The 57,671-nt window shown below is 40.1% G+C and carries 53 protein-coding genes and 2 pseudogenes (2 of these 55 cut by a window edge); 26 read left to right on the plus strand and 29 right to left on the minus strand.

Annotation, left to right across the window (positions count from 1 at the left end):
- Positions 1–856 carry the 5' portion of a glutamate-5-semialdehyde dehydrogenase gene (locus tag I8751_RS04110; RefSeq protein ID WP_214437885.1) on the minus strand. It extends 449 nt beyond the left edge of the window, so 856 of the gene's 1,305 nt are visible here — the first part of the coding sequence; the start codon lies at positions 854–856; its stop codon lies off the left edge, out of view.
- Between the two features lie 199 nt (positions 857–1,055).
- Between I8751_RS04110 and I8751_RS04115 the strand changes: the two genes are divergently transcribed.
- Positions 1,056–1,544 carry a hypothetical protein gene (locus I8751_RS04115; RefSeq protein ID WP_214437886.1) on the plus strand — a complete coding sequence of 163 codons (489 nt, stop codon included), beginning with the start codon at positions 1,056–1,058 and terminating at the stop codon, positions 1,542–1,544.
- 192 nt (positions 1,545–1,736) lie between these two features.
- Positions 1,737–2,501: a serine O-acetyltransferase gene (gene cysE / locus I8751_RS04120; RefSeq protein ID WP_214437887.1), complete on the plus strand. Its 765-nt coding sequence runs from the start codon at positions 1,737–1,739 to the stop codon at positions 2,499–2,501.
- 55 nt (positions 2,502–2,556) lie between these two features.
- Here the strand turns inward: cysE and I8751_RS29455 are convergent, their stop codons facing one another.
- The 7 genes from I8751_RS29455 to I8751_RS04150 all read right to left on the minus strand — a co-directional run bounded on the left by I8751_RS29455 (position 2,557) and on the right by I8751_RS04150 (position 10,906).
- Positions 2,557–2,721, minus strand: a complete 165-nt coding sequence (locus I8751_RS29455) for a hypothetical protein (protein ID WP_225893949.1) — start codon at positions 2,719–2,721, stop codon at positions 2,557–2,559.
- Entirely contained in the window at positions 2,693–2,971 is a 279-nt protein-coding gene (locus I8751_RS04125) for a type II toxin-antitoxin system VapC family toxin (RefSeq protein WP_225893950.1), read from the minus strand. Before I8751_RS04125 ends, I8751_RS29455 begins: the two co-directional genes overlap by 29 nt.
- Positions 2,968–3,210 carry an antitoxin family protein gene (locus I8751_RS04130; protein WP_214437888.1) on the minus strand — a complete coding sequence of 81 codons (243 nt, stop codon included), beginning with the start codon at positions 3,208–3,210 and terminating at the stop codon, positions 2,968–2,970. Before I8751_RS04130 ends, I8751_RS04125 begins: the two co-directional genes overlap by 4 nt.
- Before the next feature lie 248 nt (positions 3,211–3,458).
- A complete protein-coding gene (locus tag I8751_RS04135) occupies positions 3,459–4,043 on the minus strand; it encodes an Npun_F5749 family FMN-dependent PPOX-type flavoprotein (RefSeq protein WP_214437889.1) in 585 nt (194 codons plus the stop codon).
- Between the two features lie 58 nt (positions 4,044–4,101).
- A complete protein-coding gene (locus tag I8751_RS04140; protein ID WP_214437890.1) occupies positions 4,102–5,568 on the minus strand; it encodes a S8 family peptidase in 1,467 nt (488 codons plus the stop codon).
- A 425-nt stretch (positions 5,569–5,993) separates the two neighbouring features.
- Positions 5,994–9,380 carry a CARDB domain-containing protein gene (locus tag I8751_RS04145; RefSeq protein ID WP_214437891.1) on the minus strand — a complete coding sequence of 1,129 codons (3,387 nt, stop codon included), beginning with the start codon at positions 9,378–9,380 and terminating at the stop codon, positions 5,994–5,996.
- Positions 9,381–10,018: 638 nt separating this feature from the next.
- Entirely contained in the window at positions 10,019–10,906 is an 888-nt protein-coding gene (locus I8751_RS04150) for a LysR family transcriptional regulator (RefSeq protein WP_214437892.1), read from the minus strand.
- Between the two features lie 235 nt (positions 10,907–11,141).
- Here I8751_RS04150 and I8751_RS04155 point away from each other — a divergent pair, with 235 nt between their 5' ends.
- Positions 11,142–11,918, plus strand: a complete 777-nt coding sequence (locus I8751_RS04155; protein WP_214437893.1) for a class I SAM-dependent methyltransferase — start codon at positions 11,142–11,144, stop codon at positions 11,916–11,918.
- A 55-nt stretch (positions 11,919–11,973) separates the two neighbouring features.
- Here I8751_RS04155 and I8751_RS04160 read toward each other — a convergent pair whose 3' ends face one another.
- From I8751_RS04160 to I8751_RS04180, 5 genes are all read right to left on the minus strand, one after another.
- On the minus strand, positions 11,974–12,273 hold the full coding sequence (locus I8751_RS04160) for a type II toxin-antitoxin system RelE/ParE family toxin (RefSeq protein ID WP_214437894.1): 300 nt from the start codon (positions 12,271–12,273) through the stop codon (positions 11,974–11,976).
- On the minus strand, positions 12,270–12,491 hold the full coding sequence (locus I8751_RS04165) for an addiction module protein (protein ID WP_214437895.1): 222 nt from the start codon (positions 12,489–12,491) through the stop codon (positions 12,270–12,272). Before I8751_RS04165 ends, I8751_RS04160 begins: the two co-directional genes overlap by 4 nt.
- 110 nt (positions 12,492–12,601) lie before the next feature.
- Positions 12,602–15,289: a type I secretion system permease/ATPase gene (locus I8751_RS04170; RefSeq protein ID WP_214437896.1), complete on the minus strand. Its 2,688-nt coding sequence runs from the start codon at positions 15,287–15,289 to the stop codon at positions 12,602–12,604.
- Positions 15,238–15,996: a peptidylprolyl isomerase gene (locus tag I8751_RS04175; protein WP_214437897.1), complete on the minus strand. Its 759-nt coding sequence runs from the start codon at positions 15,994–15,996 to the stop codon at positions 15,238–15,240. Before I8751_RS04175 ends, I8751_RS04170 begins: the two co-directional genes overlap by 52 nt.
- 343 nt (positions 15,997–16,339) lie before the next feature.
- Positions 16,340–17,137, minus strand: coding sequence for a TIGR00297 family protein (locus I8751_RS04180; RefSeq protein WP_214437898.1), 798 nt, complete (start codon positions 17,135–17,137; stop codon positions 16,340–16,342).
- 417 nt (positions 17,138–17,554) lie between these two features.
- Between I8751_RS04180 and I8751_RS04185 the strand changes: the two genes are divergently transcribed.
- Entirely contained in the window at positions 17,555–17,986 is a 432-nt protein-coding gene (locus tag I8751_RS04185; protein WP_214437899.1) for a VOC family protein, read from the plus strand.
- Here the strand turns inward: I8751_RS04185 and I8751_RS04190 are convergent.
- Complete coding sequence (locus tag I8751_RS04190; protein ID WP_214437900.1) at positions 17,916–18,584, minus strand: esterase/lipase family protein; 669 nt, start codon at positions 18,582–18,584, stop codon at positions 17,916–17,918. The two genes, I8751_RS04185 and I8751_RS04190, sit on opposite strands and share 71 nt — an antisense overlap.
- Positions 18,585–19,161: 577 nt before the next feature.
- Between I8751_RS04190 and I8751_RS04195 the strand changes: the two genes are divergently transcribed.
- The 5 genes from I8751_RS04195 (at position 19,162) to I8751_RS30215 (ending at position 25,601) form a co-directional block, all read left to right on the plus strand.
- On the plus strand, positions 19,162–19,746 hold the full coding sequence (locus I8751_RS04195; protein WP_214437901.1) for a hypothetical protein: 585 nt from the start codon (positions 19,162–19,164) through the stop codon (positions 19,744–19,746).
- 619 nt (positions 19,747–20,365) lie between these two features.
- Positions 20,366–21,433, plus strand: a complete 1,068-nt coding sequence (locus tag I8751_RS04200) for a sulfate ABC transporter substrate-binding protein (protein ID WP_214437902.1) — start codon at positions 20,366–20,368, stop codon at positions 21,431–21,433.
- 5 nt (positions 21,434–21,438) lie between these two features.
- The gene (gene cysT / locus I8751_RS04205) at positions 21,439–22,311 is read left to right on the plus strand and encodes a sulfate ABC transporter permease subunit CysT (RefSeq protein WP_214437903.1); all 873 of its coding nucleotides are present in this window, start codon (positions 21,439–21,441) and stop codon (positions 22,309–22,311) included.
- Entirely contained in the window at positions 22,301–23,200 is a 900-nt protein-coding gene (cysW, locus tag I8751_RS04210) for a sulfate ABC transporter permease subunit CysW (protein ID WP_214437904.1), read from the plus strand. The genes cysT and cysW overlap by 11 nt, the downstream gene beginning before the upstream one ends.
- Positions 23,201–23,246: 46 nt before the next feature.
- The gene (locus I8751_RS30215; protein WP_214437905.1) at positions 23,247–25,601 is read left to right on the plus strand and encodes a DUF3604 domain-containing protein; all 2,355 of its coding nucleotides are present in this window, start codon (positions 23,247–23,249) and stop codon (positions 25,599–25,601) included.
- A 244-nt stretch (positions 25,602–25,845) separates the two neighbouring features.
- Here I8751_RS30215 and I8751_RS04220 read toward each other — a convergent pair.
- Together I8751_RS04220 and I8751_RS04225 are read right to left on the minus strand one after the other, a co-directional pair.
- A pseudogene (locus I8751_RS04220) lies at positions 25,846–26,565 on the minus strand (tetratricopeptide repeat protein); the annotation flags it as partial.
- A gap of 38 nt (positions 26,566–26,603) precedes the next feature.
- Positions 26,604–27,311, minus strand: coding sequence for a 16S rRNA (uracil(1498)-N(3))-methyltransferase (locus I8751_RS04225; RefSeq protein ID WP_214437907.1), 708 nt, complete (start codon positions 27,309–27,311; stop codon positions 26,604–26,606).
- 292 nt (positions 27,312–27,603) lie between these two features.
- On the opposite strand from I8751_RS04225, the gene I8751_RS04230 reads away from it, so the two are divergent.
- Complete coding sequence (locus tag I8751_RS04230; protein WP_214437908.1) at positions 27,604–29,190, plus strand: AAA-like domain-containing protein; 1,587 nt, start codon at positions 27,604–27,606, stop codon at positions 29,188–29,190.
- A 5-nt stretch (positions 29,191–29,195) separates the two neighbouring features.
- Positions 29,196–31,922: an ABC transporter substrate-binding protein gene (locus I8751_RS04235; protein ID WP_214437909.1), complete on the plus strand. Its 2,727-nt coding sequence runs from the start codon at positions 29,196–29,198 to the stop codon at positions 31,920–31,922.
- Positions 31,923–32,056: 134 nt separating this feature from the next.
- On the opposite strand, the gene sir is transcribed toward I8751_RS04235, so the two are convergent.
- Positions 32,057–34,000: a sulfite reductase, ferredoxin dependent gene (sir, locus tag I8751_RS04240; protein ID WP_214437910.1), complete on the minus strand. Its 1,944-nt coding sequence runs from the start codon at positions 33,998–34,000 to the stop codon at positions 32,057–32,059.
- A 217-nt stretch (positions 34,001–34,217) separates the two neighbouring features.
- Positions 34,218–34,754 (minus strand): porin family protein, encoded by a 537-nt coding sequence (locus tag I8751_RS04245; RefSeq protein ID WP_214437911.1) that lies wholly within the window; start codon positions 34,752–34,754, stop codon positions 34,218–34,220.
- 211 nt (positions 34,755–34,965) lie between these two features.
- Between I8751_RS04245 and I8751_RS04250 the strand changes: the two genes are divergently transcribed.
- Both I8751_RS04250 and I8751_RS04255 read left to right on the plus strand, forming a co-directional pair.
- On the plus strand, positions 34,966–35,328 hold the full coding sequence (locus I8751_RS04250; RefSeq protein WP_225893951.1) for a leucine-rich repeat domain-containing protein: 363 nt from the start codon (positions 34,966–34,968) through the stop codon (positions 35,326–35,328).
- A 94-nt stretch (positions 35,329–35,422) separates the two neighbouring features.
- Entirely contained in the window at positions 35,423–36,232 is an 810-nt protein-coding gene (locus I8751_RS04255) for a glycosyltransferase (RefSeq protein WP_225893952.1), read from the plus strand.
- 15 nt (positions 36,233–36,247) lie between these two features.
- Here the strand turns inward: I8751_RS04255 and I8751_RS04260 are convergent, their stop codons facing one another.
- From I8751_RS04260 to I8751_RS04275, 4 genes are read right to left on the minus strand one after another with little or no spacing between them, the layout of a single operon-like run.
- Complete coding sequence (locus I8751_RS04260) at positions 36,248–36,490, minus strand: DUF547 domain-containing protein (protein ID WP_214437913.1); 243 nt, start codon at positions 36,488–36,490, stop codon at positions 36,248–36,250.
- 36 nt (positions 36,491–36,526) lie between these two features.
- Positions 36,527–36,973, minus strand: coding sequence for a DUF547 domain-containing protein (locus I8751_RS04265; protein ID WP_214437914.1), 447 nt, complete (start codon positions 36,971–36,973; stop codon positions 36,527–36,529).
- Positions 36,974–36,993: 20 nt separating this feature from the next.
- Complete coding sequence (locus I8751_RS04270) at positions 36,994–37,410, minus strand: hypothetical protein (protein WP_214437915.1); 417 nt, start codon at positions 37,408–37,410, stop codon at positions 36,994–36,996.
- Positions 37,407–38,249 (minus strand): FAD-binding domain-containing protein, encoded by an 843-nt coding sequence (locus I8751_RS04275; protein ID WP_214437917.1) that lies wholly within the window; start codon positions 38,247–38,249, stop codon positions 37,407–37,409. The genes I8751_RS04270 and I8751_RS04275 overlap by 4 nt, the downstream gene beginning before the upstream one ends.
- A gap of 102 nt (positions 38,250–38,351) precedes the next feature.
- Between I8751_RS04275 and bcp the strand changes: the two genes are divergently transcribed.
- Positions 38,352–38,825, plus strand: a complete 474-nt coding sequence (gene bcp, locus I8751_RS04280; protein WP_214437918.1) for a thioredoxin-dependent thiol peroxidase — start codon at positions 38,352–38,354, stop codon at positions 38,823–38,825.
- 83 nt (positions 38,826–38,908) lie between these two features.
- On the opposite strand, the gene I8751_RS04285 is transcribed toward bcp, so the two are convergent.
- Positions 38,909–40,111 carry an MFS transporter gene (locus tag I8751_RS04285; protein ID WP_214437919.1) on the minus strand — a complete coding sequence of 401 codons (1,203 nt, stop codon included), beginning with the start codon at positions 40,109–40,111 and terminating at the stop codon, positions 38,909–38,911.
- A gap of 1,634 nt (positions 40,112–41,745) precedes the next feature.
- On the opposite strand from I8751_RS04285, the gene I8751_RS04290 reads away from it, so the two are divergent.
- The 5 genes and pseudogenes from I8751_RS04290 (at position 41,746) to I8751_RS04310 (ending at position 44,949) form a co-directional block, all read left to right on the plus strand.
- Positions 41,746–42,105 (plus strand): Mo-dependent nitrogenase C-terminal domain-containing protein, encoded by a 360-nt coding sequence (locus I8751_RS04290; RefSeq protein WP_214437920.1) that lies wholly within the window; start codon positions 41,746–41,748, stop codon positions 42,103–42,105.
- A gap of 70 nt (positions 42,106–42,175) precedes the next feature.
- A pseudogene (locus tag I8751_RS04295) lies at positions 42,176–42,399 on the plus strand (cupin domain-containing protein).
- Positions 42,400–43,004: 605 nt separating this feature from the next.
- On the plus strand, positions 43,005–43,751 hold the full coding sequence (locus I8751_RS04300; RefSeq protein WP_214437921.1) for a creatininase family protein: 747 nt from the start codon (positions 43,005–43,007) through the stop codon (positions 43,749–43,751).
- 154 nt (positions 43,752–43,905) lie between these two features.
- Complete coding sequence (locus I8751_RS04305; RefSeq protein ID WP_214437923.1) at positions 43,906–44,136, plus strand: DUF1016 N-terminal domain-containing protein; 231 nt, start codon at positions 43,906–43,908, stop codon at positions 44,134–44,136.
- A 135-nt stretch (positions 44,137–44,271) separates the two neighbouring features.
- Complete coding sequence (locus tag I8751_RS04310) at positions 44,272–44,949, plus strand: Uma2 family endonuclease (protein ID WP_214437925.1); 678 nt, start codon at positions 44,272–44,274, stop codon at positions 44,947–44,949.
- Between the two features lie 41 nt (positions 44,950–44,990).
- On the opposite strand, the gene I8751_RS04315 is transcribed toward I8751_RS04310, so the two are convergent.
- The 3 genes from I8751_RS04315 to I8751_RS04325 form a co-directional block, all read right to left on the minus strand.
- Entirely contained in the window at positions 44,991–46,382 is a 1,392-nt protein-coding gene (locus I8751_RS04315) for a malic enzyme-like NAD(P)-binding protein (RefSeq protein WP_214437927.1), read from the minus strand.
- 260 nt (positions 46,383–46,642) lie between these two features.
- Positions 46,643–46,867, minus strand: coding sequence for a type II toxin-antitoxin system HicA family toxin (locus tag I8751_RS04320; protein ID WP_214437929.1), 225 nt, complete (start codon positions 46,865–46,867; stop codon positions 46,643–46,645).
- Positions 46,864–47,079: a type II toxin-antitoxin system HicB family antitoxin gene (locus I8751_RS04325; RefSeq protein WP_214437931.1), complete on the minus strand. Its 216-nt coding sequence runs from the start codon at positions 47,077–47,079 to the stop codon at positions 46,864–46,866. The genes I8751_RS04320 and I8751_RS04325 overlap by 4 nt, the downstream gene beginning before the upstream one ends.
- Positions 47,080–47,236: 157 nt before the next feature.
- Here I8751_RS04325 and I8751_RS04330 point away from each other — a divergent pair, with 157 nt between their 5' ends.
- The 5 genes from I8751_RS04330 to minE all read left to right on the plus strand — a co-directional run bounded on the left by I8751_RS04330 (position 47,237) and on the right by minE (position 51,720).
- Positions 47,237–47,899: a hypothetical protein gene (locus I8751_RS04330; RefSeq protein WP_214437933.1), complete on the plus strand. Its 663-nt coding sequence runs from the start codon at positions 47,237–47,239 to the stop codon at positions 47,897–47,899.
- Positions 47,900–47,954: 55 nt separating this feature from the next.
- Entirely contained in the window at positions 47,955–49,280 is a 1,326-nt protein-coding gene (locus tag I8751_RS04335) for a four-carbon acid sugar kinase family protein (protein WP_214437936.1), read from the plus strand.
- 76 nt (positions 49,281–49,356) lie between these two features.
- Entirely contained in the window at positions 49,357–50,394 is a 1,038-nt protein-coding gene (gene minC / locus I8751_RS04340; protein ID WP_214437938.1) for a septum site-determining protein MinC, read from the plus strand.
- Between the two features lie 180 nt (positions 50,395–50,574).
- On the plus strand, positions 50,575–51,381 hold the full coding sequence (gene minD / locus I8751_RS04345; RefSeq protein WP_214437940.1) for a septum site-determining protein MinD: 807 nt from the start codon (positions 50,575–50,577) through the stop codon (positions 51,379–51,381).
- A 36-nt stretch (positions 51,382–51,417) separates the two neighbouring features.
- Positions 51,418–51,720, plus strand: coding sequence for a cell division topological specificity factor MinE (gene minE / locus I8751_RS04350; RefSeq protein ID WP_214437943.1), 303 nt, complete (start codon positions 51,418–51,420; stop codon positions 51,718–51,720).
- A 165-nt stretch (positions 51,721–51,885) separates the two neighbouring features.
- On the opposite strand, the gene I8751_RS04355 is transcribed toward minE, so the two are convergent.
- Positions 51,886–53,082 (minus strand): site-2 protease family protein, encoded by a 1,197-nt coding sequence (locus I8751_RS04355; protein ID WP_214437945.1) that lies wholly within the window; start codon positions 53,080–53,082, stop codon positions 51,886–51,888.
- 183 nt (positions 53,083–53,265) lie between these two features.
- The gene (locus I8751_RS04360) at positions 53,266–54,141 is read right to left on the minus strand and encodes an MBL fold metallo-hydrolase (RefSeq protein ID WP_214437947.1); all 876 of its coding nucleotides are present in this window, start codon (positions 54,139–54,141) and stop codon (positions 53,266–53,268) included.
- Positions 54,142–54,404: 263 nt separating this feature from the next.
- Here I8751_RS04360 and I8751_RS04365 point away from each other — a divergent pair, with 263 nt between their 5' ends.
- Positions 54,405–55,508: a TRAP transporter substrate-binding protein gene (locus I8751_RS04365; RefSeq protein ID WP_214437948.1), complete on the plus strand. Its 1,104-nt coding sequence runs from the start codon at positions 54,405–54,407 to the stop codon at positions 55,506–55,508.
- A 468-nt stretch (positions 55,509–55,976) separates the two neighbouring features.
- The gene (locus I8751_RS04370; RefSeq protein WP_214437949.1) at positions 55,977–56,471 is read left to right on the plus strand and encodes a DUF6174 domain-containing protein; all 495 of its coding nucleotides are present in this window, start codon (positions 55,977–55,979) and stop codon (positions 56,469–56,471) included.
- Between the two features lie 113 nt (positions 56,472–56,584).
- On the opposite strand, the gene I8751_RS04375 is transcribed toward I8751_RS04370, so the two are convergent.
- Positions 56,585–57,671: the 3' portion of a TRAP transporter large permease gene (locus tag I8751_RS04375; protein WP_214437950.1), read on the minus strand. 251 nt of this gene lie beyond the right edge of the window; only the last 1,087 of its 1,338 coding nucleotides appear in the window; its start codon lies beyond the right edge, outside the window; the stop codon is at positions 56,585–56,587.

Genomic DNA, 57,671 nt, shown 5'->3' on the forward strand with positions numbered 1-57,671 from the left:
GGCATTCTTGCAAAGCCTGGGCTACTTTTGGTAAAAATTCGGCAGCAATCGACTCATGAACTAGCAAAGTTTCAATCGCATTACAAACAGCAGGATATTGTGCTTTAGCATCTACTGTAATTTTTACAGCTTTCGTCATATCAGCTGTTTTATCTATATAAAGATGACAAATTCCATCGGCATGACCGAGTACTGGAATCCGAGTATTTTCTTGGACAAATCTGACAAAAGAGTTAGAACCTCTAGGAATAATTAAGTCTACATATTTATCTAAATTTAAAAGTTCTCTAGTTTCTTCTCTAGTTGTTAGTAACTGTACGGCATCAGGGTTAACAGTAGTTTGAGATAGTCCTTGTTTTATTGCTTTGACTATTGCTTCACAAGAACGAACAGCTTCTTTTCCGCATTTAAGAATTACCCCATTACCCGACTTAATCGCTAAAGAAACAATTTGAATTGCTGCTTCTGGACGTGCTTCAAAAATAATCCCTAAAACACCCAAAGGACAAGTAATCCGCTTCAATATTAAGCCTGTATCAAGTTCGCGGTGAATCTGAACTTTACCTACAGGATCAGCTAATTTGCCTACATCGCGCACCCCTGCGATCGCATCTCTTAATTTATGTTCATCCAATTGCAAACGTTTATAAAGTGGCTTCGGAATTACTTCCGCAGCAGCTTGACAATCGGCAATGTTTGCTGTTAATATTTCATTTTTTGCCAATTCTAAAGCTTGAGCGATCGCTTCAATAGCTTGATTTTTAGCATCAGTAGAGGAAATTGCCAGCTTACTTGCAGCTTGGCGGGTTTTTTGGGCGATCGCAATTAAAGGAGAAGCAACTTGAAAAGTAGTCATGTTACAAAACAATTTTTAAGGATGGCAAAATATTTACCTTTTTTTCATCCTATCAACCTTAGTTAATCATTGAGCATTAAGGAGCTAGCTTAGTTGTGGCACATTAGAATGTGCCACATAAAGCGAGGATATCTCTGGAATTTTGTGGCTAGAATATGTATATATCATTACTACTATAAAAGCCTGTTAGAAGCCTAATATGAAATATTGTCGCCCCCGACTTAATTTTCGAGGTGGTTGGCTATTAGCTGTACTGGCCATTATAACTACTACACCTGTAGTAGCAGAAACACCAAACTTTAGTACTTTTAGTCTTGCACCAGACTTTGAGCAAACCAAGGGAAAAGTTACAGGTTACACAGGCGGTTCTTTTTCATTGTCTGCCTTAAGTAACCGCGATCGCAATCAGAAAGCCTGTATTGGCTTTGCCGATCCCAAACCGGATCACATTATGATTTTAGAAAAGGACTTTTCTCATCTAAAAATCTTAGTCAATAGTCGCGGCTCCGATACCACTTTACTCATTAAAGGGCCAGACAATAGCATAATTCGCTGTGGTGATGACACTGGTAAGAGTAAAGATGCCAGCATTGATGACCTCGACTGGAAAAAAGGAACCTATCGGATTTGGGTTGGTACATTTCATGCTGATGTCAAGCGTAACTATACTATAACCGTCAAGCAGTAAGCAGGGGAGCAGAGGAAAGATCGTTAAGCAGATTTAATAGTTTCAAACTCCCCCTTTCACCCTGCACCCTGCCCCTCTGCCTCTTCTTCCCTATGCCCTATGCTCGATTTCCCAATGCCTATTTTTATAGATCACACCTGGGACGATAATATGGGAGAGTAAGCTTGTTTTGCTTTCCGAGGGTACTATCTCGTGCTATCTACACTAAGTGCTGACTTTCGTATCATATTTGAGCGTGACCCAGCTGCCCGTAACTGGTTGGAGGTCTTGTTTTGTTACCCCGGTTTGCAAGCCCTGCTATTTCATCGGCTGGCTCACTGGCTGCATCATATTGGTATTCCTTTTATTCCCCGCCTGATTTCTCACATCGCTCGGTTTTTGACCGGAATTGAAGTCCACCCAGGTGCAACAATTGGACAAGGTGTGTTTATCGACCACGGCATGGGTGTGGTTATTGGTGAAACTGCGATCGTGGGCGACTATACTTTAATTTATCAAGGTGTCACCCTGGGGGGAACGGGCAAACAATGCGGTAAACGCCATCCTACTGTGGGTGAAAATGTTGTAGTCGGAGCTGGAGCGAAAGTACTAGGCAATATCCAAATTGGCAATAATGTCCGCATTGGCGCTGGGTCAGTCGTTCTGAGGGACGTACCTTCTGACTGTACTGTAGTCGGTGTACCCGGTCGTATTGTCTATCGCTCTGGTGTGCGGATTGCTCCTCTAGAACACAGCAACTTACCAGATTCAGAAGCTGAAGTCATTCGCGCGTTGGTTGACCGCATTGAGTCGCTAGAACAACAAATCCAAAATCTTCAAGGACTTCATTCTCCTGCAAAAACTCCTGTATTGTCAGGTAATTTAGCTGCTCAAAAGGATCAATTAGTACAAGAGTCTCCTGTGTGTAATCTCAGAGATAAGGCAATTCAACAGTTTCTAGATGGTGCAGGTATTTAGTGGTTTATGTCATCTATCTGATTTTATTTGAACTAGTAATTATTGCGTTCATCAGTCATGAGCGCAATAATGCCCGAAACCCAGCTTGAACAAAATGAATATCAGCAGTAACTGCATCTGTCAAACCTTGTTCCCACATCACGACAAAAGAAATACAGTCTGTTAAACCCCAAGTTTTATCAGGACGCTCGTTATAAAGCTGTAACGCACGGATAAGCAATGGTGTATCCACAGTTTACAACCTGTAAATTAGCGGTGTCATAACACTGCTGGATAAATTGTACTCCCCCTGGACGATTGACAGCACCCAAAGCATTACCAACTTCTACCAATATCGCTTCTGTTACCCAAACAGCCATTGCCGTTCGTACTCTTGGCAGAAATGCTTTAGCCTGATGATGATACTGGTCGCGTTTATTCAACAAAGCCTGGATAAATACTGTATCCAGAAATAAGCACTCATTACTCATGGATTGTTTAAATTGTCCTTAGGAGTACCGTACAAATAATGATCGTGTTCGCTAGACCAGTCCTCTGGGGCTTCAACAGTTCCTACCATTGCCTCTAGCACATCCCAAGCATCCCCGGATGGTGATGGGGATTTAAATTCTTGAATTGTAATTACATAACGTGTGTTCGGTGTCAAATCCAAGGGCGCATCTGGGCGCAAAACATTTCCATCAAATACAACCGTTACCATCTTGTCCATAAAAACCTCTGAAACATTCCTTACGGTTGATGTTGAAATATTTTCTATATTCAAGAGTGCTGACTGCAAATTTTTCCTCTGAATCAATCTCTTCCTTCCCAGTTTACGGGCATCGCTTTGAACAATTCTAAAGCAGCTTGTACCCAAACTTCCTTTGGCACCATAGTACTATATCGGCGTTTGCCTTTTTTAAGCAGTTCTTTCTACTAATCAAGAGTTAATAGTTAAAAAGTTTATTTTTGACTAAATTAAGGATTAATTTCTTGACTAGACCATTCTTGGTTTTGATCACAAGAATAAACTCGGCGGTTTTGAGGTTCACCACGTAACTCTAAATGATCTACCTGCACAGGATCGAGTAGTAGTAGACAAAAAGTTGGCAGTGGTTGGTTAGGATCTGGTGGTGGTGGCTCAAAGGCTGCTGATTCATCAACTCTCGCTTGCCCAGGATGGGGCCAAGCAAACTGTAAACGACCTGCATCACTCAGTTCTCGCCAACTATGGATCATAGCTTGCTGTAGGGTAGGGTCAGAGCTATCACTTTTTACTAAAGTTAAGCAACCAGTGATGCGGAACTGCTCTCGTGTATTGGGAAAATACCAGCAAATCTCTGCCCAAGGTTGTTGCTTTATCTGGTCAGCTTTTTCACTACGGGTATCAGTAACAAATTTTAGCTGATTCGTATTTTCCAGAAAGCCACGAAAGACTACAGTCCGATTAGCAGGGCGACCATTGGCCCGTACCGTTGCCAGTTGCAAGTAACGAGCATAAACCAGACTACGGTTGTGATGGAGGGCACGGGCGATCGCGCTTCGCCAAGGGGCAAGAGGCATGGTCAAATTCTACAGCCGTAGATGAGATTTTTCCTACTGTTTTAGCTTATCAGTCTTTTCATAAACTACCAAGAAACCTCCGATACTCATCTAGCCGTCTTTGGAGTTGATTCAGCATTTTGCCAAAATCAGTATTATTGTTGTTTTGATTATCCTGATTGTTGTCTTCACTTATACTATTGTTAATGCTTAGATTGCTATCGTAATATCGAAATTGCGAGTGAATTTCTGCATTAACCGATGCATCCTTGTTTTCTGGGGTAGAGATAGGATTAAATTTAGAACTTTCAGTACTGCGATCGCTCAGAGAACTGGTATTAAAACTAAAAGTGCTAGTTGATGAATTATTGCCTGCCATCTCTGCGATCGCCTGATTAACCAGAGAACTGGCGTTAAAGCTAGAGGTCGCCGCCTGTGTACTATTTCCTGCTGTGTCTGTGATGATCTGACGCACTTGGGCATCAGTTAGACTGCGGTTAGCACTCAGCATCAAGGCAACTACACCAGCAACATGGGGAGTTGCCATAGATGTACCGCTATACGCACCATATTGATTACCTGGTAATGAAGAATAAACCTTAACGCCTGGAGCTGTAACATAGGCGAGTTGATTATTGCCAGCGCGGTTAGAGAAATCAGCAATTTTATTATTTTTATCTACTGCACCAACAGCAATTCCTGACTGGTTGGCATACCTAGCAGGGTAGTCTGGTGATGAGTCAGCGTCATTGCCTGCTGCCATTACAACAGTTACTCCTTTGCTGCTAGCATATTCGACCGCTGACTTGAGGGTACGGCTGGAATAACTGCCACCTAGACTCAGGTTAATTACATTAGCGCCATTGTCTACAGCATAATAAATGCCATTAGCGATCGCACTATAAGAACCTGAACCAGATTCATTTAAAGCTTTAATCGGCATAATTTTGGAATTATAAGCAATACCAGTTACACCGTAGCCATTATTTTCCCCAGCGATCGTACCAGAAACATGAGTGCCATGACCGTTGTCATCTATAGTGTTGTTGCTGTTGTTGTCAAAATTCCAACCGTAAACATCATCAACATAGCCATTACCATCATCATCGATACCGTTGCCAGCAATTTCTTTAGTATTAGTCCAGATATTATTTTTTAAATCTTCGTGGTTGTAGTCAACCCCAGTATCTATAACCGCAACAACAACGCCTTCACCTGTATATCCATTTGCCCAAGCTTCTGGGGCATTCACTAAGTCTGCTCCCCAATTATTATCACCCAGGTTAGGAACATCGGCAAAAGTATTCTGACCAGCAGATTTAGCCACCGCCGCCCCTGCATTGATCAAACCATAGCCTGTGGTGGAGTTATAGTTTCCAGTGCTTGTAGCAGTAGCAGTAACATCATTCTGGGAGTAAAAGCTACTGCGAGCATTGAGGCTCAAGCTATGGTCATCCTGGATACGAAAAGTATCTACCAAGGAAGTAGAAATAAAATTTAGCCCGTTATGAGCAAGTAATTTGCTACTAGTATCATTAATGGGCATAGGTCTTTTATCCTCAAAAATATTAATTATTTTTTGGCAGTATTAACTGTTAAAACCTTTTTGTATAGGTTCTAAAGGGTGAATTGCTCCCATTGACAATAATTACTATGAAATCGAATAGTAAAATGCTACTTTTTTTACAAAAACTATAAGTAAAATTATGATTGTTATCAAATAAATATTTTTACTTTTTTATTAAAATTGCTTTTTTATATATATAAATCTAAGCACTAATACCAATTTAATGTGAAGCTGCACTAAATGAGTAACTCTCTATTCTTGGCGCTCTTGGCGTACTTGGCGGTTCGTTTAAGATTCTATGCATCTTCATAGAGAATTGGTATAATACACTAATACACAACAAGAAAAGCAGTCAAATATTATATTTTAATATTTGACTGCTAAATTGCCTAACAAAACATTCTTTAAGCTATTTCTCCCCCTAGATTACGCAACCAATCATGATAATCTTCAAGTAATTGTTTGTGTTTCTTAGCTTGCGGTTTAACTTTAATATCATCTGCATCAATAGCAAGATTGTTTGGACTGCTATCTGTACTTTGATAGGATTTCACGAATTGCCGCCAGAAAAATGTATCTACGAATTTGTCATGGTTTCTAGAAATTGTGATCTCGTTTTGCTGATTAGAACTTGAACTCAAATTAGGAATCGCAACTTTGCTCTCAGTTGAATTATTAGAAATTAAGCTAGATAGTATGGGATTTCTCGCATTTGTAGAACTGACACTCAAGCTTGATGTTGCTATCTTGCTACTACTGGTTGAACTAGCACTCAAACTAGAAGTGGAACTGGATGGTTTCACACCATTTCCTGATGTTGCCATGATAATCTGACGCACTTTGGCAGGCGTTAGGCCTTTCTTAGCACTAAGTATCAGTGCAACTACACCAGCAACATGAGGAGCTGCCATAGAAGTGCCTGGCATATATTCATAGTTATTACTAGGATATGTCGAGTAGATATCGTCTCCTGGAGCTGTGATGTATGTCAGTGGAGTTGTTCCAGCACGGTTGGAGAAGTCGGTTAATACTTTATTGTAAGAAATTGCTCCTACTGCAAGTCCCCACTGGTTAGCATAGCGAGCTGGATAGCGTGGTGCTAACTCACCCTCATTGCTTGCTGCGGAGACGGTAATCACTCCTTTGCTGGCAGCATACTGAATGGCTGACTTTAGTTCACTATAACTTTCAGAACTACTTAGGCTGAGATTAATTACATCAGCTCCATTGTCTACCGCATAACGAATGCCATTAGGTATGGCATTATTAATGGTCTTACCATCATCATCAAAAACTTTCACTGGCATAATTTTGGCATTATGAGCAATACCAGTGACACCAAAGCTATTTTTCACTCCTGCGATCGTTCCAGCAACGTGAGTACCATGACCATTGACTAAATCCAGGGTATTGTTGTTTTTGTTGACGAAGTTCCAACCATAGACATCATCAATGTATCCGTTGCCATCATCATCTTTGCCGTTGCTAGCAATTTCTTTACTGTTCTTCCAAATATTAGCTTTCAAGTCTGGATGGTTGCGATCAACACCGCTATCCACCACAGCAACCACAATACCTTGACCTGTATACCCCTTGGCCCATACTTCTGGTGCTTTAATCAAATCGGCTCCCCAATTTTCACCACCCAAGTTAAGAACATCAGCAAAGGTAGACTTACCAATAGCTTTAGCCACCGCTGCTGCGGCATTAATTAAGCCATAACCTGTGGTTGAGTTAAACCCGCCACCATTAATAGGAGTGAGAGTAATCGATTCTGTTATATAAACTGAGTTGTTAGTTTCATTGCCTTCGGTAACATCTCCATAAGCATCAGCTTTCAGCAACAGATAGTACTTACCTGAAGCAATTGTCTTGTCAATAGTCCAAGTTGTAGACTGTGAAATTACAGCAGAGGCTGCAACTGCAACGCTATTTTCAGAGTCATAACCTATTGAAATATCATCATTACCGAAGGTTTGATCACGAGAAAGATAAAAATATGTGTCGCTAGCACCAGCATTCGCATTGCCTTGGTTTTTAAGCTGATAGCTAATTTTAATTGTGGTACCAATAGCAGCCTTAGTGGGAGCAGAAGCATCTGGTATTACTAAGTCTGGTGCTGTAATCGTAATTGCTTTGGCAAGGATGTTGTTATTTTCATTGCTTTCGCTCACCAAATTAGAACCATCGGCTTTATACAGCAGATAGTAACTACCCCCGGCAATTTTACTGTAAAAGTAAAAGGATGTAGATTCTGAACTTACACCGGAGACTGCAAGGCTACTAACGTAGTCAGAACCTAAGTAGACATCATCATTACTAACGTTTTTATCTTTGGAAATATAAAAATATGTAGAACTATAATCCGCATTGCTATTACCTTGGTTTTTGACCTGATAGCTAAGTTGGATTGTAGTACCGATGCCTACCTTTGTGGGAGCAGAAGCATTTTGTATAACTAAGTCTGGTTTACCAGTTGCTGTAATAGTAATAGCTCTGGCAATAACGTTATTGCCTTCACTGCTTTCAGCTACATCCTTATAGCCATCAGCTTGGTACAGCAGGTAATAGCTGCCTGCGGCAATACTACTGCCAATGTTGAGTGAGGCTGTCTCTGCACGAGAAACACCCGCAGCAATACTATTGATATAGTCAGAGCCTAAGTATATATCAGTGCTGCTGAGAACATTATCCTTTGACAAATAGAAATATGTAGAGCTAGAACCAGCACTGCCACTGCCTTGGTTTTTGATCTGATAGCTCAGTTGGATAGTACTACCCACAGATGCCGAACTTGGAGCCACAGCATTTTGTACTATCAAATCTGCTTTTTTAATAGTGATGGCTCTGGCAACAACGTTATTGCCTTCACTACTTTCAGCTACGTTGTTATAGCCATCAGCTTGGTACAGCAGGTAATAGCTGCCTGCGGCAATGCTACTGCCAATGTTGAGTGAGGCTGTCTCTGCGCGAGAAACACCCGCAGCAATACCATTGATATAGTCAGAGCCTACGTACACATCATTGCTGCTGAGGGTTTTATCCTTTGACAGATAAAAATATGTTGAGCTAGAACCAGCACTGCCAGCACCTTGATTTTTGATCTGATAGCTTAGTTGGATAGTACTACCTACGGATGCCGAAGTAGGAGCCACAGCATTTTGTACTATCAAGTCTGGTTTAGTAATCTTAATAGTTCCAGCAACAGCGTTGTTGTTTTCATTGCTTTCGGCAACATAGCTATAGCCATCGGTTTGATATACCAGATAATAAGTACCTGTGGCGATGCTACTGCTGATGGTGAGTGTGATTGACTCCGGGCTGTAGTAACCTGATGGAATGCTACCGACGTAATCAGAGCCTAATAAGGGATCGTCGCTTCCTAGAGTAAGATCCTTAGATAAATAAAATTTAGTGAAGCTATAACCAGCATTGCCATAGCCTTGGTTCTCAATCTCATAGCTGACTTGAATCGTACCTCCAGCAACCCCAGAACTGGGGTTTGAGGTATTGCGTACTATCAAATCTGGTTGGAGTGCTTGAGTCGTAATATTGTTGCTTAAATTACTTTGGGAAATAGATTTACTTGTATCCGTATTTTCTGTTTTCGCATATATTTTTTCAAGATTAGAACTACTACGATTGATTGATGTGGATGTATTACCGCTACTCAGACTCAAGCTAGAGTCATTTTCGTAATCAATAACAAGTCCAGAATTTTTACTTAGATTTAAAGTAATATTTTTTTCATCTATTTTAGAAGCAATGTTTCGATTATTGGAATAAAGCATGGGTATTTCCTACTTTATATATTCAAGTAAATTCACATGCAAATAAATACTAAAACCTTCATTTTTAAAGGTTTTAATTTGAAAATTTTATAGTCGGCAAGATCGGTTTTATTAGTCGATTGCTCTATAAGATCATGTAAATTGGTAGTAATATTACCATGTCAAACAAAGTATGAAATATACTTTTTTAAATTTTAATTATTTAGATACAAATTTGTGGAATTTGACTATCTTATTATCAGGATCACAAATTTATATTGATAGTACCCTTGGGGGTACTATCGACCTACTGCATGGAAACTGGCTTTTTATCGAAAGTCTTGAAAATCTTCTCCAGTACAAGTCTGATACCAATTCGTAATTAAATAGTATTTTCTTAAATCATGTATGAAATTGAAATTAACTACGATGAAGCGTGATTTTGCCAGTGAGAATTTGAATTGTTTTGAGATCTAATCGGTGAAGTCGTTTATGTTTAAACTGCTGAGATGCTCAGTATATACGTACTCTGTCAAGTTTTAACCCCTTTTTTGTAATTATTTGTTAAAAACCTAGGCTAAAGCTAAGTTAGCGATCGCTCTTTGACAAAACTTTGTGGTTTAATGAATTTCTCGTACTTCTAGATCACCATCATTTGATTACCACTGTTTAGAAGCTTGTCTAATTATCTCTAAAAATCCTTGCACCGTTGCAGATTTTTCGTTACTACGCCAAATCATCGCCAGTGGAACTTTTGGGCTGGCTTGTTGGATATTTTTATAAACTACGCCAATTCTTTGCATGTTTTGTAAAGATGTCGGTATGATCGCAACACCCATCTCAGCAGCCACTAGGCTAATAATTGTTTGCATCTGGATGGCTTCTTGAGTTACAGTAGGATTAAAGCCTGCTTGTTGGCAGAGGCTAATGATTAAGTCGTAAAGCCCAGGTGCTAATATTCTGGGAAACAAAATGAAGGGTTCCTTAATAAGCTGTTGCAAACAAATATCAGATTGATTCGCTAGCAAATGTCCTTCAGGTAGGGCTACCATTAACGACTCTTGAAAAATGGTTTCCCAGCTAAATGTATTTTCTTCCACAGGTAAACGCAGAAATCCGACATCTATGCGACCTGTCCGTAACCACTCTAATTGTTGATCTGTAGTCAGTTCATGCAACTCTAGCCTTACACTGGGGACGCAAGTCCGAAAGGTTCGCAAAACTATTGGCAAAATATTATACGCCGCAGAACTCACAAAGCCGACCACTAACTGTCCGAGTTCACCGCGGCTAGTTTGTTGCCCAACTTGGATTGCTTGCTGTAACTGCTTGAGAATTTGCTGCACTTCGCCTAGAAAAACTAGCCCTGCTTCTGTTAATTGCACACTACGTTTTGTGCGGTGAAACAGTTCAAAGCCTAACTCTGCCTCTAATTGGCGGATTTGTTGACTTAGCGGAGGTTGAGCAATATGCAATCGTTCCGCCGCCCGTCCAAAGTGCAATTCTTCTGCCAAGGTGACAAAGTAACGCAAGTGTCGTAGTTCCATCTATTTTTTAACTCATATCTTTTAAAGATTAATCAAGGTGGAAATATATATTGGACATAACTAAAAATATTTTTTATTGTAATTACTAAGTGGTCATCATCTAACAAACCTATACCTAAATTTTTTAATTACGAATTACGTTAGCGCAGCGTTAGCGACGCAGGAGCGTCATTACGAATTACAAATTGGTATTAGTTGAAGACTAGCAAACCAATACTTTGTACTTTCACAACTTATGAATAATCTTTCATTACTCCCAAATAATTGGGATACAGATCTTTATGAGAATAAACACGCTTTTGTTTGGGAATATGGCCAAGATTTACTAAAATTACTCGACCCCAAACCTGGAGAAACCATTTTGGATCTCGGCTGTGGAACTGGACAACTGACAGCAAAAATTGCCCAGGTAGGATCTGAGGTTACGGGAATTGATCATGCGCCCTCAATGATCGAAAAGGCAAGACAAAACTATCCCCATCTATCTTTTGATATTGGTGATGCGAGTAATTTTAGAATAAATCAGCCAGTGGATGCTGTATTTTCTAATGCTGTCCTGCATTGGATTAAAGAAGCAGACGAGGCGATCGCCTCTATCTATCAGGCGTTAAAACCTGGAGGGCGTTTTGTTGCCGAATTTGGTGGTAAAGGAAATATTCAGGCGATCGCTCAAGCTTTGGACAGTGCTTTAGAGGCGAAAAATATTTCTGCACAAGCATTGAATCCTTGGTATTTTCCTAGTATTGGTGAGTATGCCACTTTACTAGAGCAGCAAGGTTTTGATGTTACTTATGCTGCCTTGTATGATCGTCCCACTCTTTTATCAGAGGGAGAAGCAGGTATGACGAATTGGATTAAAATGTTTGCCGATGCTTTCTTTATAGCGCTGTCTACTGACCAACAAATACAAATAATTCGTACTGTAGAGGAGCATCTTAAGCCAATACTTTATCAACAAGGTAATTGGACAGCAGACTATCGAAGAATTTGTATTGTTGCGATCAAACTTTAGCTAAAACAACAAAATTCCCACGTACCACCCCATAGTGAAGGCGTGGGATAAATTTTCAAATGTTTCTATCTTGCCATTGTTTTGGGTCACGTTTAACGTGAAAGCAGGCGATGATACTAATTACATCTTCTTCTAAAAGATACATCACTCCATAAGGAAACCGACGTATCAAAACTCGTCGTACTTGTCGATATACTACAGGATAAGCTAAGGGGTTACGTCCGATTAATGCCAAACTGTTATCGACAGCGCGTACAAATTCCGAACCTAATCCAGAACTACGTTGCTCGTACCATTCAAAACCATTTTGGATATCAAGCTCTGCTTCTGGGCTAATAATTAACTGATAAATCATTCAGAAAAACCCAGTCTCTGCTTAACCTCTTCCCAAGTTGAACCCTGTTTTGGGTTTTGACGATGTGTTTCTAAACGTCTATCCAGTTCTTGTTTTTGCTCCTCGCTCAGAGTCACTGCATTAGTATCAGTTAGAATGCTATCCCATAAATCTTCTGCAAGTTGTATTCGCTCGGCTACACTTAATTCTGAAATATCAACCTTTAATATGGGATGCATAGTTATTCATCTGCTATTATTCACCATCGTTTATATTTTAACGAAGGCGAAGGGAGCATTACTCCATTCGCCAAAAAGTGTCCTTAAGCTTGTCTGCAAGTATTTAACAACTAAATATTTGCTTGTTGCCGTTGATATAGTGACCAGTACAAACCCTTTTGTTGTAACAACTGTGAGTGAGTACCACGTTCGGCGATGATACCTTGCTCTAAAACTAAAATCAAATCAGCACGTTTAAGGGGTGCAAAGCGGTGAGCAATCAGAAAGACAGTACGTCCAGCGGAAATTTTTTGCAGGTTTTGTAGTACCTGCTGCTCAGTTTCACTATCTAAAGCACTGGTAGCTTCATCCAAAACTAAAATTGGCGCTTGGGAAAGAAATAACCGTGCTAAAGCAATGCGTTGTCTTTGTCCGCCAGATAAAGCTGTTCCCCGTTCACCAACGTTACTTTCATAACCGTAAGGTAATTGACTGATGAAGTCATGGGCTACAGCTAGCCTAGCAGCTTCTACTACTTGCTCTGCACTAATGTCAGGATTACCAAGAGTGATATTTTCTAAGATGGAACCGTTGAATAAAAAGTCTTCTTGGAGAACTACACTAGTTTGTTGTCGCAGTGAAGCTAAATCGGCACTTTTAATATCAAACCCATCAATGAGGATACGTCCTGATTCAATTTGATAGAGACGTTGCAGGAGTTTAGAAAGGGTACTTTTACCAGAACCACTACGTCCGACAATGCCCACAAACTGCCCTGGTTCTACATTGAATGAGATCCCTTTCAAGACAGGTTCAACATTTGGTTGATAGCGAAAAAAGACTTGCTCAAAGGTGACTTGACCTTTGAGAGGAGGTAAAACTAGACCAGTTCCGGGTTCAGCTTCGGGAGCAACGTTAAGAATGTCTCCAATCCGGTCTACAGAAAGCAGGACTTGTTGGAGATTTTGCCACAACTGTACTAAACGCAAAAGAGGCCCTGTAACTCTTCCAGACAACATTTGAAAAGCTACCAACTGACCGATAGTCAGCTTTTGTTCAATTACCAACTTGGCACCAAACCACAGAATCAGCAAAGAAGAAAAATTGGTGAGAAAGTCACCAATGTTACTGCTAATGTTAGAAGTGGTTGAGGCTTTGAAACCAGTACGGATGAAACGAGCAAATAAACCTTCCCAGCGATCGCGTGCTACTGGTTCTGCTGCATGAGCTTTAACTGAGTGGATTCCTGTGACTGTCTCTACGAGAAACGATTGACTATCAGCACTACGGTTAAAAGTTTCGTTGAGCCAGTTACGCAAAATGGGTGTAGCAACTATCGTCAAAGCGGCAAATAAGGGCAACACTGCCAAAGCCACAAATGTTAGCTGTATATTATAGTAAAACATCAATGCTAAGTACACCACAGCAAAGATGCTATCTAAAATTACAGTTAATGCAGTACCTGTGAGAAACTGGCGAATTTGTTCTAGTTCTTGAACTCTAGCTACTGTGTCACCAACACGCCGCGACTCAAAATAAGCCAAAGGCAGGCGCATTAGATGACGAAATAGTTGTGCCGATAAGCTCAAATCTAAGCGACGCGCTGTATGGGTGAAAATAAATAGTCGTAGAATGCCGAGTATAGACTCAAATAAGGCTACCAATAATAAAGCGATCGCCATGACATCGAGAGTTGGTAAACTCTCCTGCACCATCACTTTGTCAATGACGACTTGCGTAATTAGTGGTGTAGTTAACCCCAAAAGCTGCAAGGTAAAAGATGCTAGCAATACTTCACTTAGCAATCCCCGGAACTTCCAAACTGCTGGGGTAAACCAACTGAGGTTAAACTTTTCTTGCTGAGATATCAGTTCTACTTGCCAAAGTTGCCCATCCCAGGAACTTTCAACTACCGATTGTGGCAGGCTTTCACAAATATGATCAGGATTGAGAGGATTAGCAATAATTAAATTAGCGCCTTGAACTCCATAGGCTACTACCCAAGAAGGAGTAGAGAGGGAGTCTGATTTCCACTGTAGTAAGGCTGGAAATGATAACTGCCGCAAATCACTCCAACTCACTTGTAACCGCTGTAATACCAATCCTAGTTTTTCAGCTGCTTCTACAAGATTTTTAGGGCGTTGTCCCTTGAGTTGACGTTGCACCCATTCGAGTTTCACAGCATTATCGAGCTGTTGCGCCACCATTGTTAAACAAGCAGCACCTGTATTCCAGCCAGATACAAAAGGATAACGTGATGTTACAGGAGAAGGGGCAACAGCAAGAGGGGGGGACGGAGGAAAAATTTCTTTCTTTGTCTCCTTGTTCTCCTCTTCCTTTGTCCTCTTACCTTCTCCTAACCCTAGCCAGAACTCTTCAATTTGTGGTGTGGAAAATTCTGCCCATAGTGCTGTATCCCAACACACTACTACTACTTCTTTACTGGCAGCTACAGCTTTGTATTCTACAGCAAGCTTTTGTAACTCACCAAACCAATCTCCCGCCTGTAAAGCTGCTAAAGGTTTACCAACATCTTGTTCTTCAAATTTTTGAACTTCTCTCCGCAAGCGGACTTTCCCAGTCACAATGAAAAATTGGCAACCACCTGCTGCGGTTGACCAAATTTTTTCACCAAGTCGATACTGACGGGTTTGAAACTGAGTTTGTAATCGAGTTTGTTGGGCAGGAGTCAGCCAACATAAAGGTGGTTGGTTCCAAGGTATAGAAGCTAGCACATTTACTTGTAGAGATTCATTATCCAGAGGTTTTAGCTCACTTGTAGTTTGACCGTCAATTTTTGGATTTTCTCTGCTAGCCATTTTTCAAATAATTCATTTTGTAATGCTTGCTTGAGTTGAGTATCTTCTAAAGATGCTGGCAGAAATTGTTCTACTCGAAACAAACCATAACTTCCTTCAAGTTCAATTGGCCCTACCAATTGCCCTGGATTTGCTATATCAACAGCAGCTCTCAATTTATCGGGCATTGTTCCCCGGCTGATTGGCCCCATCATGCCGTTCACCATCCGGTCATCCGATAGCGAATACTCTTTGGCTAGTTGTTCAAAGCTACCTCCTTCTTCGATTTGAGTTTGTAGTTCTTCACTGAGTTCTCGATTGTTAACAACAATTCGAGAGAGTATTACCCGATCTAGAAAAATCTTACGTTCAATGAAATATTCGGGGAGTTTTGTTTCTGTTACCAAATTTTTGAGTTTTTCTAATTTAAAACCAAAAGTAACTGATGAGTGAAAAGTTGCGTAATCTGTACCATTATTCTTTAACCATTCTTGAAAAATTTGGGGGTCTGTCAGTTGATTTTTGAGGCGGAAATCAATAATTGTTTGTTCTGTTAAAGCGGGACTGATTTCAATATCGTCTCGTATTTGGATTTCTTGCTCAATAACGTGCTGGCGGAGAATGTCACCAATGAATTGAGCTAACTTTCCAGAAGCTTGCAGATATTTTACTGCTTTGTCAATAGAAAGTGGTTGGTCGTCAACGGTCAAAAATGATAAAGATTCCATGAATTAAGCCAATAAAAACAGCTAAAATTTTATAAACTGTAAAATACACTCGTTCAACTTTCAGTTACGAAGAATTGTTAACATAAAATAATTTAGTATTGGCATTGACATTTTTAGGTAAGGATCAATCGCTAAGTTTATCTCTTACATAGCAGCATGGCAACTATAGGAATCCGATTTGATTACTGAACCACTCGTGGAGATAGGGAACAGGGAACAGGGAAGAGAGAACAAGAAATAAAATTTTACTGAGTTTTTTCATGCAATCAAATACTAGTTCTATACACCAGAAATCTGGTGGAATAGAAGTACTTTGAAATTAACAGAGCAATCAAGAGAATAATTAAGCAAAAGTACTTGTCCATATCCAAGCAAGTAGCATAGCTGCGATCGCCCCAATTAATGTATTCAAAATATTTACAACTTCATTGGTCAGCCAAGCATATTTAGACTGCAATGTTGCCCCAATTACGCTTTCTAAATTGGTAGCAATAAACGCTGCTAATACACACCAGCCTATTCCCAATAAGTTAATCAAACCAACACCCCAACCAACTAAAGCGATCGCAATTGAGGCTACCACACCCGCTAAAGTTCCTTCTAAGCTAACCGCCCCTTCTGTACCACGAGGTACTGGTTGTAATGTGGTAATCAAAAAGGTACTTTTACCGTAGGCTTTACCCACTTCGCTGGCACAAGTATCAGAAAGTTTGGTACTAAAACTTGCTACATAGCCCAGCAATAGCAGTAATTGGAGACTAGAGACTAGGGATTGGGGACTAGAAGCCAGAAATCCAAAATTGATCATCCCTATTCCTAAAGCACACAGCGCCCCAGTCAAAGCCGAACCCCAGACATTTTCTGGGCCTCTTGCTCCAGAACGCTTTTCAGCTATTCCTTCTGCTTCCTTTTGTGCCATACCAATGCGTGTCACCCCAGAACCAACCAGAAAATAGAACACAACTACTAAATATCCCTGCCAACCCAAAGTTGCCCAAATTAATACGCCCAGTAACCAGGCGTGGAATAATCCTGCTGGGGTCAGCAGTTTTTTAGGAGCAATCCAAACTAAACCCAATAAAATTGCGTTTAATCCTGCTCCGACTAACCAAGGATTCGCAGAGTCAATTAAAGATAACATCAGCAATGAATCACGAGTAGTTTTGCCAGAATATCAACAGAATAACCAATTTTGGAAATCGGGCATAGGGCATGGGGGAGGCAGTGCAGCCTTGGGTCTCACGCTAGTCGTCTCAAGTCGGGGAACCCGCCCACGGCGCTGGTTCCCCAAGTGGAGCGACTGCCGTCATGGGGCATTGGTTATTATTCTCTTCTCCTAGCCTCCAAATTCGATGCAAACATCGTCACCAGAATATAAGCTGAGATTATATAAAACTGTGTTCAAGTTGACCACAATCGGAGTTTAAAGAATAAATTGTATATATAGCAAAGAGCATATATGTTGCGACATTTTGAGAGCGTGAACATCAGGAACAGTAATGTTTTTACCTCTTGCCTTCTGCTATAGCATCAACTACACATTTCTTATACATTAGCTATGAGCCAAGTTTTATTTCATCTGGCTTTTCCCGTTACTGATATAGCTCAGACGAAAGCATATTATGTTGATGGATTGGGCTGTGTTCCTGGTCGTGAAAATCCCCAAGCTTTAATTCTCAACCTCTACGGTCATCAATTGGTAGCTCACATCACCAGAGAAACCTTAATACCCCAACGCACTATTTATCCCAGACACTTTGGACTAATTTTTACCCAAGAACGTGACTGGGAAGATTTACTAAACAAAGCGCAACAAAAACAATTACTTTTTCGTGAAGAGCCTAAAAATCGCTTTGTTGGCTCTCCCCTAGAGCATCGCACTTTCTTTTTAGAAGATCCTTTTTATAACTTGATAGAACTTAAATATTACCGCCACCCAGAGTCGATTTTTGGTAGTTATGAATATACCCAAATTGGGGATAGGGCTTAATCGGCTTTGCCAAGGCAGCTACTACTGCTGCCAAGCATCTAGAGTCTGACAGCATCCAGGAGTGCAGAGCCACTGGTAAAATTACTTCTTCTCCTATGGGCAATTGTGAACTATTTGTAGGAACAATCATCAAATCATAAGGTGTCCAAATAGATGTAAAGCTCAAAGAGCTTAACATCACAACATCAGAATTTAAATCCTTCATAAAAGCACTGTTAGGGCGCATTTGCAAGCAACCGAGGCGTTGAGAAGCATAGGCAACTACAGTGCCATGATGAGGTGAAGAGATAGTAATAAACCGCTGCACACGGTTAATTCCCCCCAGCCGCTGAACATAGTAACGGCTGACGATTCCTCCCATGCTAAAGCCTATCAAATCGAGGGGTTGTTCTGGAGTAAAAGTAGTGGCAATATAATCTGCTACTTGCTTTGCCAACACATCAAGACCTGCATCCCCATTTTTGGGCATTAGATCTAGAGTGTACACAGACCACCCCAATTGTCTCAAATACCCCGCCATTTTATCGAAAACTGCTCCTGTATCGTCAATGCCATGTACTAATAAAACAGGGTTATGTTGCTGATTTTCAGTGTTCATCTCCTAAATTTGCCTGCATTAAGTCTGTAGAAAATTTAGCTGAGTACCATAACCATCTGTCTATAGGCTGTGACACTCCTCTTACTGGTTAAAAATGAGGAAGAGAGCAGGACAGCAACAAGAGGGAAAAAGGTGAGCCAGCGCGGTCTTGGGGGTTTCCCCCATGAGCGACTGGCGAATCCCGAAGGGGTTAAAGGATAAAGAAATAAACCCTTTCCCCCTTACCCATTCCCCTTTGCCCTTCTTACCCATGTCCTATGCCCATTCTCCACTACCCCAAACAGTTGAGTACAAGATAGATATGTATCTAATAAGTAATGTTAAATTTTATTAAGCATACTTTCAGAATCTTGCCCTTAGTTACAGTAAAATTTCATAATTAATTTTCAGTGTCTACAGTTGCAAATGCTTATAAAGTTGATAACATTTGCCCTGTAGTATTACTACAATGTTGATTAAGTACAAATCTATAAAGCTGGCCACCAAAATAGCGTGGTGTAAAAAAATGTAACATTCTGCTGTAGTTTTTAACATTACGGCCAAATTTACAGAATATTAAGAGACAGGAGCAATTCTAATGTTCGGTTCTATCAAAAAGTTAATCACCAATTTAATCTCCGGGATTTTGAGTTTCGTGACAGGGCTGTTACCTGGAAAGAAAAAAGGCAAAAGTAACGGTTACTATCTGGAATTAGATGAAGCCAAAGAAGTTGCTAAAGATGCTGCTAAAGAGGTTGCATCAAACGCACAAAAAGTTGCAGATACAGTTACAGCGAATGCAAAAAAAGCAGCAGAGACAGTTACATCTACTGCAAAAAAAGCAACTGAAACAGTTACATCAAATGCACCAGAATCATCTGCGCCAGCGTCATTAAACGGAACAAAAACTGCCGCAACTAAAGCTAAGCCCAAGGCAAAAACAGCTCAAAAGGCCAAGCCAGCTGATGTTGAAATGGTTCAGACTGCTGAGGGTCTTAGGGTTGAACCCGGCAAAAATGCCAAAGCCGCAGCAGCTAAAGCAGTAAAAGAGCAGCCAAAAGAAACAACTTTTGCGCCTAAATATCTTGCTCCTTCGGCTACTAGTTCTAATGGTCGTCGTCGTCCAGGGGCAAATATGAGTGCTTATTTAGATATGGCACGTCAGGTTAAAACACCAGGTTAATATCAAGCTTGGGTGTATGAAGGTAATTAATCGCGTTTGTAACAGTGGTTAATTAAATTTACCAGAAGGGTGAGCATTGCTGACCCTTCTTTTTAATAGATTTATGAGGCTAAGACTGAAACTGAGTTGCAAATCGTAATGGGTGACTAATTGATATATAGCAGTTTGATTATAAATTAAATACACACTCTAGCTAGGCTGTTGACCAGTTTTAATTAAAAATTAAAGATTAAAAATTGAAAGAAATAATAATTTTTAATTAATTAATTTTGGGTACAAGCCCCCACTAAATCAAAGATAACCCCAAGCTTTACTTCTATAAGAAAATGGTTAGGGAGGATAGGAATACATGAACTTTTACACTCCAAAAAAGGCACAAAGTCAACAGCCTAGACTAATGCCCAGGATAAAAATATGAGGCTGGTAGATGACAAGTTGCTCAGAATCTGACATTGGGTCATCTTACCGTATTCCCTGTGCCATCTCCCCCGAAAAAAATCGCTCTCCTCAAAGTATGCTGCTTATTTTTTATAAAATACGGTTTTTCTAACGATTTTTAGTAGTATTATCTAAGACGAGCTTTTTGTAACACTATAAAAATAATAATTAGGAGCCAAGTATGAAGAGGCGTAAAACTTTACGCGCCTTACTATTTGCTGCGGGATTTTTTATCCCGGCTTGTACTCAAACTGAAAATTCACCTCAAAACCAAGCATCAAAAAATCAAGGTCAAGTGAGCGCAGCCCAAAAATCAAGCTCAGTTGAACTGACTTTGGTTTCTTACGGAGTAGCTAGAACACTTTTCTCAAAAATGATTCCTGCATTTCAGGCAGAATGGAAGGCTAAAACTGGACAGGATGTTACGTTCAAAGAATCTTACGGCCCATCAGGGGCGCAAACTAGAGCAATTCTTGGGGGTTTACAAGCGGATATTGCAGCACAGAATGTCCAAACCAATATAGATGCTTTGGTGGAAAAAAGTTTTGTTAGTCCAGATTGGAGGCAAAGATTACCTAATGAGGCTTCCCCTGCGAATACAGTGATGGTTTTAATTACCAGACCGAACAATCCTAAAAATATTCAAACATGGAATGATTTAACTAACAATAATGTAGCGATTGTTGGGATCAACCCTCAAACAGGAGGAAATGCTCGATGGGGAATTCTAGCTGGGTATGGTTCTGTTCTGAAATCACAAGGAGAAGAAGCGGCAGCCAACTATCTCAATAGCTTTGTGAAAAACACTAAAACCCTAGTCAGTAGTGGGCGAGAGGCATCTGATGCGTTCATCAAAAACAAGATTGGTGATGTATTACTGACATTTGAAAATGAGATTATTTTTACTAACAATGCCATCGCAGAGGATTTTCCTTACGTCGTACCACCAATTAATATTCAGGTTGATTTTCCCGTCACTGTGGTTGACAAAATAGTAGACAGCAAAGGAACACGTGAAGTGGCCGAAGCATTTACTAAGTTCTTGTTTTCACCCAAAGGACAGGAGATTTATGCAGAGCAAGGATATCGCCCAATAGATCAAAATGTATACCAAAAATACGCCAGTCAACATAAACTAGTCTCCAAGCTCTATAAAATCGCTGACTTTGGTGATTGGAAAGCAGTAGACCAGAAACTTTTTGCCGATGGAGCATTATTCGACTCTGCCCAAGCAGCTAGAACTAAGTAATTGTAATGTCAGCTATATCTATTACAGTTTCCCACCAACGCTTTCACCGTTCGCTTTTACAGGGTTTAGCCTTAACTTACATCAGTTTTATCGTACTGTTACCTTTAGGGGTGATTTTTCTAGAAGCTTCCAAATGTTCCTGGCAAGAATTGTGGCAAGTCATCACTGCTCCTCCTGCTATAGCAGCATATAAACTTAGTTTCTATGCGGCTGTGTTAGCTGCTTTGATTAACAGTATCTTTGGGGTAATCTTGGCTTGGATATTAGTTCGCTATGAATTTCCTGGCAAGAGGTTAGCAGATGGATTAGTAGACTTGCCTTTTGCTATGCCTGCGGTAGTCGCGGGGATCGCTTTATTATCTGTTTATGGTTCTGGTGGAGTCATTGGACAGTATTTAGATCCTGGCACATTCATAGGAGACAGTTTAAAAGTTTTAGGGATTAAGCAGGTAAATTTAACCTCATCTGTTGTTGGGGTAGTATTCGCTAAAGTGTTTGTAACACTGCCTTTCGTAGTTCGGACTGTGCAGCCTGTATTGATGGAAATAGAACCAGAAATTGAAGAAGCAGCACACATTCTTGGGGCAAGTGCTAGGCAGACATTTTGGCTAGTAATTTTTCCTCAAATACTACCTGCAATCTTTACAGGATTTACCTTGGCTTTTGCGCGTGCTATCGGTGAATACGGGGTTGTGATGATTATTTCTGGAAATATTCCTTATGAAACGATGATTACTTCCGTTTATATATATCGGCGATTGGAGCAGTACGATTATAGTGGAGCAACAGCTGTAGCGATTGTGTTGTTAGTAATTTCTTTAGTGATTCTCATCTGTACCAATTTATTACAGTTGTGGAGTCGCAGATATGAGAGTTAAGTTACAAGCAATACCTTGGGAACGTTATTTGTTGATTATCTTAGGGTTATCCTTTTTGGGGATTACCGTTCTGTTTCCTCTACTAAACATCTTTTGTCAAGCTTTTGCTGGTGGAATTAAAGCTTATTTGATAAGCGTTACCATGCCTGAAGCCCGTCATGCGATACTTTTAACCGTATTAATTACATTAATATCCGTGCCAATTAATACAGTTTTTGGCATTTTAGCAGCTTGGGTATTAGTAAGATATTCATTTCCAGGTAAAGTAGTGCTGCTTCTAATTCTAGACTTGCCATTAGCAATTTCACCTACTATTGTCGGTTTGATGTTTATCTTGCTTTATAGTCATACTGTGGGTTTATTTGGCTCATGGTTGCAAGCAGCCAATATCAAGATAATTTTTGCTTTACCAGGAATGATTTTCACTACCTTATTTGTAACTCTTCCGTTTGTAGTGCGTGAAGTTTTACCTGTGCTGCAAAGTATGGGGTTAGAAGAGGAAGAAGCGGCACAAACATTAGGAGCAAGTTCTTGGCAGACTTTTTGGCGTGTTACGTTCCCGACAATTCGCCCTGCATTGCTTTATGGTGTAATTCTTTGTACTTCTAGGGCTATTGGAGAGTTTGGCGCAGTTTCTGTCGTTTCAGGGAAATTGATTAATCAAACCAATACTCTGACTTTACATATTGAACAGGTCTATGCGGAGTATCAGACAATCTCTGCTTTTGCTTGTGCTTCTTTGTTGAGTGTTCTGGCTTTGTTGACTTTGATTGGACAAGAACTGTTGCAAGGTATGGATCGTACTGCTTCACGTAAAGCAACGAAAACAAAGCTGCATCCTGAGGTGGTTCTTCCCTTTATAGCGAATGCCTCCCAAAAGAAGAATTGAAAACTTTCCACCTGTGTGCATTTAAATTAAGATTGAGCAAAAATTTGTGTCAGAAGAAATAACGAATTTATTGGAAGAATATACACATCCCCAAGGATATTTAGAATATATCAGCACCTTACCTTTTCTCGGTCGTCTACACTGTGTTACTCAACAAGTTGAGGCTGGTAGCTGGCAAGAAATTCTACTTGATTATGAGGTTGGTGCTTCTGGCATTGCTGATGGTGCTTGGTTTAAAATCACGTTCAAATTCTACTCGGATTGGGCGTTGTTTCAAACGGAAGACCCAACAGCAGCTAATTATGTTTCCGCAGAATACCAAGCTCGTCCGCCACTTCCTGGCGAAAGTCAGTCAACTGTGCAGTCACTGAAGGTACGATTTGATCAGAAAGGTCATGAACGTCCTTATCAAAAGGCAATTATTATCGATATTATCGATGGCTACCTTAAACCAGGCGATCGCATCTTAATTAGATTGGGCGATCGCCGTGCTGGCGGGCCAGGTACAAGAGTACAAACTTTTGTTGAGCAAAGTTTTCGGTTTCGAGCTTATTTAGACCCCGTAGGTACTTCTCGTTTTGCGGAAGTTCCTGGTGATATAGTAATTAATGTTATGCCAGCACCACCAGCTAAAGTAATAATTGTCACTCCACGACTTGTCAAAACTGGCGTTTCTTTTCCTACACGGTTACGAGTAGAAGATGTTTGGGGAAATACCTGTTGGGGTTTGGGTGGTCAGTTGCAATTAAACAGAGATGGTTTACACGAGCAGTTACTTGATTTACCAACGCAAGGATGGGCCGTAATCAAAACTAACTTGACTTTGGATCAAAATCAGGAAATATTATTGCAAGCTACTCTGTTGGGAACTGAGTTACAAAGTCAACTAACTTCAGTTACAGCAGAGAGTAATCTGACTTATCCTCGCGCTTTTTTTGCTGACCTTCATGTACATTCTAATAATACGGTAGGAACCAACAGCACAGAGTATAATTTTGCCTATGGACGGGATGTGGCAGGTCTAGATGTTTTAGGATATACAGCCAATGATTTCAATATTACTGAAGAACGCTGGCAGCATGATGTTAAGCTGTGTCGGGAAGTAACACAAGAAGGTGAATTTATTTGCTATCCTGGCACAGAGTGGTGCGGTAATTCTGCCGTTGGTGGCGATCGCAATGTCATCTTTTTGGGCGATGAAGTGTTATTTCCCTACGATCTCCAGGGAAAACAAGTACGCTCTTTTGAGTGGAATGAAGATATGAAAGGCAAGCAATTGTTACCTGGAGCTTGGCCTGTAGATCGGCTTTACGCTGCTTATATTCATAATCCAGAACAACATTTATTAATTCCTCATGTCGGCGGACGACGTGCAATTTTTGACTGGCATCACCCCAAATTAGAACGTCTAGTGGAAGTTGGATCGGCTTGGGGGCACTTTCCCTGGTTTTACCAAGATGCAATTAGTAGAGGATATAAAGTCGGTGTATCAGCCAATGGTGACGAACATCGTGGACGCTGTGGTGGTGGCGTTCCAGGGACAGCGGTATTTGGGGTAAACGGTGGCGTTACAGGAATTATTGCTCCAGCTTTGACAAAGTTGGACATCAATCATGCTCTACGTTCTCGTCATACCTGGGCGACAACAGGCGAGCGCATAGTTGCTCTGTTGTGGTCTGGTTCACACATTCAAGGAGATGAATTCACGGCTAGTGATGCCGTCACTATTAATTACCGATTGCTGGGTACGAGTGGTTGGGATGAGATTACTGCTTACACTAATCATGGTTTACTGTGGCATCGTAATCTGCAATTAGAAGCAAATTACGCTCCTAACAAAATTCGTCTACGTTGGGGTGGCTCACGAATTAAAGACCGTTACCGTTGGGCTGAATGGCGCGGAACTTTGGAATATTCTAATACTATAGTTCAAAGCTATAAAGTTTATGGTCTAGAACATCCAGAAGAATATGTCAGGCGAGCCGGAGCATTGAAATTAGAGTTTCGGTCAGATACTTATGGAGATTCTGATGCAATTGAGTTAGATTTATCAGACTTACTCCACGCACAATTTCGCTTACACGTTCAAATTGATAGTTATACCAAAGTTGGAAGTTCGCTACAGCGTAATCCTTATATCCATTGTCCAGAATTTAGTTGGCAATTTAGTGGCAAGGAGATTCTCAACCAAGGAATATTAAGGCAAGAACTGGGGGGCGCAGAACTTTTTTTGGGTGTAGAACGTTTAAGTGCAACACCTATGTCTAGAGATGTTAGCGGTAGTTTTCTTCTAGAACCTGAATTTAGCCCTCACGGTTTTGTAGCAGTTTATATTTCAGGTCGTCAGATTGATGATTCTAAGGTTTGGACAAGCCCTTTATTTGTTAGTCCTGATTTTTAAGCTCAATGGCACATTTGTCAAGCACACAGCCAAGTCAGGCAATAAAAATCTCTGCTACTGACGCTAGTGGGTATAGTGCAATAGCAGTATTTTGACTCAGATTTGCCGATATTTCTTACTGTTGAACGAAGACTTATTCACATCACGTAAGCAAACTGATGTAGTAAGCGCAAGTATAGAATGACGCGTCGCCTAGAAACCCAATTAAAACAATTAGGACTTAATTCTCAAACTCTGCAATATTTTCGCGTTCTAATTTGCGGCGAGCGTTCACATCTACGACTTCCTCAAAAATTGGTAACAGCCCTACCACTCGCGCTGTGACTTCTGACCATTCAAAGGTGAGGGAACCAAGTTGATTTGCTTCATTGCGACAAACAACAGTAACTTTAAGGTCAGATTCTGAAAAATATTGAACTTGAAAAACTTGAATTTGCTGAATAGCAGTTATTGTTGTCCAGAAGCAAGGAATTTCAGCTTTTTGTAGCTGCGTACCATAAAATTTTAGTTCTCCTACTTGTCCAGTGCGGTATAGTCTCCAGCCACGACTTGGTAATAGTAACCTAGCCGTATAAGGGTCTAATTGCATAATCTGGGCAAATTTTGGTGTTGCTATAGTTTTGAGTCCGCTACTAAGAGGTTCTAAAACTAGTAGACCAAATTCGGTGTTGCTAGGTTCAGCTGTAGCTTTAGCTATGGCTCTTTGTCTTTCTTCTTGCTCAACTTCTTGCAGCCGTTGCAAGCCTTGACGGGCTTGGGTGACTATCTTGACATTAGTCGTACTCCGCAGTAATTGTCGATAAATTTGTTCAGCATCTTGACGCTTTTGGGAAACTTCATGCAGCCTTCCCAAATAAAATTGCACCCAAGGATTTTCTGGTGATTCTTTTAGCAGCTGTTTGAGTAAATTAGCAGCTGTGTAATAGTCTTTACGCTCAAAGGCGGTGGTAACTTGCTCAATCATCGCTTACCTTCAACGCACAGTGGTTAGGTATACATCATTTATACTTCACTAGCTGCGGAAATTAAGGTTAATGCCACGACTGGCGCTGTGACTGCTCGCAGGATACGACGACCAAGGGAAACAGGTTTAAACCCCGCTGCGATCGCACTCTCAATTTCTCTTGCTGTCCATCCCCCCTCTGGGCCAGTAGCAATGATAATTTCGCTAGTGTCAGATTTAAGCACGTTATTTAAATGGGGATAATCACCACGCGCCTCACAGATATAATTATGAGTTGCCCCATTATTGGTCAAAGCAGAGACAAAAGTAACAGGTTCTAAAATTGTTGGTACGAAAGCGCGTTCTGATTGTTCTGCGGCTTCTGCTGCGATGCGCCGCCACCGTTCAAGTTTTTGGGGGCTGGGATGAAGTAAAGTGCGATCACTTAATACAGGTGCAATACAAGCTACTCCTAATTCTGTACAACACCGCACCACTTCATCAAATCCATTACCTTTGGGTAACGCCACCATGAGGGTAATCGATACAGGTAATTCTGTTTCTACCAAAAGTGGTTCTAAAACCTTTGCTTGCTCGTTTTCTAGCTGTGCCAACCACCATTTACCCTTGCCATCCATAGCAATAAAGCGATCGCCTACACGCAAGCGCAAAACGCGTAGCAAGTAATGTTGTTGCTCGTTGGTGAGTACAATTTTTCCTTGTTGGAGTTGAGAAGGTGCGATCGCAATTCGTTGTAGTTGCGCCATGCTAATTTAAATACCTGGAACCAGGGCTATAAATTCCTGAATAGAAATTACCCGCACATTTAAAGTTAGCGGTTTTTTAAGCTTTGCTGTACAAAATCTCGCACTGTTTTGATTTGGTTTTACGAAATTGAACCGATGGCAGCCGCTACCTCTAAATCAATGCTCAGGTTATATATCTTCATAAAAACATTTATATTAAATGTAATTACTTAAGTATTTTCTAGTAAACATGCTAGCCAAAAACTTTTAGTTATAAATCGTACTAGTAATTAAGCGTAGGGACTGATTTTGGATGAGCAACGATAGCCTGATGAGAATTTTGTTTTTAACAGCTGAGCCTACTGATACTGCGAGGCTGCGTTTACAACAGGAGTTGCGAGATATCCAAGAACAGATCCAAAGAGTGAGGTTAAGAGATAAGTTTGTCTTTAAACAGCAATTTTCTGCTCGCCCTGGAGATATCAGTCAAGCAATATTAGATTTTGAACCGCATATTGTTCACTTTTCAGGGCATGGAGCCAGTACTGGCGAGCTATGCTTTGAAAATGATTTAGGTCAAGCACAGCCAGTCAAGCCAGAAGCTTTAGCTGCACTGTTTAAATTAGGTGCAGCCCATATTAATTGTGTAGTCCTGAATGCTTGTTATTCAGACCTCCAGGCACAAGCTATTGTTCAGCATATATCTTTTGTTATTGGTATGAACAAAGCAATTGGAGATCGAGCTGCGATCTCTTTTGCTGTAGGTTTTTATAAGGCACTAGGGGCAAATCGCTCACCAGAGGAAGCTTATGAGTTTGGTTGTGTAGAAATTCAACTACAAGGCATCCCTGAAGAATCTACTCCAGTACTGCGAAAAAAAGTAGATCAATCGCCTGCGGTATTTCATTTAGAACGTCCGGCCATTGAAAGGTGTTGTTATGAAGATATTCAGCTACCTGGTTCTCTGATCCGCATCAAAGCTTCTATGGGTATGGGAAAAACGTGGCTAATGAATCGAATAGTAGCTTATGCCAGAGGGCATGGTTATAAAACAGTGACTCTCAGCTTTAAAGGGTTAATAGATGAGACAGTTTCCCAAGATGTTGAGAAATTTTTGCGCGCTTTTTGTGTTGCTGTCGGTAATGAGCTAGATATGCCCAATAAATTAAGTGATTATTGGGATAATCAACTAACTCACATTTTTAACACCACAATTTATTTTCAAAGATACTTATTAGCAAATCTTACTACTCCCTTGGTATTAGCATTAAATGATGTAGATCTAGTTTTTGAAGAGCCTGTAATTGCCAATGATTTTTGTAAAATGCTCAGAAACTGGCATGATCGGGCGAAGCGAGACGATAAAAATAATAATATTTGGCAAGATTTGCGCTTAATAGCTGTTCATTCTACAGAATTTTATGCTTCTCTCGATATTAATAGCTCACCTCTAGCGAATGTAGGTTTAGTAATTGAATTACCAGAATTTAGTCCTGATCAAGTGCAACACTTAGTCAAGTTGCGAGGACTCAATTTAACAGCAAGTCAAATCAAACAACTAATTAATTTATTAGGAGGGCATCCTTTATTAATACGAAAAATTTGTGATTACCTGAGACTTTATGAAATTAGCTTTAAAAAGCTATTAGAAATTGCTCCTACCTTAGAAGGGCCGTTTAGGAACCATTTAATCGAACATTTAGAAAATCTTGATAAGAATCCCCAGCTAAAAACATCATTTTTGCAAATTCTTAAAAAAGAAGAAGCAGTGCAATTACCTCCCAATATTGCTAGAACATTAAAACAGTTAGGACTGGTAAAATTAGAAGGAAATTTTGCTAAAGTACGCTGTAACTTATATTATCTGTTTTTCAAATCTATCTTTAATCTTCAAAAATAATCATCATGAATAGACAAGATAAGTATTATCATGTGGGAGGTACGTTAACAGCAGATGACCCCAGTTATGTAGAGAGAAGTGCTGACAAAAATCTTTATGAAGAACTTAAAAAAGGCAAATTTTGTTATGTATTTAATTCCCGACAAATGGGAAAATCTAGTTTACATATAAGAGTAAGTAAAAAATTAGAAAGTGAAGATTTTAGGTGTATTTTAATCAGCTTAGAAGGTTTTGGTACTAAACAAGTTACCCAAGAACAGTGGTATTATACCTTGATCCAAAATTTAGCGGATCAATTTGACGAATTATATGAGTTTATTACACAACAATTCTCAAGCTGGTGGCAAGATTACAAATCTCTAGCACCTTTAGAGCGTTTAAATAGATTTTTTGGGGAAATATTACTCATAAAAGTTACTCAAAATATTGTAATTTTTATCGACGAAATTGATACAGTTCTGAGTTTAGATTTTCCTACCGATGATTTTTTTGCTTTTATTCGCTATTGCTATAATCAACGTGCTAGTAACTCCAAATATGAACAAATCACCTTTGTTTTGTTAGGAGTAGCGACACCTTCTCAATTAATTCAAGATACACAACGTACACCTTTTAATATTGGCGAAGCAATTCAATTAAATGGGTTTTCATTTTTAGAGGCTCAACCTCTGGCTAAAGGATTAGAGACTAAAGCAGGTGATGCCAAAATTGCTGAAAATATTTTGCGAGAATTGTTGAAATGGACTGGAGGTCAACCTTTTCTCACTCAAAAAATATGCAATCTTATAGCTAACTATGAATATATTATCCCTGATGATAAAAAAGTAATCAGTCAGTGGGTAGAGGATTTTATCAAATCTCGTATCATCGATAATTGGGAAGAGCAAGATAATCCACAACATTTAAAGACAATTCATGACAGAATTATCAACAGTAAAGAACCTACTTTTAAAGTCTTGCAACTTTATTTAGAAGTTTTACAAAAAAAACTTTTAACTGCAACTAGCACACCAGAGGAAACTGAATTAATTTTATCAGGCTTGGTCGTCGAAAATCAACATGAATTAAGAGTATATAACCGCATCTATGAAGCAGTTTTTGACTCTAGCTGGGTTGCAGAAATATTAGCAGATAGACGACCTTATGCAGAAGAGTTAATAGCATGGCTTGCTTCTGAACGTAAGGATAAATCAAAGTTGTTGCAGGGTCAAAAACTACGCAAAGCGTCGGCTTGGTCTGTCGGTAAAATATTGACAACTGAAGACTATCAATTTCTTAATGAAAGCCAAAAACTGGAAATACGAAATTCTTTGATTTATCGACGAGTTCTTAGTATGTCTAGCGTATTTTTAATGATTATAGTTTTAATCTTGGGATGGCAATTACCAGAAAAGATTAAATCATTCTTTTTTCCTTACGTATCTGAACCAGAATTATTTAGTCAAGGAGAAAAAACTTTCTTTTTAGGTAATGGTAATATCTATCAAGAACTTGGTATTAAGGCTTTTAAAAAAAGGGCTTATCAAGAAGCAGAAATACATTTTAAAAAAGCTAGAGAAGTTGATAACAACGATCCCGAATTTTTGATTTACTATAACAACGCTTTAGCACTTAAACAAGATAATTATTTAACTTTGGCAGTTGCTATACCTAGTAATGCTAGGAGAGAAATGGCTAGAGAGATATTGAGAGGAGTAGCACAAGCACAAGATGAATTTAACAATAATGGCAAGGGTGGATTCAAAGGTCGGTTACTGAATATTATGATTGCTAATGATAATAATGATCCGAGTCAAGGTCAAAGAGTTGCCTACGAATTAACTAGAGATACCAGAATTTTAGGAGTAATTGGACATAATGGTAGCTCAGTTAGTCAGGCTGCACTTGTTAAATATCAAAGTGCTGGTTTAGCAATGATATCTCCGACTAGTACCAGTACAAACTTAAGTATGGATAAATTTAAAGTTTTTTTTAGAACCATTCCTTCTGATGCAGAAAATGGTGAAAGATTAGCCGACTATGCCATCACAAAGGGCATGGATAAAGTTGTTGTTTTTTATAAAAAACAAGATATATATAGTGAAAGCTTAAAACAAGCGTTTAAAAAAGTATTTGAAGATAAAGGCGGCCAAGTTGTCGATACTATAAATTTGGCAGATTCAAATCTGGATGCATCTTATCAAGTTTATCTTGCTGTAGTAAAGGAAGCTGATGCGGTTGTCTTTTTTCCTGATATAGAGCTAATCTCTACTGTAATTAATATGGGGCGCGCTCGTGAACAACAAAAAATTCCAAAATATTTGGGGATAAATCTCCAGTTACTGGGAGGAGATTCTTTATATGGTGCAGATACTTTAAAACAAGGTAGTAGAGCTTTTGAAGGCTTAGTTCTGGCGATTCCTTGGTTTGCTGAGGAATCCAACTCACAAGAATTTGCGAAACGAGCTTGTAGCACATGGGGAGGAGGTGTTAGCTGGCGTACTGCTGCTAGCTATGATGCCACTCAGGCTTTTATTAAAGCTATTTCAGAGTCTGATCAGCCTTCTCGCAAAAGTGTATTAGAAAAGCTCAAGTCAATCAAGCTACCGCCTGAAAAAACTTCAGGAGATGCACTTGCTTTTGTAGATGGTGAGCGAAATCAAAAACCAGTTCTAGTAGAAGTAGTTTCTGGTAGCGGTGATGATTGTGGTGGTATTGAAGGAGGTGGATTTCATTTTCAAAAAGTCAATTAACCCTAATAACATCCAGTTAAGCCAAAAAGCCTTATGTAAAGACGCGATTTATAGCGTCTGATAAGACAAATTATCTACACAAACAACCCTTAAACCCCTCACAGCCAGTGGTGAAGGGTTGGACAATGAAGGTCTTACGAAAGCTTCTGCAAATAATCCTTCAGCGCTTCATTAACTAGATTGGTCATAGGTAGCCTTTGGCTGGCGGCGGCTACCTTCAATTTTTCGTAAATCTCATCGTTAAGACTAATGCGATGCCGAGATCTACTAGGAGATTGGCTAGTCTTGGCTATAGGTTGAATTTCTACTGTTTCAGGCTCATACTTAGTAGTAAATTCACGAATAGCATCAAAACCAACGCGATCGCAAAAATCACCGAAAGTTTCTCCAGATTGGCGTAACTTCTTAAAATAAACAAAAATCGGCTCTAGAAAGCTTTCTAAATCGTTATGGTGCAGCTTTTCTATGTAAGGTTGCGCCAACCGCGTTTGATCTGGTGAACCCCCCAGCCAAACTTGATAAGATTCGGGAGCGCTACCCACAAAACCCAATTCTGCCATGTAAGGACGGGCACAGCCATTAGGGCAGCCTGTCATTCTTACCACAAAATGCTCGTCTTGTAAACCAATTTTGTTCAATAAACCGCGAATTTGCTCTAGAATCCCTGGTATTGCCCGTTCTGATTCGGTGATTGCCAAGCCGCAGGTGGGCAAAGCAGGACAAGCCATCGCATATCTGACTAAAGGCTCGATTTGATTGGGGTCAGAAATAATGCCGCAACGGTCGAGAATCTCTTGAATAACTTGTTTTTTATCTGGTTCGATGTCGTAAAAAATGACGTTATGGTGAGGTGTCAACCGGATGGGCAAGTTAAATTTTTCGACAATTTCCCGCAAGGCGGTTTTTAATTGAAACGAACCTTCATCCTTAACTCGACCATTATCAACTGAAATGCCCAAAAACAGCTTGCCATCGCCTTGTTCTTGCCAACCAAGGAAGTCTTGATATTTAAACTCTGGCAGAGGCTTGAAGGGTGCAACTGATTTGCCAAAATATTCTTCAACCTTGGCGCGGAACTTATCTACACCCCAATCGTTGATTAAATATTTTAATCTGGCGTGACGGCGGTCGGTGCGATCGCCATAATCTCTTTGGGTAGCAACAATCGCTTTGACTAAATCGTACACATCATCTTTCGCCACATAACAAATCTCATCTGCTAATCTGGCAAAGGTTTCTTCTTTATTGTGTGTCCGACCTAAGCCACCACCTGCAAAGACATTAAAACCTTCAAGTTCCCCTTGCTGATTGGTCATTACAACCAAAGTTAAATCTTGGGAATACAAATCAACCGAATTATCCCCTGGTACGGTCACGCAAACTTTGAACTTGCGGGGCATATAGTGAGTGCCATAAATCGGCTCCTCACTGTCATGAATAATTGTGCCAGTACCATTACGCTGTCGGGCTGCTTTAACTTCTGGACTTTCTTGGGCGCTAATCGCCTTTTCGCCATCGAGCCAAATTTCGTAATAAGCCCCTGTTTGCGGTGACAGCAAGTCGGCAATATTTTGAGCATATTCCCAAGCATACTGGTACTCTAGGCGATTTTTAAAAGGGGCTGGTGGTGCCATCACATTACGATTCAAGTCGCCGCAAGCACCCAAAGTAGAACCTAAATTATTAACAATGGTAGCAATTGCTGATTTGAGATTTTTCTTTAAAATCCCGTGCATCTGAAAACCCTGGCGGGTGGTTACTCGTAATGTGTGATTACCATATTCATCGGCCAGCTTATCTAAAGCCAAGTACAACTGCGGCGGTACAAACCCAGCCGGATTTTTTGTCCGCAGCATGAATTGATAATCTTTCTCCTGTCCCTTCACGCGATTGTCACGGTTATCCTGCTGGTAGGAACCATGAAACTTGAGAAGTTGTATTGCATCTTCACTAAAGTGAGTAGTATCCTCAAGAATTTGTGTTGCTACAGGTTCACGTAAAAAGTTACTTTTTTCCTTAATGCCTTCTACTTTAGAAGGTTTACGGCTGGCGATTGGGGAAGGAGCAGATTTAACCATTAGAGTTGTATAGTATTCTCAATAAGGCATCGGTAAACGCCGAGGCACGTTTTCGGCTAGGTTATTCCCGGTAATACGGTCGGAAATATGGGGAATAATAATTTCATACTAACATGGCAAAAGCCGGCTTTGTCAGTGATGTAACACTTAACAAAACCAGCTTTTTGTAGTTCTGAGTGCTTAAGTACAAGTATAAAGCGACTGAGGAATGAGTAATCTATCTGAAGCGATAGCCTATACCACCATTAATGCTGACAGCAGAAGCAGGACTATTTTGGTAAGCACTAATTCCTAATTTGGCATTAGTGTAGACGAGGAAATTCTTGGCAACTTCCGATTCCACACCAGCACCCACAACTACAGCATCTCTGTTGCCAATGGGGCTTGGTGAACCATCTTTATCAAGAAAAGAATAGCCACCAGTGATAAAAGCGTTAGTGCGATTAGCAATGGGTACATCTAAGGAAACTTCTGGGATGATCACACTGGTATTATCATTCCAAAGAACGTTACCGCGTGCTGAAAACGGTGTGTTTCCTAATTTGACGCGGCCTGTGAGATTTCCCCCAAAGTTAGCAGCATCGTTATTGGCTCCGCCATTGGTAACACCAGCTGCTACACCAGCACCAATATAACTTGCATCAGTACCTTTTTGTGTTTGAGCAGCAGCTTGTCCTGCACTCAAAATAAAAGGAGCAAACACAAAGGAAGACAATGCAGAAATTGTCAGCAAAGACTTGACTATTAGTTTCATAATCTAGAAGCTTGTTGTAGGTTTTGCCTTATATATTTAAAGTCGTAAACCATACACAAAGGTTCCAGATAATTTCCATAATTCACGCCTATGTCTAATGCCAAAAATTGAGCGCAGGTATAATAGCAGAGATAGCTAGAAGCCAGATTTAAAGTTATGCGATTGCCGATTCCCATTTTCTCGGTTGCCGAATATTTAGCAGCAGAAGTTATTGCAACTGATAGATCGCGCCGTGGCTGAGGGTTGGCAAGAGTTAGACTTGTCGGGAAAGGAGTTGACTGAGTTACCTGGGGAAATTGGTAAGTTGCAGCAGCTTGAGTCTTTGATTTTGGGAAAGAAGGTTGGAGGTTATGAATACAGAGGAGGCCGCTTTCTCGAAAAGGTTTCAGGCAACAATTTAAAAATGCTTCCACTGGAACTATTGGGCTTGCCTAATTTGCGTAAGTTAGATATTAGTGGCAATCCTTTAGAGAGCATTCCCGATGTGGTAACGCAAATACTACATTTAGAGGAACTGATCTTAATTCGAGTAGAGCTAACTGAAATACCAGAGGCGATCGCGCAATTAATATAAGTCGGTGGGAAAAAACACAATTATCTTAAGAAATGATAAACAAGGCTACAATCCTTTTCCCTCCTGCCTTCCTTGATAAATCTCTGGAAAGTGTATGCTTCAAATTTCGATTGTTATTCCTACTTTTAATGAAGCAGCTAGTTTAGAACGCACCCTGCGCCAACTAACTTTATTGAACCCACCTGTAAAAGAAGTAATAATAATAGATGGTGGTAGCGAAGATGAGACAGTAGCGATCGCTAAGCGAGTTTTGGAATCATTGAATCAAGAATTAAATGTGCAAATTCTATTTTGCGATCGGCGTGGACGTTCCATTCAGATGAATTATGGAGCTTCAGCCGCAACCGGAGATATACTTTGTTTTCTTCATGCAGACACTTGGATTCCTGATGATGCTGCTGCTGTGATCCAAAACACCTTAGCAGAGCCTACTGTTGCTTGTGGGGGATTTACTTGTTTAATGACAGGCGCTCAAACTACGCGTTGGGGTATATCCTTGCATAACTACCTGAAAACTTACTATGCCCCGCTAGTATTTAAACCTTACTTATTTTTTAAAGGATTGCGTCGCGTCTGTTGTTTGGCGACCAAGTTATGTTCTGTCGTCGGCATGACTTTTGGGATTGCGGCGGATTTGATGAGGCATTACCAATTATGGAAGATGGAGATTTATGCCTCAGATTGGTGCAAAAAGGATGAATTGCTTTGGTTAACCGCATCGTTCAAAGTTCCGATCGCCGAGTGGCACGCTGGGGTAGTTGGAAAGCTACAGCAATTTACATTTACATCGGAATTTTATGGGGAATTGGCGTTGATGCCAACTATCTTAAACAGTTTTATCAGGATATTCGTTGATTTAAGCTCCAGTCGTAGTCAAGATAAGATATTGGTGTTGCCGCAGTGAATGGCATGTCTGTTTTCAAATAGGATTGCTATATTCAGGAATGGAAGGTGCAACTTTTAAAAAATCTTGCCGATACCACTGGAAAATTTTATTGCAGTAAAGAGTTTGACTATGAGAGTCATAACGAACTTTTTGGGGATTGTTAATAAAGCGATGAGCATCTTCATCTAACTGCTGAATAACTTGCTCAGGAAAGTAAGCTCCCGAACGAAGTAAAGGACAACCGACTGATACCAATTCACAAAAATCTTGATACATATAGATTTCTCGTAGGGGCACGGCAATGCCGTGCCCCTACCAACGTATTTGTATAACTTTTAAAGTTAAATGGTATGAAGCACAAACAATTGCAAAATGTATTCGTGGCTTTTGTAACTCGTTTCTGAGAATTTGGTTCTCGATTTGAGCTAGACTGTAACGTTGACCAAAAATGTAATAAATTCGACGCTGGAAGAACCATAAAAAACCGAGCCAGTTAGGAACCCCGAAAATTTTTGGCAGAATTGATTCCAGTGGGTATAGTTTTAAAATACTGGAAATAGTAAACGCATTGTAGAGGTTAATCCACAATGCTAATTGCTCTACAGCGTTGATATTAGATTGGAGAGGCAAATTTTTTTGGTTGTCCAACCAATCATCAAGTACTTGGGGTTGCTCTGTTTTCCACGCGAGATAGTTTACACGTCCCTGTTGATCAACATATTGACGAAGTAGTGTATCCCAAGGTTCAAAATCAATCATAAAAGATAGTCTTTAAATTCCTACTCAAAAACATATTTTTGCGCCACCTTCCAATAGCGTGAGAAACGTTTAAGATCAATATAGCCATCGTAATCAAAAAATAATTCCACATCTAATACTTCCACTTTTAAAGCAGCCTCAATGCCATTACAGATATCACTAAACCGGGGGCTGGGGCTATTTGCTGTCGCTATTAAATCGGCGTGATTTTCTTGGGCAAAAACTAAAAGTTCTTGTGCCACGTTGCCACGACGAATTATAACTGGTAACTCTAGTAAGCATTCATAGATAAACGTGATGCGTTTAAGGCTCAGTTGCCATTCCTCTATTAAAGCTTCATCCCACACCCAGATTGCTGGGGCATTGGGGTATTTTTGTAATGCAGGGTTGTAAGGACTAAGGCAGTCTCCGTGTACCCAAACTATTGGTTGACTCATCTTTTACCTTTTTTGCCGCGTTGCCAACTTTGGCTGTTGGCTTGTTTAGTAAACTCACCTTGGGGAAAAAGCCGATGCTCTAATTCTTCATAACTACCTTCAAAGTCACAATGACCATAAAGGGGGCATTTTTGGCAATAAACACTTTTGGTATAGCGTTCTAAGTTCTCGCGGTTAAAAAAATACGGTTTATGACTAAAGGTGCTGGCAATCCACTGCCATGACATATTATTACTGGCTGGATCGCCATCTAAAAGATGTTCCAAAAACCACTTGGCTCCTGTTTGCCAGCGAATACGTCGCCAATGGACAATATAAGCCGCTAGCCACATGCGGATATGATTATGCAAGTAACCCGTTGCGCGCAAGTCATGGCTGAAGTTGTCGATGCACACTCGCCCTGTAATGCCCTCTTTAATGTCTGTGGGTAAATCTAGTGTGTAATCTTTGGAGGTGTAGCCAGTTTTGTATTCTTCTTGATCTTGCCAGATACCCTTGCCTAGCTTGACATATAAGCGCTGCCAATAGTCACGCCAAGCCAATTCGTTAATTAATTTAGTGCCATCTTCAGGATTGTCTACATGTTCCAGCACGTAATCTCGAATTTCTCGCAAGTTCACAACACCATAACGAAGGTAAGGCGACAGTCTAGTGACCGCACCGGTTAAAAAATTGCGAGTTTTACCATATTCTGCTACATTCACTTTTTGCAGTGCTTGTTCAGCGGCTTTACGCCCACCGACAATTTCGCTGATGTGATCATCACGTTCTGCGACTGTGGGAAATTGTTCACGGAGATAATCTAGCAATTGCTCACGACTAGTAAATTCACGTAGCATTTTTTTTAAAGTGTAAATTTGTTACTAACAAAAACATGAGACAGTAGTAGTTAGATGCGATCGCCTAAGCATAAGTAAAATTTTAAATATCAAATTCTTATTATGAGTAATATTCCTCAAGCTGGACAACCAGCGCCTGATTTCTCTATTCCTGACCAAAATGGTAATTCAGTCACTCTCGGCGATTTCAGCAGTAAATGGGTCGTCCTATATTTTTACCCCAAAGACGACACCCCTGGCTGTACCACTGAAGCAAAAGATTTCACTGCATTGTATCAAGACTTCAACACTCTAGAGGCAATAATCCTAGGAGTGAGTCCAGATTCGGAGAAATCACATTGCAAATTTATTGACAAACATAACTTGTCAATCACCCTTTTGAGTGATCCAGAACATCATCTAATAGAAACTTATGGTGCTTGGCGCTTAAAGAAGTTTATGGGAAAAGAATATATGGGTGTAGTGCGCTCAACTTTTCTCATTTCACCTGAGAAAGTTATTGCTTATGCTTGGCCAAATGTAAAAACTAAAGGACATGCCCAACAAGTTTTAACTAAATTGCGAGAATTACAGTAGTTTTCATTGGTTTAGATCCCCTTCTTTGCGCCTATACTGTGGGTTCCGCTTTTGCGGTATGCGTGAGACAACAAAAGATATATTTAATTAACTTGAGCAACAGATATTTTCTTAGTCAGAAGAATACCCACAATAGCTATTACAAAAGTAAACTCAGCTAATAAAAATGCACCTATTGATGTTATTCCTACTTGTTTCATCAGTAGAGATACGATCGCAGTTCCTCCAGCAGTGCCACCAAAATATAATCCAGTCCCTAAGCCTGCCTGAATATAAGGAATTTTACTTAATACCAAAGAAATCATACTAATAAAAAGTAAGCTAAAACTAACACCAAAACCAAGTATTAATCCTATTGCTATAATGTTGTTTTCATTTAATATTGTTAACCCCATCAAACCTGTCATTGTTCCTAAGCCAATTAACATAGATTTATCAGCACCTAATTCTGCTGTCCATTCTCCCAAAGTAACTGAAGCGATCGCTGATACTAAAAGTATTTCGGAAACAATAAATTCTACTTGGAGTCCAGGTAGTTGAGTTTGCAATTCTTGAGGAAATACTGATAGTAATAAATTAACTTCAATTCCTGCGGCTAAACTAATCACGAAAATTAAAATTAACAGTAAGTTAGGGGCATCCGCAGATATATCTTGATTTAGAGTAGAGGGATCAAAAAAATGTCTAGGAGTAAATAAACGCAAAATGTATGCTCCCAAAACTAAAGCGATCGCTCCTAAAAGAAAAGTAATCGACGCACCCATACTGTAGAGTAAGGTATTTCCCATTGAGCCAATTGCTGCTACTAATCCAAATACAAACATCAGAATGGCATTAGCTTGAGGTAACTCAGTGATGGGTGCAAATTGTATTAAAAGTGCGATCGCCGGGCCACGAAAGCTGATCATTGCTATCACCCAAGCATTCATTAACACTGGTACTATCCAACGTGTGCCTACCGGAAAATTCTGTTTTGCTAACAGCGAAACAGTGACGAAAATTAAACCTGCCAACACTACCCCAACACTAATCATCGGCAAACGGCTACCTATACGCTGCTGGATGCGATCGGAAATTCCGCCAATCAAAGGTTCTATAAATGCTGCGAGTAAACCTTGTACTATTCCCAGCCAGCTTGCCAGTTCAACAAATTCGAGTTGTTGTAAAATTTTGGGCTGATAAAATCCATACACCATCCAACTGAAGATAATCGCTGCTAGTAAAGCGGCTAATCCCCAAACTTGTCGCCATAAAATTTCAGGGCGGGTATTGAAAGAGTTAACCATGATTCTGCCTTACTTTCCTTAATAGGTGATGCGATTGTATGACAAATTGTATTAGCAAAAGCGCATTAAAAACTGCATAATTTTGAACTTTAGACAAAAATACTTTGTACAAAGTAAAACTATATTGATAGCGTTAATGTCAGTAAGTACTAGTGAAAAACTATGAACACTGTTGTAAAATTTGTATTGTTACAAACTACAGTGAATATTTCCCTTAATTTAACAATTATGCATACTTTTTATACCAATGTAGCGTGGTAAACATAAGTTGTTTTTAACAAAAATAAAGACTATTACAGACTTAGCGTCCAAAATATCTGTATTTTAAAGTTTTTATCCCATTCGTAGAAAACTGACGCTACAGTTAAATTAATATTATGAGTTAGGTATTAACTTTACGATTTTGAATGGTTAAGTACATAAAATTTTCAAAAGAGGTATTTAGTATAATCAATGTCAAATTCTAATGTTAGTAAGCTTTTTGGCAGAATTGGTATAAATAACATAATTATTTCTTATTAGTAGTTTATAGATAGCAATTTGAGCTATTCCAGCCAGCAGCCCCACACCGTCCCGAAGTTATTTAGATATTGCTAGGTGTTACACTTGATACCCTTGGTCAGTAATTAACATTACAGCCTCAAAAAATTGAATATTTCAGTATACAAGCTGAAATATTATTTGGTAGCGATCGCCTGAATATACAGCGTTTTTCGGTTGAGTGTAGTACATCTATTAAGAAGAAAGGGGCTAGAGACTAGGGACTAGAGGCGAGAGTAATGTACCTCATCCAAATAAAATTTGCTGTAAATGCATGATTAGGAAAATTTTTCAACTCCTGCCAAGAGTATATTTGAGTTCTTTTCAAGAATTATCAAAAAAAACTACAACTTACATAATTTATATCCAATTAATTATCCACGTTAACAATTATTGTCCTAATTATTCCTTTTGCGACATTAAATCACTAATTTTATGAATTATCCTCTACTTTTAGTTTTAGTTTTTCTGAATATATTGTCAGATTTTTTTGTGTTTATCAGGTACATTTACTCCAGTTTAGGGTACAATAATCATTACTCAAATTCTGATGAGTTATAAACATAACCAAAGCATAAATAAGCCATAACTATATTAGTTTGTCCTTATCAAATATTTTTGTGTTGTTTATGCAGTAATATTACGGCTAGTTATGTAACATATATGATCTTCTAATCTATTGAAATAGATTTTCTTGATCTGGCTGATTTCATCGGAATGTAGCTGGTATAAGGATAAGCCTGTATTTTTGCGCCCAAATGTAAATTGAAGATACTGCTTATTTCTAATACCAAAAATTAGCCTGTGATATAGGGGATCGCTATTTTTCATATTAGTAATCAATAAGTTAAAGAAATACCACTTTTATAATTTCTTTGTTATTTTGTATTTAACGGGACAGTTATTCAGCATTTGCTAAGTTTAAATAACAATTAGTTCAACTATATTACGCGCAAATCTTATGCCAATTACTAACTTCGTGCTTGCCCTAATTCCGTTCATAGCAAGCATACAAATAATTGGGATAGATTGCATGGGAATCATTAGAATTCACAACAAGTAGTTTATTAACAAGGGAAACCTTGCTTACAACCATGCTCAAAACAAAACGTCAACATATTTTTATTCCTGCTTTTATTAAGCCATTAGGCGTAAAACATGAAGCAGGTAGCCAAAACCAATTTGCTCAGCCTCAATCTGATATATTGCAACCATTGCGTAATTGGCTAGACAAGCTAGAAGTGCAAAATCGTAAATTCGCTCACTTTATTGCTAAATTAATTCCTGCTCAATGTCCCTTTGAGCGCGATCTTATGTTGTTTGGTCGCAAAATAGCTCATATTCCACCAATGTGTAAGCTCAATCCATTTTATGAGCAGTTTGTAGGCTTGCGTTTTCGCGCGTTGTGTTATTTAGTAGATCAGTGTGGAGAAGATATCCAATCTTACTGCTGAACGTCAACCAAAAAAACACGGCATGGAAATTCAAATTTAGCATCAACCCAGTCAAGAACGTCTCAACCAGTTGGGTGTGTTCAAATGGGCAATTTGGCAAAAGGAAGTATCCAAATTTCCCTGGACTTATGATACTCAAGAAATTTGTTATTTTTTGGCAGGTGATGTAGTCGTTAGCCTAACGGTGGGCAACCAGTGCAAATGGGTAAAGGAGATTTAGTTACTTTTCCCGCTGGAATGTCCTGTATATGGGAAGTGAGAAGTGATGTAAAAAAGCATTACCGCTTCGATTAGTCAAGAATCAAGAGTTATTTCTCTCGCCTTTCGTCTCCAGAACGCAAGCATCTCAAAACTTAATTTACATCTCGATTGTAGGGGGGGTTCGCAACGAGTGTTATACACTAAAGTCGCAGTGTAGGTATATTGTTTATATGCGTATCTGTCAAAACTTGTTGCGACTCCATCCCCAAGACAATATTCATAGGAATAGACAGTCTCATTTCCTCCAAATTTGGCAGAAAGTTCTTGCCAAATAGGCGCTTGGTAGCCAAAAACATAGTTGTAGAATTTTTTGGACTCTGCTTGATCGTAGTTGTAACTTCTTGGATATTGGGCAAAATCTGCGTTGAAATTTAAGCTGATATCCTTCGTCTGATTGTTGACAAAGGTAATAGAGAAATTACTTTTAGGGAATTGCGGAAATAGCCGCCGGAAGCTTTTGGGAGCATAAGTATAAGTTAGGCGATCGCCATTGGTGCGTTTAGTAAGGTAAAGTCCTTACCTCCACTCACGAGCAAGGGAGTTCATAATCGTGTTAGTGGGTAGTTAGAAACAGCAGATGCTTTCTAGCAGACAAATGTTTTTACTCACTGCCATTATGATGAGGACGCTGATTAAAAATGTTACTACATTTGAGTACTTGGCAGGAAGTCGAAGCTTATCTAAAGCAGTCGCAGGGAATTATTCTCCCTATTGGTTCCACAGAACAACATGGGCCAACAGGCTTGATTGGCACTGATGCCATTTGTGCAGAAGCGATCGCATCTGGTGTAGGAGATGCAACTCAAGCGATCATTGGCCCTACAATCAATGTGGGCATGGCACTGCATCATACTGCCTTTCCTGGCTCAATCAGTCTGCGTCCCAGCACTTTAATTCTAGTAGTGCGAGATTATGTAACTTGTTTAGCCAAAGCTGGTTTTAGCAAGTTCTACTTTATTAACGGACACGGCGGTAATATCGCTACTCTCAAAGCAGCTTTTTCAGAAACTTACGCGCATTTAGAAGATTTGCAGATTCCCAATGCTCAACAGGTGCAATGCCAAGTGGCAAACTGGTTTATGTGCAGTTCTGTATATAAGCTAGCTAAAGAATTATATGGAGATCAAGAAGGTTCTCATGCAACGCCAAGCGAAGTAGCTGTTACCCAATACGTTTATCCAGAGGCGATTAAGCAAGCGCCCCTTTCACCAGAAGTTGCAAGCGGACATCGGATTTATAGCGCTGCTGACTTTCGCCAACATTATCCAGATGGACGTATGGGATCAAATCCGGCTTTAGCAACGCCTGAACATGGTAAGCAGTTTTATGAGTTAGCAGTAAAAGAACTCAGCAATGGCTATTTAGAGTTTTTGAACGCAGAATAATTCTTGTACATACAGAGACGCAGTTTTCTCGCGTCTCTATACAAAATTGTTTAAGAAAAAGCTGAGTACTTTGTAAAAAGCTGTATATCATAACTTCATTAAACAAAATGGGAAAACTTAGTGAAGAAAATAAGACAGAATAATAAAGAATGTCTTGCAACTACCTTGGTCACATTATGTTCGCCTTCTTTCAGTTAAGAATTTAAAAGCTATAAAATTTTATGAAACTGAAGCTGTTGCCCACTATGCATTAGACAACTTACCCAATATTCTAGCCGCAGAATATCAACTCAAATTACCTGACGAACAAAAGCTTGCAGTAAAGATAGAAGAAGCCAGAAAATCAATAGAAGAAGAAATGTTACCTTCCCAAGAAGGCAATTAATTTTTTGAGATGTATTTGCTCTAAGAGAATAAAGCTTGTAATTATATAAATATGGGCAAGTATTTTAGTAAATAAACTGATTATAAAACTCTAACACCAAAAGACTTTCAAGCCTACCTGCTCCCTGCTACATATATGGTTATCCAAAGCGAAGAATTAGTTAAATTACCACCTTTAGAAAATGGCGATCGCTTAACCCGTGATGAATTCGAGCGACGTTATCATGCTATGTCTAATATCAAAAAAGCTGAATTGATTGAGGGAAAAGTTTACATGCCATCACCAGTGCGTGCAGCCAATCATGGTAGACCCCACGCTCAAATTATTACTTGGTTGGGTGTCTATTGTGTAGCAACACCTGGTACCGATTTAATCGATAATGGCACTACTCGCATAGATTTGGATAATGAGCCACAGCCAGATGCCCTAATACGCATCGATAATGCAGGTCAATCTTACATTAGTGATGATGATTATGTAGAAGGGGCACCAGAATTGATTGTGGAAATTGCGGCTAGCAGTGCTTCATACGATTTGTATGAAAAGCTAAATGTCTATCGCCGTAATGGAGTACAAGAGTATATTGTCTGGCAGACTTACGACAAAAAGCTTAATTGGTTTTATTTAAGGGGACAAGAATATATCACTCTAGAACCAGATGCCGATGGTGTGATCAAAAGTGAAGTTTTTCCCGGTTTATGGTTAGTAGTAAGTGCCTTAATAGAAGGTAACTTAGTAAAAGTTCTGGCTGTATTACAGGAAGGATTAAACACACAAGAACATACTAATTTTATTCATCAATTATCCCTGTGAAGATAATTGAGACGGGCAAGATTGCCCATCCCATAACTTAATTAACTCCGAGCAATACCTTCGTGACGCGCTGCTTGTTGGACAGCCGCAGCAACAGCGGTGACGACACGCTCATCAAAGACCGAAGGTATGATGTGTTCTCGATTTAAATCTGAAGGTTTCACTAAAGATGCGATCGCATTTGCAGCTTCTAAATACATGGTGGTGGTAATTGTTTGCGCCCGACAATCTAAAGCACCACGGAATACCCCAGGAAAAGCGAGGACGTTATTAATTTGATTTGGGTAATCACTGCGACCAGTGGCGATGACAGCAACATTTTTACTGATTAATTCTGGCTGAATTTCAGGAATCGGATTAGCCATAGCAAAAACAATTGGATCTTTGGCCATTGATTGCACCATTTCTGGTGTCAAGACTCCTGGTGCGCTCACACCGATAAAGACATCTGCTCCTTGCATTGCTCCTCCCAGAGTACCTTGAGCTTTCACGGCAAATTCTTGCTTCTCTTCTGTGAGGTCGGTGCGACTTGTAGAGATAATGCCTTTTGAGTCACACATCCAAATTTTTTCTGCTCCCGCTTTGCGAAGTAACCGAGCGATCGCCACTCCAGCAGCTCCAGCACCGTTAATCACGATGCGTATTTCTGCCATTGACTTATGTACCAGTTTCAAGGCGTTAAACAAGGCTGCTAAAGTCACGATGGCTGTACCGTGTTGGTCATCATGAAAAACAGGGATATCTAATTCTTGGCGCAATCTTTGTTCAATCTCAAAGCAGCGAGGTGCAGCAATATCTTCTAGGTTCACACCCCCAAATACTGGCGCGAGATTCTTCACTGTCCGCACAATCTCATCTGTATCTTGGGTAGCAAGACAGATGGGAAAAGCATCAAGCCCGGCAAATTCTTTAAACAGCATTGCTTTACCTTCCATCACAGGTAGAGCAGCAGCTGGGCCAAGATTACCCAATCCTAAGACAGCACTGCCGTCAGTAACAATGGCAACGGTGTTTTGTTTGATGGTTAAGTTGTAAACTTCCTCTGGATCTTGAGCGATCGCAGTACAAATCCGACCAACTCCTGGGGTGTACGCCATTGCTAGATCGGAAACACTTTTGAGGGGGATTCTACTCGCAATGCTAATTTTGCCACCACGATGCAAATTAAAGGTGCGATCGTAGACACTCAGCAGCTTAATGTCTGGCAATGCTTTCACTGCTTGCACAATGGTTTCAGCGTGTTCAGTGCTAGCAGCATCAACCGTCAGATCGCGGATGGATTCTTTACGGGTTTGTTCAATTAAATCAATTTGACCAAGATTACCACCAGTGGCAGCGATCGCCTGGGTCACTGATGCCAACATCCCCACACGGTTAGGAATCTGCAAGCGCAACGTCAAACTAAAACTAGAATTAGGAGTTAGATCTGCCATGTTGATTTAGGATTTTAAGTTTTAGATTTTATATTGAATTGATTGGTAAAAATCTAGACAAAGACTTAAATCTGGGTATTTGCAGACATTAGAAACAAATATTAATGTAAACTCACACAAAGATTATAGCGGTGAATCGCCTCCGCCAAACTTTAGGGTAATGCCCACCCTATTTTGCTGGAGTTTAAATGTAGCGATCGCGCCTACTTATTTAGCACAATTATCTGTGCATAATATCTAACTCTAAAAGGCATCAATACTTACAATAATTGCCTAAATTCTTCACGAGTTATTTGGCAATCGCGTAGTATTTGGGCTAATAAACCACGACCAATTGTTTCACCTGAATGTACAGGAACTACTGTCCTACGTCCATCGCTATGTATCATAATATGATGACTGCCGCGTACCCTAGCAACTTCAAAACCGATTTTGTTAAGGGCTGTAATCACTTCGCGTCCTGTAACACTAGGGAATTGACTCATATCTCAACTGCGACTCGTTGAATACCAACAAAGTCTAGTGAATCCTGCTGTTCTTCCTCAAATTCTAAACAAAGTTCAATCGCTTCTCTAATGCGTTCCATCAAATCATCTAAAGTTTTGGCTTGGGTATGGCATCCAGGAAGATTTGGGACGGAAGCAACAAAGTAGCCATCTGCATCTCGTTCGATAATTACATTAAATTCTCGCTTCATGATGAGCTTTCCTGAACTTTTACTTATATTCTCTCATTATTGAAAGAGCGATCGCTCCTGCTCACAGAATCCAGAGTCATTGTGATTTTCACATCAAAGGCGATCAAAGACGATTAAAATAAATACGCAACTCGCGCTTCCATAGGAGTATCCAGCAGTGCAGCCGGATTTAATAGGTTTGGAAATTAGCAAGGGGGAATTAAGACGTTTGACTGGGTTTGATCCAGATGACGTTTTTCGGCCTTCTATTATGGGAAACCGCGAGAAGCGATTAGGGTTTTTGATTAATGAAATGTTGGTGGCTTTAGCGCTAACTCCCATTATTGTTGGCTTCATTTACGCCTTTATGATTCTGCCGATCATTGGCTCTTCAATTAAACTCGGAATAATTTTATTAATTTTAGCCCCTATCGCTGTGGTAATTGGGCGATCGCTATGGCGGCGTTTCACTTGTCCTAAAGCATTAACAATACTTTTAGATGAAGTCGATAAATATCATGATGTTGTCCAAGCGATAGATATTAATGACCAATTAGCCACCTCTGGCCACTCTCAAAGCAGCATAAGCGATCGCGAGCAAGTTATTGCTGCCTTACAACTTATTAGAGAAGATTTAGTCCTAGCTTTGAAAAGTGAACGAATTTTGCGAGATAATAAAAAGCTAATTGCTAATAACCAAGAGTTATTCGTCAATAATTTAGCCAATTTACAAACTTTACAAGTTAGTAATCAGGCCAGCGAATATGCTCAACTTCTCAATCAATCGCTGCAAATTGCCCTTGATGTGCAAGCAGAAATCAGAAAATTGCAGAAAGACTAAATTGAAAATACTTCAAATCAAATTTTCTTTGAAAACAGTCGCCCCGTTACTTTAAATGAGTAAAAAACCAAAAATAATTGTCCTGGATGATGACCCTACAGGTTCTCAAACAGTCCACAGCTGCTTACTGCTCATGCACTGGGATGTAGACACTTTACGCACTGGGTTACGGGATGACTCACCGATTTTCTTTGTGCTGACTAATACTAGAGCCATGCCTCCAGATTCCGCAGCTTCTGTAACTAAAGAAGTTTGTCAGAACCTTAAATTGGCATTAGCTGCTGAAGAAATCAGCGATTTTCTCATTGTCAGTCGTTCTGATTCTACTTTACGGGGGCATTATCCCATTGAAACCGATGCGATCGCTCAAGAACTAGGCTCATTTGACGCTCATTTTCTCGTGCCAGCATTTTTTGAGGGTGGACGCATTACCCGTGACAGCGTACATTATTTGATCATTAATAATGTACCTACTCCAGTTCATGAAACTGAGTTTGCCCAAGATTCAGTCTTCGGCTACCATCACAGCTATTTACCCAAGTATGTAGAAGAAAAAACTCAAGGGCAAATTAAAGCTGAATCGGTCGAAAGATTTTTACTTGCTGATATTCGTTCTGGTAGTCTAGAACGTTTACTGCAACTGACTAATAATCAATGCGCTGTTGTAGATGGTGAAACTCAAGCGGATCTAAATTCTTTTGCAGTAGACGTGCTAGCAGCAGCGAGTCAAGGGAAACGCTTTTTGTTTCGCAGTGCTGCGAGTATCTTAACGGCATTGGCAAATTTACCTCCCCAACCAATTGCCGCAGAAGATATGGCAACTTATGTGCGACAAGGTAAACCCGGTGCAGTGATTGTTGGCTCTCATGTGAAAAAGACAACTCAACAGTTAGAGGCGCTGTTACAAGCAGAAGGAATTGTAGGAATTGAAGTTAATGTGGCTGAATTACTTGATGAGACAAATCAATCTGCAACGCTACTAAGCGATATATTAGAAAGTACCAAGGCAATACACAACGCTGGCAAAACACCAGTGATTTATACCAGTCGTCAGGAACTGACTTTTAAGGACATCAAGACCAGATTGGATTTTGGGGTTAAGGTTTCAAGTTTATTAATGGATATTGTGCAAGGTTTACCATCTGATATTGGATTTCTTATCAGTAAAGGTGGTATTACTTCCAACGATGTTTTAAGTACTGGTCTTTCCCTAACATCAGCTCGGCTACTTGGCCAAATTTTACCTGGTTGTTCAATGGTAATTACCAACTCAGACCACCCCCAATTTCCCAAGTTGCCAGTAGTGCTATTTCCTGGTAATGTTGGCGATGCTGATGCCTTAGGGACAGTTTACAAAAGATTAACTAAATATACTAAGTGAGGTTGTTGTTTAATGATGCAACTAATCTAATATTAATAATTACTCGGTGTATCCCTCGTCTTTTGGTTGGTGCTGCATGACTTCTGATTCTGCTATCCCCTATCTCAAGTCAAATTCTGCACTTCCTGATGCAGAGTCAATCTCTCATCTTTCGGATGTGGAGGTCAATTCTACCGACTCTGATGTAGATTCTATTATCCCGGATGCAGAGCTAAAGTCTGTTATCCGTTATTTAAAGGCAAATTCTCCATCTGACGATGCAGAATCCCACTCTGCAACCCCAGATATAGATTCGATTTCTGCTAATACAGAGCCAAATCCTGGAATTTGGGATTTTAATTCCGCAACCTCAGTCATTATTGAGAATAAGGGAAAAAATCATATCCAAGTCCAGTTTAAAACTGAAGAGGGGCGACTATTAGTAATTTTGCCAACAGAACTTCAAGTCCCGGCTTCAGAAGTTACTTGGTCTGATATTTGGCAACAATTAAAGTTGCGCTTAAAAGCAGGCGATCGCCTCCGCACACCCAATACAACAGTGCATTTAATCGCCCAAGACCGCTTGTTAGATAGCAGACAGTTGCAAGAACTCGCTGAAGCCTTCAGTGAAGTTAAACTCCAACTCAAATGTGTCGCCACTAGTCGCCGTCAAACTGCGATCGCGGCTGTGACATCGGGCTATTCTGTAGAACAACTACAGCCTGAAACATCCCTGAGTTCTCAGTTACAAGCAGTTCCTCAACCCCAAGCCGACACCCTCTATCTAGAAACTACAGTCAGATCTGGAACAGAAATTCGTCATGCCGGTACGGTAATTCTCTTGGGAGATTTAAATCCAGGTGGTATCGTAGTCGCAGAAGGAGATATTCTAGTATGGGGGCGTTTACGTGGAATTGCTCATGCCGGTGCTGGAGGTAATAGTGAGTGTCTGATTATGGCTCTACAAATGGAACCTACTCAATTGCGGATCGCAGATGCTGTAGCTAGGGCACCAGAAAAATCACCGTCACAGCTTTATCCTGAAGTGGCACATATAACACCGCAAGGAATTCGTATCGCTAGAGCTACTGATTTTTCCAGGAATCAATTAACCAGGATAAATCAAGTTCTATGAGTGTTACTGAGAAGATGAAAGACGAAGTATGAAATAAAAAAAATATTCATGCCTTTTTGTCCTCATAAAGTTCAGATATTTCTTTATATTTGATACGATACTTCATACTTTATACTTCAATTTACAGACTTCAATTTACTGTTCTATATTTCCTGAACCTAATCGAGCGCATCTATAATTATGACTCGCATTATTGTGATTACCTCCGGCAAAGGAGGGGTGGGTAAAACCACAGTTTCAGCCAATCTGGGCATGGCTTTAGCCAAAATTGGGCGACAAATTGCCTTGGTTGATGCGGATTTTGGGCTGAGAAATTTGGATTTGCTGCTAGGACTAGAAAACCGTATTGTTTATACTGCCGTAGAAGTCCTATCTAGAGAGTGCCGCTTAGAACAAGCTTTAGTGAAAGATAAACGGCAACCTAACCTCGTACTCTTACCAGCAGCCCAAAATCGCTCTAAAGATGCAGTCACACCCGAACAAATGAAATTATTGGTGAATGCGCTGGCTCAAAAATATCAGTATGTAATAGTAGATAGCCCTGCTGGTATTGAAAACGGTTTTAAAAATGCCACCGCCCCAGCCAAAGAAGCCTTAATTGTTACCACCCCTGAAATTTCCGCAGTTCGTGACGCTGACCGGGTAGTTGGTTTACTAGAAGCCCAAGGAATCAAACGTGTTCATTTAATAATTAATCGTATCAGACCCGCAATGGTGCGAGCAAATGATATGATGTCTGTGCAAGATGTTCAAGAACTTCTCGCAATCCCCTTAATTGGGGTAATCCCTGACGATGAGCGTGTTATTGTCTCTACTAATCGCGGTGAACCCTTGGTATTAGGAGAAACTCCCTCTTTGGCCGCTTTAGCCTTTGATAACATTGCTCGCAGATTGGAAGGAGAAACGGTTGACTTTTTGGATTTTGACTCATCCCCAGAAAACATCTTCGCGCGTCTGCGAAAGTTGTTATGGACAAAGATTGTTTAACTTATTTTCCAGTCTCCGCCCCAGCCCTAATTGCTAATGATTGAACTTCTAGAACGGCTTTTTTCTCGCAGTCCTGATGACAGTCGCACTCAAGTTAAACGTCGCCTGCAATTGGTGATTGCCCACGATCGCGCTGCCTTAGAACCTCAAACCTTAGAAAAAATGCGGCAAGAGATTCTAGAAATAGTCTGTCGCTATGTAGAAATTGAGACGACTGGCTTAGAATTTTCTTTAGAAAGCAATCAACGAACGACTGCTTTGATTGCTAATTTGCCCATCCGTCGAGTTAAAGATAATACACCTGATATACCTGAATTAGAAAGGGAAAGTATTGACTAATCTCAACAGCATGTCTTAGTAATTAAAAAATCTCGAATTCTAAGATTAGAGCGATCGCGTATCCCACATATCAATACCGCCAATACACGCTGATCAACACGAATAATTTAGAAAAATTATCGGCGTACATCGGCGTACATCGGCAGTTCAAAATCCCCAATGAAATTAATTTGTAGTAGACTTCGCAATTACCCCCAGTTGTAACCCTGGTGGGTAGCTACCTTCTTCTTTGATGCGCTTAATTTCTTCATCACTGATTCGTAAATTGAGCTTTTGTGCTAAACCTCGCACAATATCGCCACGATCAATAACACCAGCAACAGCACCAGCAGGTGAAAGCACAGTGATGCGGGGTAACTGCTCATTTTCTAATTGATTGATCACCTCAGCTAAAGAAGTTGATTCAATAACAGTTGGTATTTCTGTTAAAGGATGCACAATACTTTGCAGAGTTCGAGTTTCCCACTCACTTCTCTCTACTAAACGCAAATCGTCAATGGCAACCATACCGCGATAACGCCCATCAGAAGCGGCAAAATAAACTCCAGGGGCGGTAGTATCTAATAAATAAGAGTCGGCAAAAGAACGCAAAGTTTGATCAGCATCGACTACACGAAACTCACGAGTCATCGCATCTGCGGCTACTACTTTTATTAAGGTTTCTTGTAATGTAGTTACGCGGTCATAGCTGCTAGCATTACGAACGCCAAACCAACCTAACAACGCAATCCACAACCCCAGGACTAATTCCCTAGTTAAAAAATCTACAGCAAATCCTAAGGCGATCGCACTGTAACCCAAAATTTGCCCTGCCCTTGCTGCCCAGTGTACCGCTTGAAAACGGTTGCCTGTGACTTGCCATAGTGCTGCTTTTAGTACTTGTCCCCCATCAAGAGGTAAGCCAGGAATTAAATTAAATAACGCTAAAATCAAGTTGATTCTGGCTAAATCTCCAACCATCACACTGATGGGATTAATATCAGGGATGATAATAGCTGTTAGGCTTAGTAAAAAAAACAAACCAATACTTACTAAAGGCCCAGCGATCGCTACTTGAAATGCTTTGCCTGGAGTTTTAGATTCTTCTTCTATAGCAGCAATGCCACCAAACAAAAACAGGGTAATTGAATTAACTTTAATGCCCTGCGATCGCGCTGCCAAACTATGACCCAACTCGTGTAATAATACTGAACCAAATAATAGCAGTGCCATTACTATCCCAGCACTCCAAGCTGTAATAGTCCCCCATTCTTGATAAGCTACACCAAAATTAAGAGTAGCCAATCCTAAAATTACAAACCACAGAGGATCTAAAAACAGTGGAATTCCAAATAAAGATCCGATTCGCCAATTTGTTTGCATTATTTATATTGTCCTAAAACTAGTTATGTCTTTAAGTTCAATATTTTCATCAGTTCCTATTAAAATTGTAAGTGTTAATCAATATAAATTATTTTTGGCATACACTATTATTATGCATACACGCACTAGCGCTTACCCAAACAGATTTACCAGCAAACATCGTAAAATTAGCTTAATTACGAATTACGAATACTGTTCCATCCATTCAATACACTTATGCATCTGCTGACGCACAACATCAGCACTAGCGTGAAACCTCCGTCCATGACCTGGTAACACCCACTCAAACGAATAATCAGCCAATTGACGCATTGATTTAATCTGTTCCGTCCAGGAATACCAGCAAAAATCGGGGAATGCAGCCAGCTGTTGCAAGCTTTCTGACCAAGCGAGATGATCGCCAGTAAACAGAAACTTGTTTTTATAAAGTAAAACCGTGTGTCCTTTGCTGTGACCAGGAACTGGAATAATTAACAAATCTGGACTCAGGGCAAATGATTCCACATTAGTCAGTTGTATTTCCACCTGATGAGTACTTGTTGAAATATCATCAGCATGAAGAATGCGTTGACAGTGGAAATGTTCGGCAAACTTTTGATGATCTGCCACGTCATCCCTGTGAGTTAAATACATATAACGAATCCCACCCATCTCTTCAAGACGCTTAACTAAAGGTGGCGTAAATCTGGGGGAATCAACTAAAACGTTCCCTTCGGGAATTTGAATTACATAGTTAGTAGCGCCGTAGGATTTTTCAGAATGATAGCCACAGTGGTAAACATTTTCATCTATTAAAATTGGGAAACTTTGTTGAGCAACTTTGATATCTTGTGGCTTCTCAACTGTACCAATAGAACTAGTAGGGCAAGCTAAAAGAGCTTGGAGTGCTGCTAATCTTGTCGTCTTGTCTGTTGGTTGGTGATGTACTGCTGATTGTTCATTAGCACGAGAAAACACTTCAGGAGTCATCCAGCGACAGGTATCACAATCAATACAAGTAGTATCTACATAAAAATCGCCTTCGACATTTTCGGGGCGACGAAGATTTAAATGAGCCATGTTAAACCTCTCTTTGCCTAGCTTATTGCTGGGCAGGTTACAAATTCTCATATCACCACGCTAGCAAAAGCAACTGCCGACTATAGACAGTCTGTAGACATAAAAACGTCAAAATTCCATCTATTTAAATCACAATCTTTGGTGAAGGTACACAGATGTACGCCCCTGGGACATAGTTTAATGAAATGAAAATGGCTGTAAAAATAAAAAATTGCCAAAAACCTGATAGATATTCTCTATTAGCCTAAATTTCCCCTAATAATATGAAACGCCGAGAGGTTTTCCATACTGCTGCGATCGCCACGGCAACTGCTGCTACCCTAGCTTCATGTACCCAAACTGTTAAATCTCCTAATGTACAAGCGGGACTACCAAATATTCGCTGGCGAATGGCAACTAGCTGGCCCAAGTCTTTAGGCACTTTTAGTGGTGCAGAAACAGTCGCCAAGCGGGTTGCAGAAATGACCAACGGACGTTTTCAGATTACACCGTTTGCAGCTGGAGAGTTAGTACCAGGACTGCAAGTTTTAGATGCCGTGCAAGCCGGAACTGTTGAATGTGGTCATACATCCAGTTATTATTACATCGGTAAAAGCCCGGCTTTAGCTTTTGCCACCGCTGTACCCTTTGGTTTAAACGCCCAACAACAAAACGCTTGGCTGCATGACGGGGGTGGGCTAGAAGCCATACACAAAATTTATACCAACTTCAACGTGATTAATTTTCCGGCTGGTAGTACCGGGGCGCAGATGGGGGGATGGTTCAAACAAGAAATTAAATCTCTTGCTGACCTTAAAGGTTTGAAAATGCGGATTCCCGGATTGGGCGGAGAAGTTATGTCCCGTTTAGGGGTGAATGTACAAGTATTGCCTGGAGGCGAAGTTTATTTAGCACTGGATAGAGGAGCAATTGATGCTGCCGAGTGGGTAGGCCCTTATGATGACGAAAAACTCGGTTTAAACAAAGCTGCACAATTTTACTATTATCCTGGTTGGTGGGAACCAGGGCCAACCTTAGATGTATTAATTAATCTGACTGCCTGGAAACGTTTGCCCAAAGAATACCAGGAAGTCTTAAAGACGGCGACTTTTGAAGCCAATTTGAATATGCTTAGTCAGTACGATTCTTTAAATGGGCAAGCACTGACGCGGTTGTTGGCTGGTGGGACAAAGCTAGTTCCTTATAGTCCCGAAATTCTGCAAGCAGCCCAGAAAATATCGTTTGATTTGTTTGAAGAAAATGCCAGCAAAGACGGAACTTTTAAACAAGTCTACGAACAGTGGAAAGGCTTTCGGCAGCAGATTTTTACTTGGAATCGCATCAATGAATTAAGCTATGCCAATTTCGTCACATCAAATAACAGTTGATTAAAAGGAATTGGGATAAGCGATTAGGGTGAGTAGACTAATGCTTGATCTGATGATCGGATAACAGTTTGTTGGGTGCATCCCAGTTTTTAAAATGCCCACAGGCTATAAGCCTGGGGCTACAAATACTCTTCAAGGGTATTTATTGAAAAAGTAGGATGTTCCCCAGTTTGTTTGCATTGGTTTCACTCTACTTTAATTACAGCGTTTTTCGGTTGGGTGTAGTACACCTATTAAGAAGAAAGGGGCTAGAGACTAGGGAATAGAGGCGACAGTAATGTACCTCATGCAAATGGAATTTGCTGTATGTGAAAATTAAATAATACTTTGGGAAATAGTCTGCTATTTAATTACTTTTAATCTCCAGATAATTTTTACTTAAACAAGTAAATAAAAAAGCATAATTAAAGGTTTTTGACATTAAATTGGTATATTAAAACATGGAATTTAATTGCATAATAAATTTGTATGCGCTTACCTATCATTATTAGTGCGGCATTGTTGCTATCTGTCGGCTTGAATGTACCAGTAATGTCTCAAACTTCAATGGAGATGTTGCAATCGCCAACGAATAATAACTTGAATTTCAGGCGATTAAAATTTAATCGTCATTTGTGGAATCAGCAAAATATTTCTAACTATCGCTATACGTTTAGCAATGGTTGCTTTTGTATTCCAGATGCTAGAGGGCCAGTAATCATTGAAGTACGTAATGGTCAAACAACTTCCATCACTTCCGTAGCTACTGGACTACCAGTTGATGGGCAGTTTTTCCAACAGTACAATACGATTCCCAAGCTTTTTAATGTGATTCAGGATGCAATTAATCGTAGAGCGTATAGCCTGAATGTGCAGTATGATGCCAGACTCGGTTATCCAACGCAAATTGATATTGATTATAACGCTCAGATAGCTGATGAAGAACTATATCTCACAATTGAAAATTTTGAGGAGATTAAATAATATTCAATACCAGATTGCTCTGCGCTAAGGCACACACTATGCGAACAGTCTTATCAGACGCAATAAATTGCGTCTCTACATGAGGCTTTTTGGCTTACTCATTGTTGGTATTGTCAGTTTCCTAAAGAAGGTAAAAAACTGACAATACCAGGAAAAGCAATAATTAACACTAGAACTAATAGTTGCAACAAAATAAATGGTATTGCACCGCGATAAATATCTGTTGTGGTGACTTCTAGTGGTGCGACACCACGCAGATAAAACAGGGCAAAACCAAAGGGTGGTGTGAGAAAAGAAGTTTGCAAATTAGCTCCCAAAATCACACCGTACCAAACTAAGTCAATATTTAACTGCTGGGCAATTGGCACAAACAATGGCACGACGATAAAAGCAATTTCAAAAAAGTCGATGAAAAAGCCGAGGATGAATATCGCGGTCATGCTGATAACTAAAAAGCCGATTTTACCGCCGGGAAGATTGGCGAGAACATCGAACATGAAGCGATCGCCATTCAATCCCCGAAAGACTAAACTAAAAGCTGTAGAACCAAATAAAATAAAAACCACCATGCTGGTGATTCGCAAAGTGGCATCGCAAACTTGACGCAGAGATTCTAAGGTAAGTTTACGGTTAGCAGCAGCAAGAGCGATCGCACCAGCACAACCTACTGCACCTGCTTCTGTTGGGGTGGCAATGCCAAAAAAAATACTACCTAGTACTAATAAAATCAGTAACAAAGGTGGTAACATCACCATAATTACCCGCTTTCCTAAAACTTTACCGCCAATTTCTCGGACTTCGGGGGGTAAAGCTGGCGCTAAATCTGGTTTTAAAAATGCCACAATTAGCACATGTACAGCAAAAGCACCTGCCATCATCAAACCGGGAATCACTGAACCGATGAACAAATCCCCCACCGACACACCCAACTGATCACCCAGTACCACCAACACCACACTTGGTGGGATAATTTGCCCTAGGGTTCCCGATGCAGCAATCACACCCGTAGCTAATTCTTTGTTGTAACCATAGCGCAGCATAATCGGCAGAGAAATCAAACCCATCGCTACAACTGTCGCTGCTACTACACCGGTAGTTGCTGCAAGCATTGCACCCACTAAAATCACAGCTAAAGCTAGTCCACCACGCAAGCGTCCTAACAAAATCCCCATCGTTTCTAACAGCCTCTCAGCTATCCCA

It is taken from the genome of Atlanticothrix silvestris CENA357 (assembly GCF_016056295.1).
Taxonomy (GTDB): Bacteria; Cyanobacteriota; Cyanobacteriia; order Cyanobacteriales; family Nostocaceae; genus Atlanticothrix; species Atlanticothrix silvestris.

What these genes read in the sequence shown, in the direction of transcription:
- I8751_RS04115 (WP_214437886.1), top strand. Translation starts at nt 1,056, where the DNA reads ATGAAATATTGTCGCCCCCGACTTAATTTTCGAGGTGGTTGGCTATTA.
- I8751_RS04125 (WP_225893950.1), bottom strand. Translation starts at nt 2,971, where the DNA reads ATGAGTAATGAGTGCTTATTTCTGGATACAGTATTTATCCAGGCTTTG.
- I8751_RS04130 (WP_214437888.1), bottom strand. Translation starts at nt 3,210, where the DNA reads ATGGACAAGATGGTAACGGTTGTATTTGATGGAAATGTTTTGCGCCCA.
- I8751_RS04135 (WP_214437889.1), bottom strand. Translation starts at nt 4,043, where the DNA reads ATGCCTCTTGCCCCTTGGCGAAGCGCGATCGCCCGTGCCCTCCATCAC.
- I8751_RS04140 (WP_214437890.1), bottom strand. Translation starts at nt 5,568, where the DNA reads ATGCCCATTAATGATACTAGTAGCAAATTACTTGCTCATAACGGGCTA.
- I8751_RS04145 (WP_214437891.1), bottom strand. Translation starts at nt 9,380, where the DNA reads ATGCTTTATTCCAATAATCGAAACATTGCTTCTAAAATAGATGAAAAA.
- I8751_RS04150 (WP_214437892.1), bottom strand. Translation starts at nt 10,906, where the DNA reads ATGGAACTACGACACTTGCGTTACTTTGTCACCTTGGCAGAAGAATTG.
- I8751_RS04155 (WP_214437893.1), top strand. Translation starts at nt 11,142, where the DNA reads ATGAATAATCTTTCATTACTCCCAAATAATTGGGATACAGATCTTTAT.
- I8751_RS04160 (WP_214437894.1), bottom strand. Translation starts at nt 12,273, where the DNA reads ATGATTTATCAGTTAATTATTAGCCCAGAAGCAGAGCTTGATATCCAA.
- I8751_RS04165 (WP_214437895.1), bottom strand. Translation starts at nt 12,491, where the DNA reads ATGCATCCCATATTAAAGGTTGATATTTCAGAATTAAGTGTAGCCGAG.
- I8751_RS04170 (WP_214437896.1), bottom strand. Translation starts at nt 15,289, where the DNA reads ATGGCTAGCAGAGAAAATCCAAAAATTGACGGTCAAACTACAAGTGAG.
- I8751_RS04175 (WP_214437897.1), bottom strand. Translation starts at nt 15,996, where the DNA reads ATGGAATCTTTATCATTTTTGACCGTTGACGACCAACCACTTTCTATT.
- I8751_RS04180 (WP_214437898.1), bottom strand. Translation starts at nt 17,137, where the DNA reads ATGTTATCTTTAATTGACTCTGCGAATCCTTGGTTAGTCGGAGCAGGA.
- I8751_RS04185 (WP_214437899.1), top strand. Translation starts at nt 17,555, where the DNA reads ATGAGCCAAGTTTTATTTCATCTGGCTTTTCCCGTTACTGATATAGCT.
- I8751_RS04190 (WP_214437900.1), bottom strand. Translation starts at nt 18,584, where the DNA reads ATGAACACTGAAAATCAGCAACATAACCCTGTTTTATTAGTACATGGC.
- I8751_RS04195 (WP_214437901.1), top strand. Translation starts at nt 19,162, where the DNA reads ATGTTCGGTTCTATCAAAAAGTTAATCACCAATTTAATCTCCGGGATT.
- I8751_RS04200 (WP_214437902.1), top strand. Translation starts at nt 20,366, where the DNA reads ATGAAGAGGCGTAAAACTTTACGCGCCTTACTATTTGCTGCGGGATTT.
- cysT (WP_214437903.1), top strand. Translation starts at nt 21,439, where the DNA reads ATGTCAGCTATATCTATTACAGTTTCCCACCAACGCTTTCACCGTTCG.
- cysW (WP_214437904.1), top strand. Translation starts at nt 22,301, where the DNA reads ATGAGAGTTAAGTTACAAGCAATACCTTGGGAACGTTATTTGTTGATT.
- I8751_RS04225 (WP_214437907.1), bottom strand. Translation starts at nt 27,311, where the DNA reads ATGGCGCAACTACAACGAATTGCGATCGCACCTTCTCAACTCCAACAA.
- I8751_RS04230 (WP_214437908.1), top strand. Translation starts at nt 27,604, where the DNA reads ATGAGCAACGATAGCCTGATGAGAATTTTGTTTTTAACAGCTGAGCCT.
- I8751_RS04235 (WP_214437909.1), top strand. Translation starts at nt 29,196, where the DNA reads ATGAATAGACAAGATAAGTATTATCATGTGGGAGGTACGTTAACAGCA.
- sir (WP_214437910.1), bottom strand. Translation starts at nt 34,000, where the DNA reads ATGGTTAAATCTGCTCCTTCCCCAATCGCCAGCCGTAAACCTTCTAAA.
- I8751_RS04245 (WP_214437911.1), bottom strand. Translation starts at nt 34,754, where the DNA reads ATGAAACTAATAGTCAAGTCTTTGCTGACAATTTCTGCATTGTCTTCC.
- I8751_RS04255 (WP_225893952.1), top strand. Translation starts at nt 35,423, where the DNA reads ATGCTTCAAATTTCGATTGTTATTCCTACTTTTAATGAAGCAGCTAGT.
- I8751_RS04260 (WP_214437913.1), bottom strand. Translation starts at nt 36,490, where the DNA reads ATGTATCAAGATTTTTGTGAATTGGTATCAGTCGGTTGTCCTTTACTT.
- I8751_RS04265 (WP_214437914.1), bottom strand. Translation starts at nt 36,973, where the DNA reads ATGATTGATTTTGAACCTTGGGATACACTACTTCGTCAATATGTTGAT.
- I8751_RS04270 (WP_214437915.1), bottom strand. Translation starts at nt 37,410, where the DNA reads ATGAGTCAACCAATAGTTTGGGTACACGGAGACTGCCTTAGTCCTTAC.
- I8751_RS04275 (WP_214437917.1), bottom strand. Translation starts at nt 38,249, where the DNA reads ATGCTACGTGAATTTACTAGTCGTGAGCAATTGCTAGATTATCTCCGT.
- bcp (WP_214437918.1), top strand. Translation starts at nt 38,352, where the DNA reads ATGAGTAATATTCCTCAAGCTGGACAACCAGCGCCTGATTTCTCTATT.
- I8751_RS04285 (WP_214437919.1), bottom strand. Translation starts at nt 40,111, where the DNA reads ATGGTTAACTCTTTCAATACCCGCCCTGAAATTTTATGGCGACAAGTT.
- I8751_RS04290 (WP_214437920.1), top strand. Translation starts at nt 41,746, where the DNA reads ATGCTCAAAACAAAACGTCAACATATTTTTATTCCTGCTTTTATTAAG.
- I8751_RS04300 (WP_214437921.1), top strand. Translation starts at nt 43,005, where the DNA reads ATGTTACTACATTTGAGTACTTGGCAGGAAGTCGAAGCTTATCTAAAG.
- I8751_RS04310 (WP_214437925.1), top strand. Translation starts at nt 44,272, where the DNA reads ATGGTTATCCAAAGCGAAGAATTAGTTAAATTACCACCTTTAGAAAAT.
- I8751_RS04315 (WP_214437927.1), bottom strand. Translation starts at nt 46,382, where the DNA reads ATGGCAGATCTAACTCCTAATTCTAGTTTTAGTTTGACGTTGCGCTTG.
- I8751_RS04320 (WP_214437929.1), bottom strand. Translation starts at nt 46,867, where the DNA reads ATGAGTCAATTCCCTAGTGTTACAGGACGCGAAGTGATTACAGCCCTT.
- I8751_RS04325 (WP_214437931.1), bottom strand. Translation starts at nt 47,079, where the DNA reads ATGAAGCGAGAATTTAATGTAATTATCGAACGAGATGCAGATGGCTAC.
- I8751_RS04335 (WP_214437936.1), top strand. Translation starts at nt 47,955, where the DNA reads ATGAGTAAAAAACCAAAAATAATTGTCCTGGATGATGACCCTACAGGT.
- minC (WP_214437938.1), top strand. Translation starts at nt 49,357, where the DNA reads ATGACTTCTGATTCTGCTATCCCCTATCTCAAGTCAAATTCTGCACTT.
- minD (WP_214437940.1), top strand. Translation starts at nt 50,575, where the DNA reads ATGACTCGCATTATTGTGATTACCTCCGGCAAAGGAGGGGTGGGTAAA.
- minE (WP_214437943.1), top strand. Translation starts at nt 51,418, where the DNA reads ATGATTGAACTTCTAGAACGGCTTTTTTCTCGCAGTCCTGATGACAGT.
- I8751_RS04355 (WP_214437945.1), bottom strand. Translation starts at nt 53,082, where the DNA reads ATGCAAACAAATTGGCGAATCGGATCTTTATTTGGAATTCCACTGTTT.
- I8751_RS04360 (WP_214437947.1), bottom strand. Translation starts at nt 54,141, where the DNA reads ATGGCTCATTTAAATCTTCGTCGCCCCGAAAATGTCGAAGGCGATTTT.
- I8751_RS04365 (WP_214437948.1), top strand. Translation starts at nt 54,405, where the DNA reads ATGAAACGCCGAGAGGTTTTCCATACTGCTGCGATCGCCACGGCAACT.
- I8751_RS04370 (WP_214437949.1), top strand. Translation starts at nt 55,977, where the DNA reads ATGCGCTTACCTATCATTATTAGTGCGGCATTGTTGCTATCTGTCGGC.